This is a genomic window from Streptosporangium sp. NPDC049078 (assembly GCF_040648855.1).
GTDB lineage: Bacteria > Actinomycetota > Actinomycetes > Streptosporangiales > Streptosporangiaceae > Streptosporangium.
In genome coordinates this window covers 115344-164937 of the sequence record NZ_JBEZEL010000003.1, presented here as the reverse complement: position 1 = coordinate 164937, position 49594 = coordinate 115344, and the positions used below count along the sequence as shown (strand labels likewise).

36 protein-coding genes (1 of these 36 running past the window's edge) are annotated in these 49594 nt (G+C 70.6%); 14 read left to right on the top strand and 22 right to left on the bottom strand.

The window, feature by feature from the left end; translation table 11 throughout:
- Positions 1-289: 289 nt before the first annotated feature.
- From AB0B90_RS05790 to eccCa, 3 genes are all read right to left on the bottom strand, one after another.
- On the bottom strand, positions 290-1246 hold the full coding sequence (locus AB0B90_RS05790; RefSeq protein WP_350947595.1) for a hypothetical protein: 957 nt from the start codon (positions 1244-1246) through the stop codon (positions 290-292).
- Positions 1243-1626: a hypothetical protein gene (locus AB0B90_RS05785; RefSeq protein WP_350947594.1), complete on the bottom strand. Its 384-nt coding sequence runs from the start codon at positions 1624-1626 to the stop codon at positions 1243-1245. Before AB0B90_RS05785 ends, AB0B90_RS05790 begins: the two co-directional genes overlap by 4 nt.
- Before the next feature lie 98 nt (positions 1627-1724).
- Entirely contained in the window at positions 1725-5690 is a 3966-nt protein-coding gene (eccCa, locus tag AB0B90_RS05780; protein WP_362921015.1) for a type VII secretion protein EccCa, read from the bottom strand.
- Between the two features lie 287 nt (positions 5691-5977).
- Here eccCa and eccD point away from each other — a divergent pair, with 287 nt between their 5' ends.
- The 7 genes from eccD (at position 5978) to AB0B90_RS05745 (ending at position 12385) form a co-directional block, all read left to right on the top strand.
- Positions 5978-7372, top strand: coding sequence for a type VII secretion integral membrane protein EccD (gene eccD / locus AB0B90_RS05775; RefSeq protein WP_362921012.1), 1395 nt, complete (start codon positions 5978-5980; stop codon positions 7370-7372).
- Positions 7373-7518: 146 nt separating this feature from the next.
- Positions 7519-8970 (top strand): type VII secretion protein EccB, encoded by a 1452-nt coding sequence (eccB, locus tag AB0B90_RS05770; protein ID WP_362921010.1) that lies wholly within the window; start codon positions 7519-7521, stop codon positions 8968-8970.
- Positions 8971-9078: 108 nt separating this feature from the next.
- Positions 9079-9393, top strand: coding sequence for a WXG100 family type VII secretion target (locus AB0B90_RS05765; protein WP_350947590.1), 315 nt, complete (start codon positions 9079-9081; stop codon positions 9391-9393).
- 22 nt (positions 9394-9415) lie between these two features.
- Positions 9416-9721: a WXG100 family type VII secretion target gene (locus AB0B90_RS05760; RefSeq protein WP_350947589.1), complete on the top strand. Its 306-nt coding sequence runs from the start codon at positions 9416-9418 to the stop codon at positions 9719-9721.
- A gap of 105 nt (positions 9722-9826) precedes the next feature.
- On the top strand, positions 9827-10198 hold the full coding sequence (locus tag AB0B90_RS05755) for a hypothetical protein (protein ID WP_362921008.1): 372 nt from the start codon (positions 9827-9829) through the stop codon (positions 10196-10198).
- Between the two features lie 4 nt (positions 10199-10202).
- Positions 10203-11642 (top strand): WXG100 family type VII secretion target, encoded by a 1440-nt coding sequence (locus tag AB0B90_RS05750; protein WP_362921006.1) that lies wholly within the window; start codon positions 10203-10205, stop codon positions 11640-11642.
- A gap of 101 nt (positions 11643-11743) precedes the next feature.
- Positions 11744-12385 carry an MBL fold metallo-hydrolase gene (locus AB0B90_RS05745; protein WP_362921004.1) on the top strand — a complete coding sequence of 214 codons (642 nt, stop codon included), beginning with the start codon at positions 11744-11746 and terminating at the stop codon, positions 12383-12385.
- A 2-nt stretch (positions 12386-12387) separates the two neighbouring features.
- Here AB0B90_RS05745 and mnmA read toward each other — a convergent pair whose 3' ends face one another.
- Positions 12388-13458: a tRNA 2-thiouridine(34) synthase MnmA gene (gene mnmA / locus AB0B90_RS05740; RefSeq protein WP_350947585.1), complete on the bottom strand. Its 1071-nt coding sequence runs from the start codon at positions 13456-13458 to the stop codon at positions 12388-12390.
- 43 nt (positions 13459-13501) lie between these two features.
- A complete protein-coding gene (locus tag AB0B90_RS05735) occupies positions 13502-14665 on the bottom strand; it encodes a cysteine desulfurase family protein (protein WP_362899377.1) in 1164 nt (387 codons plus the stop codon).
- Positions 14666-14775: 110 nt separating this feature from the next.
- Here AB0B90_RS05735 and AB0B90_RS05730 point away from each other — a divergent pair, with 110 nt between their 5' ends.
- On the top strand, positions 14776-15282 hold the full coding sequence (locus tag AB0B90_RS05730) for a TetR/AcrR family transcriptional regulator (protein ID WP_350947583.1): 507 nt from the start codon (positions 14776-14778) through the stop codon (positions 15280-15282).
- A gap of 196 nt (positions 15283-15478) precedes the next feature.
- Positions 15479-16681: an MFS transporter gene (locus AB0B90_RS05725; protein ID WP_362921002.1), complete on the top strand. Its 1203-nt coding sequence runs from the start codon at positions 15479-15481 to the stop codon at positions 16679-16681.
- Between the two features lie 350 nt (positions 16682-17031).
- Here AB0B90_RS05725 and AB0B90_RS05720 read toward each other — a convergent pair whose 3' ends face one another.
- The 14 genes from AB0B90_RS05720 to glgP form a co-directional block, all read right to left on the bottom strand.
- Complete coding sequence (locus AB0B90_RS05720; RefSeq protein WP_350947581.1) at positions 17032-17985, bottom strand: electron transfer flavoprotein subunit alpha/FixB family protein; 954 nt, start codon at positions 17983-17985, stop codon at positions 17032-17034.
- Between the two features lie 18 nt (positions 17986-18003).
- Positions 18004-18783, bottom strand: a complete 780-nt coding sequence (locus AB0B90_RS05715; RefSeq protein WP_350947580.1) for an electron transfer flavoprotein subunit beta/FixA family protein — start codon at positions 18781-18783, stop codon at positions 18004-18006.
- A 327-nt stretch (positions 18784-19110) separates the two neighbouring features.
- Entirely contained in the window at positions 19111-20487 is a 1377-nt protein-coding gene (locus AB0B90_RS05710; protein ID WP_362920999.1) for a serine/threonine-protein kinase, read from the bottom strand.
- A 99-nt stretch (positions 20488-20586) separates the two neighbouring features.
- The gene (locus AB0B90_RS05705) at positions 20587-22548 is read right to left on the bottom strand and encodes a serine/threonine-protein kinase (RefSeq protein ID WP_362920997.1); all 1962 of its coding nucleotides are present in this window, start codon (positions 22546-22548) and stop codon (positions 20587-20589) included.
- A complete protein-coding gene (locus AB0B90_RS05700) occupies positions 22548-24941 on the bottom strand; it encodes a protein kinase (RefSeq protein ID WP_362920994.1) in 2394 nt (797 codons plus the stop codon). Before AB0B90_RS05700 ends, AB0B90_RS05705 begins: the two co-directional genes overlap by 1 nt.
- A 131-nt stretch (positions 24942-25072) precedes the next feature.
- Positions 25073-25633 (bottom strand): YbaK/EbsC family protein, encoded by a 561-nt coding sequence (locus AB0B90_RS05695; RefSeq protein WP_350947576.1) that lies wholly within the window; start codon positions 25631-25633, stop codon positions 25073-25075.
- Positions 25634-25706: 73 nt separating this feature from the next.
- Complete coding sequence (locus tag AB0B90_RS05690; protein ID WP_350947575.1) at positions 25707-27371, bottom strand: FAD-dependent oxidoreductase; 1665 nt, start codon at positions 27369-27371, stop codon at positions 25707-25709.
- A 162-nt stretch (positions 27372-27533) separates the two neighbouring features.
- On the bottom strand, positions 27534-28388 hold the full coding sequence (locus tag AB0B90_RS05685) for a M55 family metallopeptidase (RefSeq protein WP_350947574.1): 855 nt from the start codon (positions 28386-28388) through the stop codon (positions 27534-27536).
- Positions 28373-29599 (bottom strand): DUF6395 domain-containing protein, encoded by a 1227-nt coding sequence (locus tag AB0B90_RS05680; RefSeq protein ID WP_350947573.1) that lies wholly within the window; start codon positions 29597-29599, stop codon positions 28373-28375. The genes AB0B90_RS05685 and AB0B90_RS05680 overlap by 16 nt, the downstream gene beginning before the upstream one ends.
- Positions 29596-30003, bottom strand: a complete 408-nt coding sequence (locus AB0B90_RS05675) for a hypothetical protein (protein ID WP_362920990.1) — start codon at positions 30001-30003, stop codon at positions 29596-29598. Before AB0B90_RS05675 ends, AB0B90_RS05680 begins: the two co-directional genes overlap by 4 nt.
- Before the next feature lie 87 nt (positions 30004-30090).
- Complete coding sequence (locus AB0B90_RS05670; RefSeq protein ID WP_350947571.1) at positions 30091-30861, bottom strand: enoyl-CoA hydratase-related protein; 771 nt, start codon at positions 30859-30861, stop codon at positions 30091-30093.
- 65 nt (positions 30862-30926) lie between these two features.
- Positions 30927-32057: a glycosyltransferase family 4 protein gene (locus AB0B90_RS05665; RefSeq protein WP_350947570.1), complete on the bottom strand. Its 1131-nt coding sequence runs from the start codon at positions 32055-32057 to the stop codon at positions 30927-30929.
- A 57-nt stretch (positions 32058-32114) separates the two neighbouring features.
- Positions 32115-34235: a glycogen debranching N-terminal domain-containing protein gene (locus AB0B90_RS05660; RefSeq protein ID WP_350947569.1), complete on the bottom strand. Its 2121-nt coding sequence runs from the start codon at positions 34233-34235 to the stop codon at positions 32115-32117.
- A gap of 709 nt (positions 34236-34944) precedes the next feature.
- Positions 34945-37527 carry an alpha-glucan family phosphorylase gene (gene glgP, locus AB0B90_RS05655; protein WP_350947568.1) on the bottom strand — a complete coding sequence of 861 codons (2583 nt, stop codon included), beginning with the start codon at positions 37525-37527 and terminating at the stop codon, positions 34945-34947.
- 354 nt (positions 37528-37881) lie between these two features.
- Between glgP and AB0B90_RS05650 the strand changes: the two genes are divergently transcribed.
- The 3 genes from AB0B90_RS05650 to AB0B90_RS05640 are packed head-to-tail and all read left to right on the top strand — an operon-like array spanning position 37882 to position 43069.
- Complete coding sequence (locus tag AB0B90_RS05650) at positions 37882-40002, top strand: alpha-1,4-glucan--maltose-1-phosphate maltosyltransferase (RefSeq protein ID WP_362920986.1); 2121 nt, start codon at positions 37882-37884, stop codon at positions 40000-40002.
- A 45-nt stretch (positions 40003-40047) separates the two neighbouring features.
- A complete protein-coding gene (gene treS, locus AB0B90_RS05645; protein WP_350947566.1) occupies positions 40048-41751 on the top strand; it encodes a maltose alpha-D-glucosyltransferase in 1704 nt (567 codons plus the stop codon).
- A 4-nt stretch (positions 41752-41755) separates the two neighbouring features.
- The gene (locus AB0B90_RS05640; protein ID WP_362920983.1) at positions 41756-43069 is read left to right on the top strand and encodes a phosphotransferase; all 1314 of its coding nucleotides are present in this window, start codon (positions 41756-41758) and stop codon (positions 43067-43069) included.
- 78 nt (positions 43070-43147) lie between these two features.
- Here AB0B90_RS05640 and AB0B90_RS05635 read toward each other — a convergent pair whose 3' ends face one another.
- Positions 43148-45595 (bottom strand): M14 family zinc carboxypeptidase, encoded by a 2448-nt coding sequence (locus tag AB0B90_RS05635; RefSeq protein ID WP_350947564.1) that lies wholly within the window; start codon positions 45593-45595, stop codon positions 43148-43150.
- Positions 45596-46148: 553 nt separating this feature from the next.
- Here AB0B90_RS05635 and AB0B90_RS05630 point away from each other — a divergent pair.
- Together AB0B90_RS05630 and AB0B90_RS05625 are read left to right on the top strand one after the other, a co-directional pair.
- On the top strand, positions 46149-47480 hold the full coding sequence (locus tag AB0B90_RS05630; protein ID WP_362920980.1) for a xylan 1,4-beta-xylosidase: 1332 nt from the start codon (positions 46149-46151) through the stop codon (positions 47478-47480).
- 131 nt (positions 47481-47611) lie between these two features.
- The gene (locus AB0B90_RS05625) at positions 47612-47785 is read left to right on the top strand and encodes a hypothetical protein (RefSeq protein WP_350947653.1); all 174 of its coding nucleotides are present in this window, start codon (positions 47612-47614) and stop codon (positions 47783-47785) included.
- Positions 47786-47852: 67 nt separating this feature from the next.
- Here AB0B90_RS05625 and AB0B90_RS05620 read toward each other — a convergent pair whose 3' ends face one another.
- Together AB0B90_RS05620 and AB0B90_RS05615 are read right to left on the bottom strand one after the other, a co-directional pair.
- Complete coding sequence (locus AB0B90_RS05620; protein ID WP_362920978.1) at positions 47853-49118, bottom strand: YncE family protein; 1266 nt, start codon at positions 49116-49118, stop codon at positions 47853-47855.
- Between the two features lie 323 nt (positions 49119-49441).
- Positions 49442-49594, bottom strand: partial view of an MFS transporter gene (locus AB0B90_RS05615; RefSeq protein WP_362920976.1) — the 3' portion only. Its footprint extends 1434 nt past the window's final position; 153 of the gene's 1587 nt are visible here — the last part of the coding sequence; its start codon lies off the right edge, out of view; it ends in the stop codon at positions 49442-49444.

Here is a 49594-nt window from a genome sequence, read left to right as displayed (position 1 = left end):
CCGACACCGGGCCCGCGGGCCCGCCCTGGAACCCCCGGTCCCTCCCCGCGCCGGGCGCCCACCCCCCGGGGCGCCCCCCACGACGGGAGCACGGCAGGTCCGGCCGGACCGTGACGGGGCCACGGCAGAGCCAGGCCGAACCTCAACGGGACCACCGCAGGTCTGACCGAACCTCAACGGGACCACCGCAGGTCTGACCGAACCTCAGCCGAAACGCGCCGGGATCACGGCGAAACGCGGCAAGGCCACGGCAAGGCCACGGCGAGGCCCGACAAGAGCACGGCCCCGCTCAGACCGGTGGCTTGGCCGCGCGGGAGCCGTGCACGATCACCTTGGAGACCCACTGCTCCCAGGTGGGGAGGGCGGGGTCCCCCTGGACCGTGTTGTCCGCCACGGTGTACGTGCCCGAGCCCACCAGCCGGGACATCAGGTTGCCCGCCGCGTCGTTGGGGAACGCCCTGCCCCATGGGCCGATCTTGGTCAGGTCGAAGGCCGCGTTGAAGGCCATGTTGCTGACGAAACCCCGGCCGAACTGCTTGGTGTTCTCTCCCTCTCCGGTGACGTCGTTGCCGGTGAGGTCCTTCTTCACCCCGGCGAGATCGAAGATGCTCCACTGCAGCACCTGCTGGCCGCCCGCGTAGCCCACGCTGTCACCCAGGTAGTAGAACGAGTTGTAGATGATCTTCTCGACGCTGATCTTGAAGATCTTCATCTGCAGGATCGCGCGGCCCTTGAAGAACCTGTCCATGATCTGCTTCTGCACGGCCGCCCCGATGCCCGCCGTGGCCCAGCCCCAGGCCACCGTGTAGACCATGTTCATCCACGCCTGGACGGCGAGCACGATCAGCACGTACCGGGTGATCTCCACGGCCTGCGCGTAGTCGCGGCAGGCCTTCGCGATCGCCCGGCAGAACGTGGCGACCTCACCGGGATAGGGCCGGAAGGTGCCCGTCCACAGCGTGTTGAACTCCCGGACGGCCGCGCCGCCGTTGTTCTTCCAGACCTGCTCGGCGACACCGTTCGCGTCGGTGCCGGAGCCTTCGATGGTGTTGGCCAGGTTGTCCCAGATATCCGCTGCCGTGCGCAGCTTGTCGGGATCGCCTTCCGGCCAGCCCACGCCGAGCATGGACGTGACGAACGCGGCGGCCCCGAGGGAACCCGCCCCCATCGCGGTCTTGACCGGGTTGGCCTTGGCGAACGCCCCCACCGCCCCCAGGGGACCCGTGGGCAGGCCCAGGCCGCTCATTCGAGCTCGGCCTTGCTGCCCGGAGCACCGATCTCGGGGCCGACGACCGCTTTGACCATCTCCCCGACCGTCGCCCAGTTCGCCCCGGTGACGTTCTCACCGACCAGGCCCAGGTTGTCGCCGATCTTGCGGTAGCCGTTCCCGATGCCCTCGACATGGCTCTTGGCCTCGTCGCGGGCGGCGAGGTAGCCGGTGCCGCCCGCGGCGCCCGCGAACTTCCGGCCGACCTCGTCGTCGCCCCAGAAGGCGCCCAGGGCGTCGAGGTCGGCCATCGCCTTGGCGAAGGCGGTGGCGAGCTCGTCGCTCTCGGTGTGAAAGTCTTCCTTACGTCTTTTCAGATCGGCCGGACTGATATCCGTCGGCTCCGAAGGAAATGACAAGAGAGCCCCCTGAACGTTACGCACGTTTTCCGGGTGAAACTATTCATCAATTGTTACGCGAGATGTTACGGGTAGCGTTCTCCTTTGTTTCTTCCCGTTCACTTGTCGGTATCGGGCTGGGAGACGAACGCGGTCTGGATGAGGCGCACGCCGTTCCTCCGGTCGGACAGATAGGCGCGTCCCGGCGGCAGCGCGTGGGGCCGCACCCCGAACAGCACCCCCTCGTCCTTGTGGCCCGACATCATCACGGCCGGGGTCGCCATGTCCTTGAGCCGTTGGAGCACCGGGTCGAACATGGCGCGTCCCGCGCCGCCCATCGCGCGGGCCAGCACCAGGTGCAGGCCGATGTCGCGGGCCTGGGGCAGCAGGTCTAGCAGCCCGCCGAGCGGGTTCGCGCCCGAGGCCACCACGTCGTAGTCGTCGACCACGATGTAGATGTCCGCCCCCTTCCACCAGCCGCGCGAGCGCAGTTCCTCCGGCGAGAGGTTCGCCGGGGGGAGCCGCTTGACCAGCGAATCCCTGAGCTCGCCGATGAACTCGGTGGCGGCCGTCGAGGAGGCCGCGTACCCGATGCGGTGCTCGGTGTAGGCGGCGTCCAGCAGCGAGCGGCGGTAGTCGATCACGACGAGGCGGGCCTTCGAGGGCTCGTGGCGGGCCACGACCCCCTCCGCCACCAGGCGCAGCAGGTTGGACTTGCCGCTCTCGTTGTCGCCGATCACGACCAGGTGCGGATCGGCGTCGAAGTCGGCGAGCACCGGCGAGAGGGTGCTCTCGTCGATGCCCAGCGGGATGCGCGCACCGGTCTCCTCGGGGCCCGGCAGGCTCTCGGGCGCCAGGACGGCGGGCAGCAGCCGCACCCTGGGAGCGGACGGGCCCTGCCAGGCGGCGGCGACGGACTCGACCATCGCCCGGGTGGCGGCGGGCAGGTCGTCGCTCCGGTCGCCGCCGTCGACGCGGGGCAGCGCGCTCAGGAAGTGCAGGCCCTCGCGGGTGAGGCCGCGCCCCGGCACGCCCTCGGGAACGGCCATCGCGGTCCTGCGGTTCACCTCCGACTCGTAGGCGTCACCCAGCCTCAGCTCCACCCGGGAACCGAACAGGTCGCGGATGGAGGGCCGGAACTCCGACCACTTGTTGGTCGCGGCGACCACGTGGATGCCGTAGCCGAGACCGCGGGCGGCCAGCTCGGTGATCGTGGGCTCCAGCGACTCGAACTCCTGGCGGACCGTGAGCCAGCCGTCGACCACGAGGAACACGTCCCCGAAACCGCCGGGATCCACGGCCCCGGCGGCGATCTGGCGCCGGTAGGCGGCGATCGAGTCGACGCCCAGCTCGGCGAACTCCCGCTCCCGCCGCGCGAGCAGCGCGGTGACCTCGGCGACGGTACGGCGGACCCGGTCGCTGTCCATCCGGTTGGCCACCCCGCCGACGTGCGGCAGGCCCTCCAGCGAGGCGAGGGCGCCGCCGCCGAAGTCCAGGCAGTAGAACTGCACCTCGGCGGGGGTGTGGGTGAGGGCGAGACCGGCGATCAGCGTACGAAGCACGGTGCTCTTGCCGCTCTGCGGCCCCCCGGCCACGGCCAGATGCCCGGCGGCGCCCGACAGGTCGAGCCAGTACGGGTCGCGCCGCTGCTCGAAGGGGCGGTCGACGACGCCGAGCAGCGCGTGCAGCCCCCCGCGCCCCTGCCAGTGCGCGGTCGTCAGCCCGTGCTGCGGGGTGACGGACAAAGGCGGCAGGAGCTTCTCCAGCGAGGGCGGCTCGGCCAGCGGCGGCAGCCAGATCCGGTGCGCGGGCGGACCCTGCCCGCCCAGCCTGCGGACCACGACGTCGAGCAGCGTGTCGCGCCCCGCGACGACGCTCTCGGGCTCCTCCTCCGGCTCGGCCTGGCGGGGAGGCGCGATGTAGGCGGGACCGTAGGGGACGATCTGCCGCCCCTCGGCGCGCTCGCGCCGCACGACCCGCCGCTCGGGGGTGTAGGGGCCGGAGACGTACGCGGCCTTGAAGCGGACCATCCCCGTGGTGTCGAACTTCAGGAAGGCGTTGCCCGGCGCCGAGGGCAGTTCGTAGGCGTCGGTCACGCCGAGAACCACCCTGCTCTCCATCGCCGAGAAGGTCCGCAGGCCGATCCGGTACGACAGATGGGTGTCCAGGCCGCGCAGCCTGCCCTCCTCCAGCCGCTGCGAGGCCAGCAGCAGGTGAACCCCCAGGGACCTGCCGAGGCGGCCGATCATCACGAAGAGCTCGATGAACTCGGGCTTGGCCGACAGAAGCTCGCTGAACTCGTCCAGCACCACGAAGAGCGTGGGCATCGGGCTCAGGTCGGCCCCCTGCTCCCTGGCCTGCTCGTAGTCGCGCAACGAGGCGTAGTTCCCCGCGGCGCGGAGCAGTTCCTGGCGCCGTACCATCTCGCCGTGCAGAGCGGCGTGCATGCGGTCGACGAGCGGCAGCTCGTCGGCGAGGTTGGTGATGACGGCCGAGACGTGCGGCAAAGAGTCCATGCCCAGGAAGGTCGCGCCGCCCTTGAAGTCGACGAGCACGAAGTTCAGGACCTCCGACGAGTGCGCGACGGCCAGCCCGAGCACCAGCGTGCGCAGCAGCTCGCTCTTTCCCGAGCCGGTGGCGCCGATGACGAGTCCGTGCGGGCCCATGCCGCCCTGCGCGGACTCCTTGATGTCCAGCTCCACCGGGCGCCCGTCGGTACCGACGCCGATCGGCACCCGCAGCCGGTTGCGCGGTGCCCTGGGACGCCAGAGCAGCGCCGGGTCCAGCCCCGCGGGGTCGCCGAGTCCCAGCAGCTCGGCCAGCGTGGTGTCGGCGGCGAGCGCGTCGCCGCCCCCGGCTCCGGCCGGTGAGCCACGCAACGGGGCGAGCCGCCTGGCGAGCCCGTCCGCCTGCAGGTACGAGAACCGGTCGGGCCTGCCGAGCGGGGTGACGACCTCCTTGCCCGCCTGGTCGGTGGTGACCCGGCTGAACAGGTCCTCGGTGACACGCAGCCTGAGCATCGTCTTCTCGCCCGCCGGCGTGGTGGTGCCGTCGAGGTCGATGAGGGTGACCCCCTCGATCGCGTCCGCGCCCAGCGGGGAGTCCTGCGGGACGTGCCCGCCGTCGATGATCACGATGTGGTACGGGAGCGCGTCGGGGGAGATCCCCGGCTTGAACCGTGCCCGGTTCTTGAAGTCGGCGCCCAGCAGCCGGTCGAGCTCGCCCAGGTCCTCGGTCATGAGGCGGACGGGCCCCGCCGCGTCGGTCTCGTGCGGGTGGAGGGCGTGCGGGAGCCACTTGACCCACTCCCAGTGGGCCATCCACTCCCTGGACGCGCACACCGCGATCCTGAGCTCGTCCGGCGAGTGGAAGACGGCGAGCTGGCCGACGAGCGCCCTGACCATGTCGCGGACGGCCGCCTCGGGGCCGGTGAGCCTCACCCTGGCGAAGGAGTGCAGGGAGATGGCGATGGGCAGGTCGGCCACCGTCGAGTGGGCGCGGACGAAGCGGCGCAGCGCCCCGGCGGACATGGCGTCCAGGTCCTCGACCGGCTTGGACTCCGGCGGTATGAGCTGGATCGCGAGACTCTGGGAGCCGGTGCCCACCCTGACGGCGCCGAAGTCGGCGTCCGAGGGGCGCCGCTCCCACAGGCGGGCGCTCAGCGCGATCGCCCAGAGGGCGTCGGGGGCGGGGCCGTTCCAGTCGAGCGCCTCACGCTGCCTGGCGGCCGCGCGCCTCACCTTGGCGCGGGTCTGGGACAGGTAGCGGAAGTAGTCGCGGCGCTGGCCGTTGATCCGTAGCTTGCGCTCCCCGCCCGCCCTGCCCATCTGGCCGACGGTCATACCGACCATGGAGAGCGCGAACATGCCGCTCGCCACGTACATGATCGGGTTTCCGCCGCCGCCGCCGGCGAACATCAACCCCATCGCGGCGCCGCCCGCCACCATCGGCAGGTACATGAGCACCTGCGTGAACCCCGCCGAGGTGGTCTCCGGGATCTCCGGCGGCGACTCCAGGAGGATCTCGCCGCGCGGTGGTGCCGGAGGTGGGCGCCGCTCAGGACGCCGAACGACCACTATGCCCACTTCGCCCCCGATGTGAGTTAAGCAAATATCGTGCAGTCCGGATCACCGTAGCGAAACCGCCCCCGATGTTCGACGGGGTCTTCGAGAACGTCCCGGGACCGATACCGGATGATCGCGGAGGTGACTCCACCACCCGTGACCGGATGACCGGATGACCGGGGTGACTCCACCGCCCATGGACCGGATGATCGCGGGAGGACTCCACCGCCCGCGGACCGGGTGGTCGGCGGGGTGAACACCGTACGGCTCGCCCCGACGGGTGCCGGATGATCGCGGAGGTGGCTAGCATGCGCCCTGTGAACCAGGTGACCGCAATCTCCCTGTGCCGCATCACCGTCGTCACCCCGCGCCGCCGGGTCGACCTGGCGGTGCCCTCGGACCTCCCCCTCTCCCATCTGCTGCCCGACCTGCTCGCCGCCACCGGCGAGAGCGCCGAGGAGGTCGCGCCGGTCGGAGGATGGGGACTCCAGCGGATCGGCGCGGCCCCCATGCCCCCCGGCGCGGGCCTGAACGAGCTGGGCATCAGGGACGGCGAGGTCCTCTACCTGCTGCCCCGCTCGTCCCAGCTGCCCGAGGCGGTCTTCGACGACGTCGCCGACACCGTGGCGACCGGCGTCAAGGAAAGGACCGGGCGCTGGCGGCCCGCGCACACCAGGGGCGTGGGGCTGGGCACCGCGGCGCTGTCGATGGTCGCCGCGGCCGTGGTGCTCGCGGTGAGCGGGCCTCCCTGGGGCCCGGTCGTCGCCTTCGCCGGAGCGTGCGCGATCCTCGCCGTCGTGGCGGGCGCCGCGCTCTCCAGAGCCCTGGGCGACGGACGTGCCGGCGCGATCATCGGCTACACCGCGCTGCCCCACGCCTTCCTCGCCGGGGCCTGCGCACCCGCTCCCCCCGCCGGCTCCGCCGCCTTCGGAGCGCCCAACCTGCTCGCCGGGTTCGCGGTGACCGCGCTGGTCGCCACCGTGACCGGCTGGGTCGTCGCCGAGGGCCTGCCCAACTTCTTCGGCGTCGGGCTGGCCGCGGTCATCGGGACGATCTGTTCGGCGGTCGTCATGTTCACCGGGGCGCCCGCCGCCGGTGTGGCCGCGGTGGCCGCCGCGGTGACCCTCGCCTGCGCACCGCTCATCCCGACGACGTCCTTCCGGCTGGCGCGGCTCCCGCTGCCCGCGCTGCCCGCCAACGCCGAGGAGTTGCGCGCCGACACCGAGGACATCGACGGCGCGGACATCCGGCGCCGCGCGACGGAGGCCGAACGGTTCGCGACCGGCCTCACCGCGGGCGTCGCCCTGGTGGCACTGGGCACGCTGCCCGCCCTGCTCACCGCGAGCGGATGGACCGCCCCCGCGACGTTGGTCACGCTCTCGCTCGCACTGCTGATGCGCGCCCGTGTCTTCCAGGGGACGGGTCAGCGTCTCTGGCTGCTCGGCTCGGGGCTGACCGGCCTGCTCGCACTCATCCTGGGCGTGGCGTTCACCACGCCCGGCTCGGCTCCGGCGGTCACGGTCGGCCTGGTGTGCGCGACGGCGGTGGCGGGCGGGATGGCGCTCTTCCTCCCCCAGCGGCGGCCCTCCCCGTTCTGGGGCCGCGCCGGGGACATCCTGGAGTTCTGCCTGATCCTCGCCCTGATCCCGCTCGCGCTCGGGGTGATGGACGTGTACGCGGCCATCAGGGGCCTGTCGGGCTGACCGGCGACAGCGCATCCCGACCGCGAGCTCGTCGACAGCGGTGAACGCCGGATACCGGCGCCGTTCACCGTTCGCGCTCTTTGCACTGATCGTCGATCACGCTTCTATGCTGTCGGCGACCGCGCACCCGGCGAGGCGGAGGTGGGATGCAGACCCGTCGTGATCTCTATCAGGCGCACAAGCTGATGACCCAGCGCCTGGGCATGGCCCTGCTCCAGGGCGAGCCCGACGTGCCGGAGTCGCCGATGCGCAGGCAGAACGTCGCGACGTTCTGCGGCATCCTGGTCGCGGTGCTGGTGGCGGTGGCGTTCGGCGTCTACGGGCTGCTGCGTCCCGGCGGCGCCACCGCGCTCACCGAGCCGGGGACGGTGATCGTCGAGGAGGAGTCGGGCGCGACCTTCGTCTACAGCGCGACGCGGGGGCAGATGATCCCGGTCGCCAACGTGACCTCGGCCAGGCTGCTGCTCGGCGGCGGGCAGGGGGTGAAGGTCCGCACGGTCACCACGGCGTCACTCGCGAGCTTCCCCCGCGGGCTCCTGGTCGGCATCCCCGGCGCCCCCGAGTCGCTGCCGCCCCGCGAGCGGCTCGTCCGCGCCCCCTGGTCGGCCTGCGTGGTCGAGGGCGTGGACACCGCGGGGACACGTACCCCGCACACCTCGCTCGTCGGCGGCTTCTCGGTCGGCGGCACCCCGCTCGGCCAGGACACCGCGATGGTCGTGCAGGAGGGTTCGCAGACCTGGCTGCTCTGGTCGGACCGGCGGATGCGGGTGCCGCAGAAGAGCCTGCGGGCACTGACCGAGGAGCAGCCCCGGCAGGTCCCCGCGGCCTGGCTCAACGCGCTGCCCATCGGCCCCGACTTCAGCGCCCCGGCGCTCGCGGCCCGCGGCAGGGTGATGCGCGGCCCCGAAGGGGGGCGCTCCGCCGCGGGCCGGATCTACACCGTGCGGGCCACGTCGGGGGACACGTCGGGGGACACGTCGGGGGACACCGCCAAGTGGTACGTCCTGCTCCCCGACGGCCTGGCCGCGCTCACCCCGGCCCAGGCCGAACTCCTGCTCCAGGACCCGGCGAGCAAGAGAGCGTACGGCAGGGCGCCGGTGCGCGCCGTGGAGATCGACGCCGCGACCGCGAACGGGATGCGGCGCTCGGCCACCCGCTTCGATCCCGCGGGGCTTCCCGCCACCATGCCCCGGGTCGTCGCCCCCGATCCCGCCTCTCCGGTGTGCGCGGTCTACGCCGAGACCGAGCGCGGATCGACGCGGGCGCGGCTCACCGTCGGCAGCACCATGCGCATTCCCGCACCGCCGGCGGGCCGCTTCGACCAGGACTCGGTGGACCAGGTCGTGCTCCCGCCGGGCACCGCGTCGCTGGTGGGCGTGCTGCCGGGGAACGACAGGCTGGACGCGGTCACCTCGGTCTTCCTCGTCAGCGACCAGGGGCGGCGGCACGCGATCACCGCGACGGAGTCGCTGGCGAGCCTCGGCTACACGGCGGCGGACGTCGCGCCGCTGCCCGCGCACATCGTGCATCTGATCCCGCAGGGGCCCGCGCTCAGCCGGACGGCGGCGGCAGTCCCGGTGCCCGTGGGACAACCGTGATCCCCGTTACCAACGGTACACCTGTTCGTTATAGGCGAGAGATGCGATGGTTGTCCACTTTGTAATGATCGAAAGACCCATGTCAGTCGAACACCATGGAGGTGTCACGTGGTTCAGAGGACCACCGCGTACCATTCGCGGCTTGGTGAGGCGTCACAGAAGACCGACGACGCCAAGGGCACGATCAACCAGATCAAGACCCAGCTCGACGGCCACCGGGGCGAGCTGCGCTCCGGCTGGGACGGCCAGTCCGCGGTCTCCTTCGACGGCGTGTTCAACGCCTGGAGCACCGAGATGACCAACATCCTGCGCGAGCTCGAGGGCCTGTCGATCAAGCTCAAGAACATCCAGAAGAACTACGAGACGGCCCAGGAGAACCAGACCGCCGTCTCGCAGCGGCTCGGGGCCGACATCAACAGCTGACAGCTCAGAAACGGGGATCACCATGGCTAGCGACTTTGACCGCACTCTTGTCGACTTCGGCCAGATGGACCGCTCTGCCGCGGACTTCGCGCGGCAGTGGCAGATGTTGGAAGGGACCCTCCAGAACCTGGAAGGGGACCTCGACCGGTTGCTCGGCGACTGGGAGGGCGACGCCCGCACGGCCTACTACGGCGCCCGTGCGCAGTGGGACGCCGCGTCCGGCCGGATGGCCGCGCTGCTCCAGCGTCTCGGTGGCGTCATCGAGATCGGCAGGGAGAACTTCGCGAACACCGAGAAGGTCAACGTCACGATGTTCGACGGACGCTGACCCCGCGAACGGGGCGGGTCACGGCGCTGCCGCGGCCCATGTCACCGGGGAGAACCAACCGGGTCGCGGCGTCGCCGCGGCCCCTTCAGTAACGGGGAGAGAGGCATGTTACCTCCCGAAGACAGAGTCGCGCCCCCCTGGCCAGGCCTCGACAAGGACCGTCCGGCCGTCGAGATCAAGCGCGACCGGATCAAGCAGCTCCTCAAGGCCCTTGAGGAGGACGTCGCGCGCCTTGAGGGCTCGAACGAGGGCGCCCTGCAGGACATGCGGGCCATGACCAACCTGACCGAGACCCACTTCGGCGCATGGGACACCGCCAAGGACGTCGCCAGGACCGCGGGCAAGGCCCACATGAAGGTCGGCACGGTATACCAGGACACCATCGTCAAATACCGGGCCGCGATCGAGCTGCTGCGCGTCGCCGCCTACAACTACCAGGACGCCGAGCAGGCCAGCACCACGAACAAGGCGGGCTGAGGCGATGGGCAACGACCACGCGCTTCACCACATCAAGTTCGACGGTGAGGGACCTCCTGGGATCGGCAGCCGTGGCCACTACAGCGGCTACAGCGCCGAAGAGATCAAGGTGATGCTGCAGAACACCAACCCGCGGGCCATCGAGGACGCGGGCCACGCCTACAGTTCCGCCGCGTCCACACTGCGCGCCAGCCACACCCTCATCCGGCAGATCGCCGGAGAACTCGCCCAGGTCTGGAGCGGTGACGCCTCGATCGAGGCGCAGAACGCGCTCCAACTGGTCCACAAGACGGTCAACGAGCTGTCCACCCGCTGCGGCCAGCTCGGGCCACCACTGACCCACTACGGCAGGGAGGTCCTTCCCAAGTACATCGAGTACGCCAACAGCAGGCCCTCGATGGGCTTCCTCGACGGGGTCGACTTCCTTCCGGGAGACGACATCGCCGTCGGGAAGGTCGGTGACACGTATCTCTTCACCAACAAGTCGACGAACGACTTCGCCCGCGAGGACCTGATGGCCCTCAACCAGGAGCTGGTCAACCTCTACGACCGCATTCCCGCGACCGTGGAGAAGGACCTGCCCCAGTTGAGCGGCGCGGCCGACCCCGCGCTCACCAACCAGAACTACCCCGGCGGCCTGGGAGGCTATCCGGGAGGCGGGGGTTACGCCGGGGGCGGCGGCATACCCGGCGGCTACGGCGGGGGTGGCGTCGGAGGGCTGCCCGGTTTCTCGGGCGGTTATCCGGGAGGCTCGGGGAGCGGCTATCCGAGCGGGAGCGACTATCCCGGCGTCTCCCACCCCTCCGTCCCGGCCTATCCCGGCGGTCCCGGCGCGGGCAATCCGGGTACGGGACTTCCCGGTCCCGGTGCTCCCGGCACGGGCCTTCCCGGCACGGAGCTTCCCGGTCCGGGTGTTCCCGGCACGGGCCTGCCGGGCAACGGCAACCTTCCGCCCGGACACACCGACCCGACGGTTTTGAACCCGAACGACCCGCGCGCGGGCCTGGATCCGAACGATCCGCGCAACACCAAGCTGGCCGGTTTCGAGCCCACCGTGCCCGGCCCCGGAACCGGGCTCGGTCCCGGCACGGGAGCCGGTCCCGGCACCGGGCTCGGCCCCGGAACCGGTCTGCCCCCCTACACCGGGGGCGGTGGAGGGGGCGCGGGTCCCACCGTGTTCGGCCAGAACGGTCCCGCGGGGCCGAGTTCCTGGGTCGGCAACGGCGGCACCACCGGGACCGGTGGTGGTCTCGGCGGCGTCGGCGGGGTCGGCGGCCCGAGGCTCGACGGCCGTGGCGGCATGGGCATGGGCGGCATGCCGTTCATGCCCATGAGCGGCGCGGCGGGCCAGGGAGACCAGGACCGCGAACGCTCCACCTGGCTCACCGAGGACGAGGACGTGTGGGGTGGTGACCGCGGTACCGCGCCGCCCGTGATCAACTGATCGGACCGCGCGGGGGGCACCGCCTTCCCGGCAGCCCCCCGCGCGCGTTCCGCCCTCCCTCCCCGAGGGGCCGTGATCTCGGCTCCTCATAGAGTGAGGGGATGAGACTCACGAAATTCGGGCACGCGTGTGTCCGCCTGGAGAAGGACGACTCCGCCCTCGTGATCGACCCGGGCTCCTTCAGCGAGGAGTCCGCGCTCGACGGGGCACAGGCCGTGCTCATCACCCACGAGCACTTCGACCACGTGGACGCCGACCGGCTGCGCCGGGCCGCCGAGGCGAACCCGTCCCTGGAGATCTGGACGAACGAGGGCGTGGCCGCCACGCTCACCGACGTGCCCGCGAAGATCCAGGTGGTACGGCACGGCGACGCCTTCGACACGGCCGGTTTCGGGGTGAAGGTCGTCGGTGAGTGGCACGCCCCCAACCACCCGGACCTGCCGATCGTGCGCAACGTCGGCTTCCTGGTGGACGAGGAGGTCTTCTACGCGGGTGACGCGTTCACCCTTCCCGGTGTCGAGGTGCCCACGCTCCTGGTGCCGACCAACGCGCCGTGGATGAAGGCGTCGGAGATGGTCGAGTATCTCCGCCAGGTCCGTCCGGCCCGCGCCTTCTCCACCCACGACGGCCTGATCAACGACATCGGGCTCCGGCTGGTCGACATGTGGCTGGAGATGGAGTCGGACAAACAGAAGGCCGACATGCGCCGCCTCAAGCCCGGCGAGTCGGTCACCCTGCCCTAGCCTCAGGAGGCCGAGGCGATGGTGGCCGAGCCGATCACGGTGTCGCCGAGATAGAGCACGGCCGCCTGCCCCGCCGCGACCCCGGTGGCCGGGTCGTCCAGCGTGATGTGGACCTCCCCGCCGGAGAGCTGGGCACGGCAGCCGTACACCTCGCCGTGGGCGCGGAGCTGGACCGTGCAGGCCAGTGGCTCGCGCGGCTCGTCCACCGGGCCGTTCCAGACCGGCCGCTCCGCGACGATGGTCGTGACCTGGAGGGACGAGCGCGGTCCGACGGTGACGGTGTTGGAGACCGGCTCGATGGAGAGCACGTAGCGCGGGCGGCCGTCGGGGGCCGGGCGGTCGATGCGCAGGCCCTTGCGCTGGCCGATCGTGAAGCCGTAGGCACCCTCGTGGCCACCCACGACCTCGCCGGACTCGTCGACGATCGGGCCGTGCTCCGCGCCGAGGCGGTCGGCGAGGAAGCCTCGGGTGTCGCCGTCGGCGATGAAACAGATGTCGTGACTGTCGGGCTTGTCGGCCACCATGAGGCCACGCCGCGCGGCCTCCTCACGGACCTGGGCCTTGGTGGAGTCACCCAGTGGGAAGATCGCGTGAGAGAGCTGCTCCCTGGTGAGCACGCCCAGGACGTACGACTGGTCCTTGCCCTGGTCGGGGCTGCGGCTCAGGACACCGTCCGTGATCCGCGCGTGGTGCCCGGTGGCCACCGCGTCGAAGCCCAGCGCGAGAGCCCGGTCGAGCACCGCCTCAAACTTGATCTTCTCGTTGCAGCGCAGGCACGGGTTGGGCGTGCGTCCGGCGGCGTACTCGCTGACGAAGTCCTCGACCACGTCCCGGTGGAACCGCTCGGCCATGTCCCAGATGTAGAAGGGGATGCCGATCACGTCGGCGGCCCTGCGGGCGTCTCGCGAGTCCTCGACCGTACAGCACCCGCGGGCGCCGGTCCGATAGGACTGGGGGTTGGCGGAGAGGGCGAGGTGGACACCGGTGACGTCATGGCCCGCCTCGGCGATGCGGGCGGCCGCCACTGCGGAGTCGACGCCACCGGACATGGCGGCAAGCACACGAAGACTCATAACCCCTTGAGCCTACCCGCGTCGGGCGCCCACCCCCGTCGGATCAGCTCATCCCCGCACGGCGGGCGCGCTCGACGACGAGGCCGATGACCTCGACGAGCCGGTCCACGTCCTCCTCGGTCGAGGTGTGCCCCAGGGAGAAGCGCAGCGAGCCGCGGGCCCGCACCCCGTCGGCGCCCATCGCGAGCAGCACGTGGGAGGGCTGGGCCACCCCGGCCGAGCAGGCCGAACCGGTCGAGCACTCCACTCCCTTGGCGTCCAGCAGCATGAGCAGGGCGTCGCCCTCGCAGCCGGGGAAGGAGAAGTGGGCGTTGCCGGGGAGGCGGCTCACCGGGTCGCCGTTGAGGATCACGCCGGGCACCGCCTGGCGGACCCGGTGGATGAGGTCGTCGCGGAGCCCGGTCAGCCGGGCGGAGGTCTCGGCCTGCCTGGCCACCGCGGCCCGCACCGCCGTGGCGAAACCGGCGACGGAGGGGGCGTCGAGCGTGCCGGAGCGGATGTCGCGCTCCTGGCCGCCGCCGTGCAGCACCGGCATCGGGTCGACGCCCCTGGCGAGCAGCAGGGCGCCGACGCCCATCGGGCCGCCGACCTTGTGCCCGGAGATCGTCAGCGCGTCGACCCCCGAGTCGGCGAAGTCCAGGGGAAGCTGGCCGACGGCCTGGACCGCGTCGGTGTGGAAGGGGATGCCGTGCTCCCGGGCGATCGCGGCGAGCTCGTGGACCGGCTGGATGGTGCCGACCTCGTTGTTGGCCCACATCACGCTGACCAGGGCGACGCTCGCCGGGTCACGCTCGATGGCGTCGCGGAGGGTCTGCGGGTGCACCCGGCCGACCTCGTCGACGTCGAGCAGCTCGACGGTCGCGCCCTGGTGGTCGCTCAGCCAGTGCGCGGGGTCCAGGGCGGCGTGGTGCTCCACCGCGCTGATCAGGATCCTGTCGGCGCCCCCGGCGCGACGGGCCCAGTACAGGCCCTTCACCGCGAGGTTGTCGGCCTCGGTGCCGCCCGCCGTGAAGACGACCTCGCTGGGCCTGGCGCCGAGCGCGGCGGCGATGGTCTCCCTCGACTCCTCGACGACCTGGCGGGTGCGGCGACCGGCGGCGTGCAGGGACGACGCGTTGCCGACCCGGCCGAACTGGGCTGTCATCGCCTCGATCGCCTCGGGAAGCATCGGCGTGGTCGCCGCATGATCGAGATAGGCGGGCTTCACGGCCGCATTCCCTCCCCCACTCGCTGTCAACCTTCCAAGGGTATCCGCGCCCGCCCGGGACCTGATCCCCGAGTTGACTACTAAACCGTCCAGACGGTACAGTAACCGCCATGAGACGGGAAGAGCTGTTGGACGCGGCAGAGGATCTGCTCTGCGACCAGGGCTCTCAGGCGCTCACCCTGGCGACCGTCGCCGAGCGCGCCGGATGCAGCAAGGGCGGTCTGCTCTATCACTTCGGCACGAAGGAAGCCCTGATCAAGGGCATGGTCGAGCGGCTGATCGAGGAGTTCGACGAGCTCATCGCGGCTCAGGGACACGACACCTACACCAAGAACTATCTGGCGGCCACGTTCGCCGCCGTGCAGAGCGGCAGGCTGCGACGCTGGGCCGTGGTGACGGGAGCCTCCGGCAACCTCTATCTTCTGGCGCCGCTGCGGGTGGCGATGGCCCGATGGCACCGCGAGGGGCTCGACCGCGAGCCCGACCCGGGGGCCGCGCAGATCGTGCGCCTGGCCTGCGAGGGACTGTGGGACGTGGCGAGCCACGACCCCGATCTCTACGACGCCGAGCACTTCGAGGGGCTGAAACAGCGCCTTCTCGCCCTGCTGCCCGCCTGAGCGCCCCGCCCGCCCGGACACCCTGCCCACCTGATCATCCTGGCGCCCTGACGCGCCGATCGGTGGGCGTCTGTTCCGATCATTCACCGAGCAGGTAGGCCCCTAAAAACTGGTGGTCGCTTTCGCGTGCGAAAGCGACCGTCTTCGGCATGCCCGCTCCCCGGTTTGTCAAAACATTTATTGAAGGGATTACGTCATGACCCGCGACCTGAGGGCGGCCCGAACCGGGGCGGTTCTCACATTCGTGCTCGCCGGGCTGCTGTGCGGATCGATGACCGTGCGCATTCCGGCGCTCTCCGACAAGCTCGGCCTGTCCGAGGCGTCGGTGGGCGTCACCCTCCTCGTGTGGGGGCTGGGAGCGCTCATCACCATGCAGTCGATGCGCGGGGTGATGGCACGCTTCGGCAGCCGGAGCATCCTGCGGGTCGCGGCCCCCCTGACCGCGATCACCCTGGCGCTGCTCGCGGTGGCGCCCTCGTTCCCCCTCGTCCTGGTCGCGAGCGGCCTGTTCGGCATGGCGTTCGGCGCGGTGGACGTCGCGATGAACGCGCAGGGGTCGGCGGTCGAGCGCGCCTACGACCGCCCGCTGATGAACGGCATGCACGCCGGCTGGTGCGTGGGGGCGATCTCGGCGGGCCTGCTGGGCACCGTGGCGATCGTGGCCGGGCTCTCGATCACGGCCCACCTCGCCCTGGTCGCGCTGCTCGCGCTCCCCGTGACGGTCTTCCTCAGCCGCTCCTACCTGCCCGACCCTCCGGCGCCCTCGGGCCGTTCGGCCGGGAGCCGGAGCACGACGAGGCGCCGGATGCCTCCGGTGGTCTACCTCCTCGGCGTGATCGCCTTCTGCGCGTTCATGGTGGAGGGCACGGTCGCCGACTGGAACGGCCTGTACCTGCGCAACGTGCTGGGGGCGCCGGAGGCGCTCGCCGCCCTGGGCTATCCGATCTTCGAGGCGGGCATGCTCGCCGGACGTCTCGCCGGCGACCGGGTCCGGATCCGCTTCGGGGCCCGCGGCATGACGGTCGCCTCGGGTCTGGCCACCGCCGCGACCTTCGCCGTGGTCATCACGGCCCCCACGGCGCCGATCGCCCTGTCGGCGATGCTGTTCGTGGGCGTGGCCGTGGCGACGGTCTCGCCGATGGCGATGTCCCTGGCGGGCGGCGCGACCGGCGATCCCGGACCCGCCATCGCCCAGACCGGTGCGATGGGCTACGCGGGGCTGCTGCTCGGCCCCGTGATCATCGGTTTCCTCTCCGACCTGGTCACGCTCAGGGTGGGCCTCGGCATCGCCGTGGTGCTCGGCGTCCTGATCGCCGCCGCGGCGTGGTTCCTGCCCCGCTCCCGCGCGGTCACCGTCCCGCTGGAGAGTCCCAGGCGCGAGCTGTCCATGGCGGCCTGACCCGCCCTGTCCTGGCCTGTCCCTGCCCAGGCTCGGCCTGGGCCCCTGGCCCCGCCCTGGCTTGTCCTGTCCTGGCCTGGCCCAGTCCGGGCCTGGCTTGTCCTGTCCTGGCCAGGTCTGGGCCTGGCCTCGTCCTGGTCCCTGCCTGAAAACGGGACCGGTCCGACGAACCACGAACTCCGCCCCACACGCCACAGGTCCGGGGCTTCGCGGGTCACGGATCTCGCGAAGCCGTTCCGGTCCGGGAGCCCTCCGTGAGAACCGGAACGAAAACGGCAGGGGCACCGCACGTCGAGTGCGGTGCCCCTGCCGTTTTCCTGCCTGTCGGTACGCCGGGTGACCCGAGCGGGTCACTTGCGCTTGGTGATCTCCTCGGTCAGCTGCGGGACGATCTGGTGCAGGTCGCCCACGACGCCGTAGTCGGCGAGCTCGAAGATCGGCGCCTCGGGGTCCTTGTTGATCGCGACGATCGTCTTCGCGGTCTGCATGCCGGCCCGGTGCTGGATCGCCCCGGAGATGCCCGCCGCGATGTACAGCTGCGGCGAGACGGTCTTGCCGGTCTGGCCGACCTGGAACTGGTGCGGGTACCAGCCGGCGTCGGTGGCGGCGCGGGAGGCGCCGACGGCCGCGCCGAGCGAGTCGGCCAGCTCCTCGATGATGGAGAACTTCTCCGCGGAGCCGACACCCCGGCCACCGGAGACCACGATCGCGGCCTCGGTGAGCTCCGGGCGAGCGCCCTTCTCCTCCTTGACCCGCTCCACGATCCTGGCGCCCTTGGCGGCGTCGGACACGGTGAAGGTGACGTGCTCCTCGGTGCCCGCGCCCGCGGCGGCCTCGACGGGAGTGGCGTTGGGGCGCACCGCGACGATCGGGATGCCCTTGGTCACCCGCGAGCGGACGTTGATGCCGCCGCCGAAGATGGACTGGTCGGCGACCAGGCCGTCCTCGATGCCGACGACGTCGGTGAGCACACCAGAGTCGATCTTGATGGCGAGGCGGCCGGCGATCTCCTTCGCCTCGGCCGTCGCGGCGACGAGCACCGCGACCGGCGCCTTCTCGCCCACCAGGTGGGCGAGCAGCTCCGCCTTGGGGGCCACGACGTAGTCGCTCACCTCGGCGGAGTCGGCCACGTAGATCTTCTCCGCGCCGTACTCGGCCAGCCTGGCCTGGGCCTCGGGAGAGTAACCCGCGCCCGTCCAGACCGCCGCCGGGGTGCCCAGCTTCCTGGCGAGCGTCAGCAGCTCAAGGGTGACCTTCTTGACCTGGCCCTCGACGTGCTCGACCAGAACGAGAATCTCGGACATTTCACCTAACCCCCGTTCTCAGACGAACTTCTTCGACGCGAGGAAGTCGGCGGCCTTCACGCCGCCGTCGCCCTCGTCCTTGACGACCGTGCCCGCCGCGCGGGGCGGGGCGACCGCGAACTCGGCGACCTCGCTCCAGGAGTTGGCCAGGCCCACCTGGGAGGCGTCGATCTCGGCGTCGGCGACGCCGAGCTTCTCGACCGGCTTCTTCTTCGCGGCCATGATGCCCTTGAAGGACGGGTAGCGCGGCTCGTTGATCTTCTCCACGACGGAGACGACGGCGGGCAGCGAGGCCTCGACCTTGTCATAGCCGTAGTCGGTGACGCGCTGGATGGAGATGGCGCCCTTGTCGACCTGCACCTGGTTGGCGAAGGTGAGCTGCGGCACGCCGAGGCGCTCGGCCAGCATCGCGGCGAGGACGCCTGTGCGGGCGTCCGTCGACTCCGAGCCGAGCACGACCAGATCGAAACCGATCTTCTTGAGGGTCTGTGCCAGGGCGTGTGAGGTGCCCAGGGCGTCCGAGCCGTGCAGCGCGTCGTCCACCAGGTGGACGGCCTTGTCGGCGCCCATGGCCAGAGCCTTGCGGATGGTGTCGCTCGCCTTGGCGGGGCCCATGGTGAGGACGGTCACCTCACCGCCGTGGGCCTCCTTCAGGCGCAGTGCCTCCTCGACCGCGTATTCGCACAGCTCGTTGATGACGCCGTCGGCGGCGTCGCGGTCGAGCGTATTGTCATCGGACCTCAGCTTGCGCTCGGTCGCCGTGTCGGGGACCTGCTTCACGCAGACGACGATGTTCATGGCCGGTGGCCGACCTCCCGTGTTCGCGTACGCCACCGCGTCGCTGCGGTTGACGCCGAATGCGGTACGTGCACGCGGGGTACGTGCACGCGCTGCCAAGACTGCCAAATGCTCTCGGGCGGCGTGGCAGTGGGTTGCCCGGTCGGTACGTGCCCGCCCCGGCCTCCCTCAATTATGTTACCCACGAGTAGCTTAGGTGCAAACCACCAGGTTGCACGGCTCACATCGGGCAGCCGTAACCTTCCCCGAGGAACACGCCCCTACCATACCGAGCTATGTTCCGGTGCTCGCGGGCGGGTTCCACACAGCGGGACGGCCCTCGCCCGCTCAGCTCGCCACCAGGATCCCGGCCAGGACGAAGACGACGGTGCCCAGCACCAGCGCCAGGGTGAGCGTACTGAAGAACGTGCTCAAAACCGCTCCCAGCGCGACGGCCCCGGCCCCCGCCGCCAGGTCGAGGATCATGCGCCCACGGTCGCGGCGGGCGAACAGCGCGATGCCCGCGTCGACGAGCATCACCGAGCCGTACCCGGTGAGCAGCAGCAGCGCCACCTCCGGCAGCGGTTCCCTCGCGGTCGCGGCCAGCAGGGAGACGAACAGGCCGGTGCCGACGACCCAGCGACGGTGCAGGACGACCCTGCGGCGCGCGAAGGCCTCCTCCGGCGAGGGCCTGCCCGCCGCCCGGCGCGGCTCCCCCGGCCGCCACTCCCGGGTGCTGAGATCCTGCATCCCGGTGTCGGCCGGTCGTCTGCTCTCCGGCACCGAGACGTCCCGGTGCCGGGCCCCGGCGTCAGAAAGGTCCGCCTCCACGAACGGTGAAGGGTCACGGAACCCGACCCTCCGCCGCCGCACGCCCCTGCCCCGGGCGCTCTTCCCCGCGACCTCGTGGCGGGGTCCGGCCGGTCGGACGACCGGCGTACCGTCCAGCCACTCCAGGATCGTGTCCGCGGACGGCCGGTCGGCGGGAACGCGCAGCAGGCACCTGCCGAGCGTCGGCTCCAGCCATCCGGGAACGCCGTCGAGGTCGGGAGAGTGGTGGACGACCCGGTAGCCGACCGCCGACGCCGGCCCCGTGCCGTAGGGGTGCCGCCCGGTGGCCGCGTACGCCAGCGTCGCCCCGAGGGCGAAGACGTCGGCCTCGGGGCCGGCCTCGGCGCCCTCAAGCACCTCGGGCGCCAGATAGCCGGGGGTGCCGAGCACGGCCCCCGAGGCGGTGACCGAGGGCGAGTCGAGCGCGGAGGCGATGCCGAAGTCGATCACGACCGGTTCGCCGTCGGTCAGGATCACGTTGGCGGGCTTGAGGTCGCGGTGCACCACCCCGGCGGCGTGCACGGTGGCAAGGGCCTCGGCCAGGCCGCGCGCCAGGCGTACGAGATCGTCGCCGGCGACGGGGCCGTCGGCGGCGACCACCGCGCTGAGCGGCCGGCCCTGCACATAACGGGTGACCAGATAGGGGCGGGTCCCCTCCAGGGAGGCGTCCAGGACCTCGGCGACCCGAGGCCCCTGGACCAGCCGCATGGTCTCCACCTCGCGGGCCAGCCTGGTCAGGGCCGTCTCGTCCGCCGCGACGTGGGGGTGCAGGATCTTGACCGCCACCGTGCGTCCCCGGGGATCCAGCGCCAAATGGACCTCGCCGAAACCTCCGGCGCCCAGTCGCGACAACAGGCGGTAGGGGCCAAGACGTTCACCGTCGGTCGCGACCATGCGACTCCTTCCGGCCGGTCACCTCCATCGTGCAGCAGAGAAGACGATCGCGCACCGGTTCACCGGCCGGAAAAACCCGCCGACGGCCCCGACGTGCCGCTATCTCCAGAAGGTGAGGAAGCCGAGACCGAGGCTGGTCATCAGGTCGTCGAAGAGACCCCCGACGAGGTCGAGCACGCCCATCGTGCCCTCGTTCGCCGTCTGCCGCCACTGGGCCGTGAGGTCTTCGACCACCTCGGTGGGGGGCTGCCACGGCGAGAAGGAGGGGACCACGCTCCACGCCGTCATGACCGCGAAGAACGCCAGCGTGCCCAGCACGATCGTGGTCACCATGCCCGCGCCGGGGCTGCGGATGACCCCGCTCAGCGCGCGGGCGACGGCCTTGCGCGGCTTGCCGCCACCGGGCAGGACGAACAGCCCCGCCACGAAGGCGCCCGCGGCGTAGGCGGCCGCGAAGTTCTTGTTCATGTCTCCGGCGTAGACGAGGAAGCCCCACACGCACATGCCGAACATCGCGGACAGCACCGCGCTGGTGAGCGTCCCGAACGCGGACCTGATCAACGCCCACGGGGTGCCGAGCACCGCGAGCAGCGGGTCACTCGCGCTGCTGCCCCGGATGGAGCGGCGCTCCGCCAGCTCGCCGAAGAGATGCTCGCCCACCCGCAGGCAGAGCGCGGCGGCCAGCGCGAACACGCTCACCACCACGGGCAGCATGCAGGCGAGTGCCACCAGGATCGTGAGCAGCAGCGCCGCGGCGAGCGGATGGCCCGCGCGGTAGCGCTCCTGCGGAGGGGTGCGGGGCGCGGGCCGGTCCTGGGTCGGCGCCTCACGCCGCGCCTGGACCGGTGGCGGGTAGGGCCGAGCCTGACCGGTGGGCGGCGGCGCCGGATATCCGGCCACCCGCTGGTCGGGGAAGGGCGGCGGGGCCGCGGCCCTCGCCTGCGCCGAGGGCGGCGCGGGGACGTAGGGCGGCGGTTTGGAAGCCGGGACGTAAGGGGGCGGTGCCGTCGCAGCGGATCCCTGGCCTCGCTGCTGCCCGGGCTCCTGTCTGGGCCTGCGCTCGCGCCGCTCCGGCTTGGCGTACTCGACCGGCGGGAGCAGGTCGGCGTAACCGTCGTCCTGCGGCAGCACCCGGGTGCCCTGCGGGGGCGGGGGCGGTGGCGGGACACCGTCCAGGACCCTGGTGCCGTCGGTGTTGAGCACCTTCGTGCCGCCGTCGAGGACGGCGGTGGGCGGCGTCTCGTGGAAGGCCGTCACCCTCGGGTCGAGGGCGCGGGCCATCCTGTGCAGCTCCGGCGCGGACGGCCTCGCGGTGGGGTCGACGGCGAGGGCCCGCCTGAGCCAGCCCCGCAGCCACGCGGGGGCCAGGTCGACGTTGGCCCTGCCCTCCATGATGTTGAAGCAGACGACCTCGAAGCTGCCCGTGCCGAACGGCGGCTTGCCGGTCGCGCCGAAGAAGACCGTCGAGGCCAGCGCGTGCACGTCGGCCGCCTGGGTGATCTCGGAGTCGCGGATGATCTCCGGGGCGAGATAGCCGGGGGTGCCGACGAACATGCCGGTCTGGGTGAGCCGGGTCGCGTTGACCAGGTGCGCGATACCGAAGTCGATGACGAGCGGGTCACCGTTGACGATCATCACGTTGGACGGCTTGAAGTCGCGGTGGATGACGTCGGCGGCGTGGATGGCCACCAGCGCCGCGCACATGCCCTGCGCCAGCCGGATGAGCTGGTCCGCGGGGAGCGGGCCGTCCTCCAGGACGGTCTCCTCCAGCGTGCGGCCGGGGGCGAACCTGGTCACGATGTAGGGCTGCCTCGCCGTCAGTTCGGCGTCGAGCACCTCGGCGACGTGCGGGCTGCGCACCCGCCGCATGGTCTCCACCTCGCGGGTGAGCCGGTCGCGCGCCTTGAGGTCGGCGGCCACGTGCGGGTGCAGGACCTTGACGGCCACCTCGCGCCCGTCCTCGTCGAGCCCGAGGTGGACGACGCCCATGCCGCCCTCGCCGATCTTCCTGAGCAGGCGGTACGGACCCAGCCGCTCGGGCGCCCGCGTGTCGCCGGTCATCACGCCGCCTTCCTTCGTAGGTCTACCAGTTCGTCCACCACCGTTCCGACGTCGACCGGCGTCCACACCGCCGATCGCGCTGCGTCTCCCACGGTGCCGATCGCCAGGAAGACCATCAGCGCCGCCACCGCGGCCAGTCCCGCGGCGGCGACGATGGCCGCGCCGCGCGACGGCAGCAGTGATGCCAGCGTACGTCTCATCTGGCGGCTGGGGCCTTCGACACCGGGTCCGGCGCAGACGGTCCAGAGCGCGACGGCCACGCCCCAGCTCAGCGCGTTGGTCTCCGGCATGTCCCTGACCAGCACGGCGAGCAGGAGCGTCACCGGCAGGCCGAGGATGAGCGCGTACGGCACCAGGGCGACGGTGATGCCGATCGACTTCAGGAGCGCGACCGGCTGGCCGAGCACCCGCAGGACGTCGGCCGCGGCCTCGCCCGCGTTTCTTCTGGCGTTGAACGCCGGCTGGGCGATGTCGGCGGCGCGCAGCAGGATCGCCGCCGGGATCACCAGCGCGGCGACGATCACCGGGGCGATGACCGCCGCGGCCGTCATCACGACCAGCATCAGCACACCCGCCACCCCGTACGCCTTGGAGCGCTGCAACGCGTGACCCGGACGCTGGCCGGGGTGGAGCGCCGGCGGAACGGGCTGCTGGGGCTGCTGGTGGTGCTGTGCGTACTGGTGGGCCTGCTGCTGGTGCTGCGCCTGGGGGTGCGGATAGGGGTAGGGCGGCGGCGTGGGGGTGCGGACCTGCGGGGTCTGCTGCTGGTCGGGCGGTGCCTGCCGCTGCGGGTAGGGCGGCGCGGGCCGGCCGCCCGGCAGCGGCGACCGGCTCTGCTGACCGTGCTGACCCGCCTGCGCCTGCTGACCCTGCTGTCCCGGCTGTCCCGGCTGTCCCGGCTGTCCCGGCTGGTTGGTGTACTGGCGGATGTATTCCTGCAGATCCTGGGGGCGGACCCGCTGGGTGGGGATGTCGCCGTCGGAGACCGGCGCGGTGGCGCCCTGGTCGTGGGCGGCGGGAGTGGGCGGGCCGGGCATCGCTCCGGGGACGACGCCCGGGGTGCGGGTAGGGACGTCCTCGGGGGCGAGCATGCCGGTGGGCAGGTCGTGCGCGGCCTGCTGGGCCGCCGCGGCCTGGCGCAGCTCCTCGGACGTCACCCGGCGGGTGGGCCACGGGTCGGGCTGCTCGGCGCCGAGCATCGAGACGTACTCGTGGGGCTGGGCCACGGGGGTGGGAGGCCAGGAGGTGGGCTGCGGGACCGCGGGACGTGACGCCACCGGGGTCGGCACGTCGCCGGGCTCGACGGCGGCGCCCTGACGGCCGGGAACGTGCGGGACCGGGGACCCGGATCCCGTGGAGCCCTGCCCCTGCCGGGCCGCCTGACGACCGTGATCACCCTGCCCCGGCAGGCCACTCTGGCCGGACCGCGCGCCGGGGACACCGGGGACACCGGGGACACCGTACGTGCCGGGGACGCCGGAGGCTCCGGGACGGCCGGAGGTGCCCGGGGTGCCGGGCGTGCCGGGCGTACGGGAGCCGGGGGCGGAGTCGTCGAACTCGGCGACCGTGGTGATCTCGTCGGGCACCCGGGGCCTGCCGGAGGCGGGCAGCAGGCGTCCCACCCGCTCCGCCAGCTCGGCGGCCGACGGCCGCCTCGCCGGGTCGCGCTGGAGGGCGGCCCGCAGGACCGGCTGGAGCGTCTGCGGGACGGCGTCGACGTTCGCCTTGCCCGCGGTGATGTTGTAGAAGATCATCTCCAGCGTGCCCTTGCCGAAGGGCGGCTGGCCGGTGGCGGCGAAGACCAGGGTCCCCGCCCAGGCGTGCACGTCGACCTCCGGCCCGGCCTCGTGCCCCTCGATGATCTCGGGGGCGAGATAGCCGGGGGTGCCGATGAACATGCCGGTCTGGGTGAGCCGGGTGGCGTCGACCGCCTGCGCGATGCCGAAGTCGATGAGAACCGGCTCGCCGTCCAGGATGAGGATGTTGCCGGGCTTCAGGTCGCGGTGGATCACCCCGACCGAGTGGACGGCGGCCAGCGCCGACGCCACGCCGTGCGCGACCCGCAGCAGCGCGGGCAGCTCCATGGGGCCGTCCTGCTTGATCACCTCGTCCAGCGGACTGCCCGCGACGTATCGCGTCACGATGTACGGGCGATGGCCGGTCACGTCGGCGTCGAGGACCTCCGCGATGTATTCGCTGCGCACCCGCCGCATCGTCTCGACCTCGCGCGAAAGACGGCGACGCGCGACGTCGTCGCCCGCCACCTCCGCACGGAGGACCTTCACCGCCACCTGCCGGCCCTGCGGGTCGACGGCCAGGTGGACCACGCCCATACCGCCCTCGCCCAGCCGCCTCAGCAGCCGGTAGGGACCCAATCGGTCGTCCTGATTCATGGCATGAAGCACCATATCGGCTTAGATCCCGCCCACGAGATGAACCATCGGGCCACATTTCCCGATTGAATAACGTTCACAGAACCTCGACGGTTTCCCGATTTCCTCTCCCACTTAATCTCATTTTCGCGTCAGTTCGCCAGGTGAAGAACCCGTGCCGTCTTCAACCCCGCCAGCAGGGAGCCGGAAACGGCGAGCTTGGAGCGGCGGACACCGCTGCCGATCACGACCCCCGGGTGGGCCGCCACCGCCTCGTCGACGAGCACCGGCCAGTCTTCGGGCAGCCCGAGCGGGGTGATCCCGCCGTACTCCATTCCGGTCAGCGTGACCGCGTCGTCCATCGGCGCGAACGAGATCTTCCGCGCGTCCAGGTGGCGCCGGATCACCCCGTTCACGTCGGCCCTCATGGTGGCGAGCACCATGCACGCCGCGTAGCGGGTCTCCCCCGCGCGCCTGGCCGCCACGATCACGCAGTTGGCCGACTCGTCCATGCCCACCCCGTAGCGCTCGCAGAAGGCCGCCGTGTCGGCGAGCTCCGGGTCGATCTCGGCGACGGTTATCCCGGCGAGCCCACCGACTCCGCCGGCCCCGCCGCCGAACCCGTCAAGCTCCCCGACGGCCCGCGCCACCGGCTCGGCCAGCAGGTCAGGCCGCTCGGCGGCACTCGTCCAGTCCAACGTCCCGATCGTCATCGCCGTCTCGTCTCCCTAGGAATTCCCTTGGAAATTCTCTCGCACCGAAGACTTTACGGCCGTGCGGTGACACTCAGGATGTCGTCTGGAGTACCCGGTGGTGCAGATCGGTGACGGCTCTCCTCGCGGACTCCATCGCACCGGCCTGCCAGGCGGTGAGGTGGGTGAGCCAGTCTCCGGCGAAGTGGACCCGGCCCGCGGGGCGCTGCAGCAGGGCGAACGCGCCCTCGTAGGAGGGCCAGCTCGCCCAGCCGCCCTCGATGTGCGGCTGGCGCCCCCAGGAGATCGAGATGCTGGAGCGCAGCTCCGCGCGGTACTTCTCCCCGTGGATCTTCTTGCCCTGGGTGAGCGCGCGGTTGCGGCGCTCGCGGTGGGAGAGGCCGGTGTACACGTCGGCGTTCTCGTCCCTGTTGTAGTAGCCGACCACCAGGCCGCCGCGGGAGTGGTAGCCGTGGGAGGGGTACCAGATGTGAGTGATGTCCAGGTCCGTCTCGGTGGCACCGCCGTAGATGTGGTCGTCGATCTCCCACCAGCGCCTCCCGTACTCCAGCCCGATCTTGCCCGCGGAGACGGGTACGGGGGTGCGGAGGGCGGCGGTGATCGGGGTGCCGAGATTGTGCGGCAGGCGCGCGAGCAGGTGGGGCGGCAGGGTCGCGACGCAGTAGTCGGCGCGGACGACGCCGTCCTCGGTGCCGCTCCGGTGGGTGATCTCCACCCCGTCGGACAGGTTCTTGATCCCGGTCACCCGGGTGCCGGTCCTGATCCGGTCGCGGCCGACCGCGTCGGCGAGCGCGACGACGATGGCGTCCATGCCGCCCACCGGCTGGAACATGGGCATCACCTGGTCGTAGCCGAAGTCCATGGTGACGTATCTGCCGGTGCCCGCGGCGAGCACCTCGCGCAGGGAGGCGGCCGCGTCCACGGGCACGCCCTCGCTCACCCCCGGGTAGGTCTCGAACCCGCGCCGCCTGGAGTCCCGCTGGTAGGCGAGGTCGGGGCCGAGGTCGCCGAAGCGCCGCAGGAACTCCTCCAGCCGCTCGCGGTCGTCCTTGGTGAGCCGCCGGTTCAGCGCGCCCGCGTTGCTCGCCTTGGCGAGCAGCTCGGCGACGTAGCCGTACAGGTCGGCGCGGGCCGCGCGCGCCCTGGCCGGGGCGGTCATGCCCTGGGTGTAGACGTACGCGGAGGCGTTGTTGTTGACGAAGATCTCAACGGGTACGCCCAGTTCGCGGCAGTAGTCCATGGTGACCATCCAGGGCGCGATCCGCGCGGCCCCCGCGTTGAAGTAGATGCCCTCCTCGAACGCCGCGGTCTGCGTCTCGCCGCCCAGCTCGTCCAGCCGGTCGCCCGCGCGCAGCGTGAGGGTCCTGCCGCCCACCCGGCCGGACGCCTCCAGGACCGTGCAGTCGTACCCGGCCTTGCCCAGCTCGTAGGCGCAGGTCAGCCCGGCGACGCCCGCGCCGAGGACGACCACCTTGGCCGCCGCCCTGCCGGTGAGGGAGAAGTCGGAGCGCTGCGGGGGCGTGAAGTCCCTGTTCTGGGACTCCGGTGCGAGACCGAGCGCGCCCATCGCCGCGAACATCGCCCCGGCGCCCCCTGCGGCGCCCACCCCGACCAGCAGCGCCCTGCGCGTCAGGCCCGCTCCGGCGGGCGGCTCGGCCTTCGCGGAGGGCGCGGCCTTCGCGGCGACGGGCACCGCGGAGGAGGTGTCGGGCCGCTCGGGACCCGTCTCGTCACTCATGGGGGTTGTCACAGCACATCGGGCACCGTCGGGTCGAAGGGGGTCGCCAGGGCGAAGGGGGTCGTCAGGACGAGGGGAATCGCGCGTCGCAGGTTATCCCGATCGATGGCGACTGGGCGCCGAAAGAAGGGCGAAAAGGACAGCGAGCGGTCATCGGAAGGGTCACCCGTACGCGCCGCTGCCGCAGGCCACCTGGCCGCCGATCATCGCGAAGATCCCCAGCAGGGCCATGATCTGCGAGAAGTCGTCGGTGGTGAACTCCGTGTGCCGGGGGCCCGCCGCCGTCACACCGGGGATGATCGCGCATCCGGCGGCGATCGCGGTGGAGTTCCACTCGACACCGAGGACGAACGGCGGCTCGGGGGCGCACAGGCGGAAGTCGGCCACCCGGTCGAGCGCGCGGGCCGTCGCCTCGCGGATCCGGGCCTGGGCGACGGCGGGCGGCAGGAGTTCGGCGGCGAACCTGTCGACGCCCTTCTTGACCGCGACGGTCTCCACGTCGCCGAGCAGCTCCCTCGCCTCCTCGCAGACGGCCTCGTCGCCGGTCACCAGGACCACCGGCACGCCGAGCGTCCCCGCGAAGGAGGCGACGAGACGGGTCTCCCCGCAGACCTCGCCGTTGAGGTAGACGTTGTGGATCTCCCTGCCCATCCAGGTGTGGTTGAGCACCCCGTGCTGGACGCCGGCCCGCGCGTGGTAGCCGACGAAGCAGGCCGCCCGGTGGCTCGCGTCGAGCCCCTGTCCCATCCGCAGCGGCTTGCCGGGACCGCGCAGGAGGGTCGCCCGCTCGTCGAGCAGGTCGATCCTGAGGTTCTTCGTCGAGCCGTGGGCGTCGTTGACGCGCACGGCGGTGGCGCCGGCGTCGAACGCCCCCGCGACGACCGCGTTCGCGTCGCCGGTCATCAGCTCGCAGCCGCGCTCGTAGCCCCGGCCCCCGGCGTGCATCTCCTCGGGGTCGGTCAGCCCGGTGACGCCTTCCATGTCGACCGAGACGTAGACCTTCACGGCATCCCCCACGTCTCGACGCGGCGCGCCTCGTCCTCGCTCATGAAACCGATCTCCCCGTCCACGAAGTCGTGAACCTGCTTGCGCCACGGTTCGGGAATCTCCGCGACCGCGGGCGGGTAGCAACGGTCCAGCCAGGCGGTGGAGGACTCGGTCGCGCGCAGGTGCCGCGCCGCCGCGGCGAAGACCGTATCCTCGATGCCGGGCACCCTGGCGCAGCCGTACTCGATCATCTCCTGCCCGCCGTACGGGGGCGGTTGCTGCCACTTGCGGGCGACCGGGCGGCCCGCGGTGATCGTGGTGCGGAGCGGACGGCGCTCGACGGCGGCCTGGATGAGCTCCTTGTACAGGCACTTGCCGCAGGTCCCGCAGGGGCCGCCCACCCCGCGCAGGCACCAGCGGAGCTGTTCGCGCAGGTCGGAGCCGAGGGCGAGCCGCATCGTGACGGCCTCGCTCACCCCGCCCACCGGGAGTACGAGGTGCAGCCCGGCTGCGGCGAACGCCCGGCCCCAGGCGCCGTGCGGGGCCCACATCAGGTTGTCGGGCGTGTACCGGTGCACGTAGCGGGCGCCCCCCAGCCAGCGCGATCCCAGCTCGTAGCCGAAGGCGAGGCCGCCCAGGTCGAGCTCGTCGGCCATCAGCAGCGCGCCCACGGCGACCGCGTGGTGCTCGGGGTAGCCGGGACGTGGCTCGGCGAGGGTGAACTCCAGGTCGGAGCGGACGACGGTGAGTTCGCGGCCGGTCTTCTCCGCCAGCGAGGCCAGCACGTCGGAGCGGTAGTGGGTCCACCGGTTGGGCACGCGCGGGTGGGAGACCCGCTGGAAGTGCACGAACGGCGCGTCGGGCAGCATCGCGGCCACCGCGACCGAGTCGGCCCCGCCGCTGTAGGAGATCGCGAGCCTGCCGCCGGATCGCGTCCCGGCAGTCCCGGTGGGACCGGCCTCGACCCCCCAGCCCTCGCCGATCGCCCCGGCGAGTTCCGGCGAGATCGGCCGGTCGAAGGTGACGCGGCGCCGGGTCCACGGCGCGATCACGGTCCACGCGGCGAGGGCGAGCAGGTCGGGGTGGATGTCACGCGGCGGGTGCGGCAGCTCGGCCCTGAAGGTGTTCGTGGCCAGTTTCAGTGCCTGGCCGTCGGCGCAGTGGCCGGTGACGTCGTCCTCGGGGTCCAGCCGGAACACCAGGTGCCAGGTGCCGCCGTCGGCCGTCCAGGCCACTCTCACGCGCCGCTCCCCCTCCCGACGCTCGCCGCGCCTTTCGCGCCTTCAGTGCCTCCCGTGCCTCCCGGTGCCCCTGCGGTCCCGGAGGTCCCGGTGGCGCGGTCCACGGCCTGCCAGAGCAGCACCTCGTTCCTGAGCACACCGTCCAGCGCGACCGCGGTCTCCTGGGCGAGCCGGTGGGCGTCGTCCCAGCGCCCGGCCCGCACCGGGTCGAGTTTGACCCCGGCCACCCGCGTCCGCAGCTCGACGACCTCCGCGCGCAGCGCGGTGACCTCCCTGGCCAGCGTCTGCACCTCCCAGAGCGCGTCCTTCACGTCCTGCCTGTGGTCGGCCCTGGAGATGTACCGAGAGTCGAACCAGCCGAGAACCGCCCGCCGCAGCGGAGCGGGCACCAGCGCACGCTTCACCAACCGCACCATAATCCGGCACGATACCGGCAATTCTTGATCAGCTAGGACCGATCCCATCAAGCCCGGCCGACCTCACCGGACAGGTCAGCGGCCGGTGAACGTCGCCGTGGACCTCTCGGAGAAGGCGCGCATGCCGATCCCGGCGTCGTCGGTGGCGAACAGGCCGGAGAACTGCAGGCGCTCGATCTCCAGACCGGTGTCGAGGTCGGTCTCCAGGCCGCGGTCCACGGCCTGCTTGGCGGCGCGCAGCGCGAGGGCGGGGCCTCCCACGAACCGGGCGGCGTAGGCGAGCGCCTCGGTGTACACGTCGTCGTCGGGGACGACCCGGTCCACCAGGCCGATGCCCAGCGCCTCGGCCGCGGACACGTGGCGCCCGGTGAAGATGAGGTCCTTCGCCCTGGCCGGGCCGACCAGCCGGGGCAGCCGCTGGGTGCCTCCGGCGCCGGGGATGATGCCGAGCAGGATCTCGGGCTGGCCCAGCTTGGCCGACTCCCCGGCGATCCTGACGTCCGCGCACAGGGCGAGCTCGCAGCCGCCGCCGAGCGCGTAGCCGGTCACCGCCGCGACGACGGGCTTGCCGATCCTCGCGACGGCGGTGAAGCAGTCCTGCAGGAGCCGCGAGTGGACCGCCATGTCGGCGTACGACATGCCGGCCATCTCCTTGATGTCGGCGCCGGCCGCGAAGACCTTCCCCCCGTAGACGACCACGGCGTACACGTCGTCGGCGGCGTCCACCTGCCGGGCACACTCGGCGATCTCCAACTGGACCTGCCGGTTGAGCGCGTTCATCTTCGGCCGGTCGAGCCTGATCGTCGCGACCCCGTCGGCCGTCTCAACCCGCACGAACTCACCCATGGACGTCCTTCCGCCTGCCGGGATCCCCTTCGGTCCCCGTACCGCGATCCACCATAGGGCGCCTCTCAGTTGACGGGCATGGCCAGGTCCCTGCTCTCCCCCGCGCTCCTGCCCGGTTTCTTCGCCGCCCGTCCCGGCAGCCCGGCGATCGTCCTGCGGTAGATCGCCTCGTACGCGCGGGCCATCGCCTCCACGCCGAAGAAGCGCTCCACCCGGACGCGGCAGGCACGCGGGTCGAGCGTGTCCGCCGCCTCGATCGCGGCGGGAAGCTCGGAGGGATCGCTCCTGATGAACCCCGTGACGCCGTCCACGACCACCTCGGGCACGGCCCCCCTGCAGAGGGCGACCACGGGGGTGCCGCAGGCCATCGCCTCGATCATGACCATGCCGAACGGCTCCTCCCAGACGATCGGGAAGAGCAGGCACCTCGCCGCCGCGAGCAGCTCGTGTTTGCGCGCGGTGTCGGCCTCTCCGACGTACTCGGCGTCGGGGCCGAGCCTGGGTTTGACGTACTCGTCGAAGTAGTCGCACTCGACCTTCTCGGTGAGCTTGCCCGCGAGCAGGATGCGCCGCCCCGCCGCGCGGGCGGCGTCGATCGCCAGATGGGCGCCCTTGTCCTCGTTGAACCGGCCCAGCCACAGCACCCAGTCCTCCTTGCGCTCCCTGAAGGGGAAGGCCGTGACATCGACCGCGTTGTGGACCACCCCCGCCCAGTTCAGGTCGGGGGCGATGCGCCGCTGTGCCTCGGAGACGGCGACCATCGACACGGTGGTGCCGAGCGCCCGGTAGTACTCGCCGAACTCGCCCTCCATCTCCCCGTGGCAGGTGATCAATGTCGGGACGCCGCGCGCCGGCGCGGTCAGCGGCCCGGCGAGGCTGTGGTCGTGGATCACGTCCACGACGAGCCCCGAGGTCATCGCGTACGCCCTCGCCGCGTGCAGCATCTCCGGCAGCGGCTCGCCGATCCGCTCGGAGGGCGCACGCCCGTAGGTGCTCAGGAAGCGCGCACGGGTCCCCGCTCTGCCCGCACCGACCAGCGTGATGTCGTGCCCGCGCCGGGTCAGCCCGGCGACGAGAACGGCCACCATCGACTCGATGCCCCCGTAGCCCCGGGGCGGTACGTCGTACCAGGGCGGCGCGACCATCAGGACGCGCAGGCCGTCTGACCATCCGGGAACGATTCTCGAAGAAACCACGGTCACCTCACCTGAAGAGACACGGAAGTTGGAACCGGGAGGAGGCTGGAGAAGCGATCAGCGGACCCGCCCCGCGGTGGCGGTGAGCGGGCCGCACGGCTCGTCGATCAGGGTGATCCCCTCCGGCAGCCCCGCCATGGTGGCGCCGTCGGGGCCGACCTCGATCGTGACCCTGGAGCCCGCGAGCGGCAGCCCCTGGATCCGCAGGCCCTCCAGCCCGACGGGATCCAGCCACACCCGCCTGTAGGGGATCCACGGCTCGAAGCGCAGCAGGCTCCTGACCAGCTGGATGGGGCTCGCCGCGGCCCACGCCTGCGGGGAGCAGGAGGTGGGATAGGGCACCGGCCGGCCGAACTCGGCCCGGTCGAATCCGCAGAACAGTTCGGGCAGCCGCCAGCCGAAGACCTCGGCCGCGTCCAGCAGGCTGAGGGCGACGCGCTGGGCCTCGACCGTGAAGCCGTAGCGCATCAGTCCCGCCGCGATCAGGGCGTTGTCGTGTGGCCAGACCGAGCCGTTGTGGTAGCTCATCGGGTTGTAGGCGCCCATGGTGGTGGCGAGGGTCCGCACCCCGTACCCGGTGAACATCTCCGGCGAGAGCAGCCTCTCGGCGACATAGGGTGCCCGGCCCTCGTCGACGATGCCGGTCCACAGGCAGTGGCCCATGTTGGAGGCGAGACTGTCGATGGCGCGCCCGGCGCCGTCGAGGCCGATGGCGTAGTAGCCCCGGTCCGGCAGCCAGAAGCGCTCGTTGAAGGCGTCCCTGATGCGTTCCGCGCGGGCCCTCCACTGCTCCTCCAGGATGCTGTCGCCCACCGCGTGGGCGCAGTGGGCACGGGCGACGTAGGCGGCGTAGACGTAGCCCTGGACCTCCGCCAGCGCTATGGGCGGGTTGGCCAGGGTGCCGTCGGCGAAGTTGACGCCGTCGAAGGAGTCCTTCCATCCCTGGTTGATCAGCCCGTGGTCGGTCTTGCGCCGGTAGGACAGGAACGGGTCGGCGGATCTGCGGATCCAGTCCAGGGCCGCGTCGACGTTCGGGGTGAGTTCCTCGATGGCCTCCCCGTACACACCCCATCGGCGCAGCTCGCCCATGACCATCACGAACAGCGGGGTCGAGTCCACCGACCCGTAGTAGGCGCGGCCCGCGTGCGGTGAGGCACCGGTCCGCGTGCCGAAACGGAGCTCGTGCAGGATCTTGCCCGGCTCCTCCTCGGTCAGCGGGTCGTCGACGGTGCCCTGCAGCCTGGCCAGGCGCCTCAGGGTGCCCAGCGCCAGGCACGGGTCCATCGGAAGGGCCATCCACGACGTCAGCAGCGAGTCGCGACCGAACAGGGTCATGAACCACGGCGCGCCCGCGGCGATCGTCGGCGGCTCGTCGGGCATGCCGGCGTCGAAGAGCCGCAGCGCACCGAGATCCGCCTTGGAGCGTTCCAGCACCTGGGCGAGGATGCGGTCGGAGGTGACGACGATCGGGCTGGCGCGCTCCCAGTCGGCGCGGCGCCTGGCGGGCTCCGCGTGTTCGAGCGGGTGGTGGGTGGAGAACCAGGCGGGCGACTCCTCGCCCTCCAGGATCGGATTGACCTGCAGGCTCGCGGTCCACTCACCCCGCGCGGGCACGACGACGCGGAAGACGAGCACGCCCGGCATGGCGAACGGCTTCGGCTCGGCCACCACCCTGGTGCCGCGCGAGCGGCAGGAGGAGACGATCAGCAGTCCCGTCCTGTCGGCCGTCACCTCCACGTCGGTCACGTGCCGGATCCGGCCGGCCTTCACCTCGAACAGATCCGCCACGTCGGAGGCGACGTGGATGTCGACGACGCATCCGGCGGGCTCCCCGGACAGGTTGCGCAGGGTGAGGTCCTCGCGCAGGCCGCCCCCGACGTAGCGGTCCCTCATCACGAGCAGACTGCTCTCGGCCCGCCCGGGGCGGGGGGCGGCCCTGCCGAGGAACATCGCGTGGTACGGCTCGGCGGGCAGCACCCTGAGCTCCTCCACGGGCAGCTCGTCCACCCTCAGCTCCCAGCGCGACAGGATCCGGGTGTCCGCGTAGTAGACGCCCTGCGCCCCGCCGGGGAGGATGTCGCCGTTGCGGGCGCACACGCAGAAGGAGCCGCCCTCGACCAGCGTGACCGCGGCGTCACCCAGTGCGCCCGGCTGGCCCTTCAACGTCCATGCGTCCACTGCTCTCCCCCGAGTGCGCTAGATGTCGGCTATCTACCCATCCCCAGCACAAACAAGAAAGAACTCCACAAAAGCCGCATATGGCCGTATTTTGCACTTTAAGAGGAGTTTTGCCCGAATCATCGTAACGGTGGCACCGAGAGCCGACGGGCCGGCCCTGCCGCACCTCTTCCGGCCCCCTCCGGCCCCCTCCGGCCCTCTCCGCGCGGCTCCCCGCCGCGGTTCCCTCCGCGTGGCCCGCGGCACCGACCTCCGCGGGCCACGCGCCGCCGGGCCGCCGTACGATCAGACGCGCTCCGGGGTCACGGCGCCGGGAACCTCTGCTGGGCGCCAGGTCGAGTGGCCAAACATACCCACCTCACCACGCGCGGCGGCCGAACGAGAGCACTTCTCGGCCATCCGTGTCGGGTACGACCGTTCAAGCGTGATTCACCCCGGATTCATGCGCGACTCATACACCACCGTTCACCGGACCGAAACGTTCGGCGGCTCGCACACTCGCCGGGCCAGGCCGTCCTGCGGGCCGAACGCTCACCGGACAGAACGCTCACCGCCGGACCGTCCACCACCGGACCGTTCAGCGGCCGGAGCGCTCAACGGACAGAACGCTCAACGGGCCGGAACGCGAAAGACCTCCGTGGTCCTCCCCGAGAACGGGGAGGACCACGGAGGTCCCGTCACCCGGCGCGCGCGCCGGGTGATCACGCGGTCAGCGCAGGGTGCCGTTGGTCATGCCGACAGGCTCCTCCGGCACCGCGACCAGGCCGAGCTCCGAGTTCGAGGCCACCAGCGGGTGGTCGGGAACGACCCGGACGGTGTAGCCGAAGGGTCCGGTGCGGTCGAGGGGTACGGTCCCGGCGAAGACGGCCCTGCCGTCGTCGCCCTCGGTCTCGACGGCGAGGTCCGCATAGCAGGGATCCGCGAGGTCGTCGTGGTCTCCGACCCTGCCGTAGGCCGCCTGGACCCGGATGTCCCCCGGCTCCAGCTCGCCGAGCGCGATGGTGGCCTTCAGCTCCAGGGAGGTCCCGAGCTCCGGGGTGCCGTCGCCCAGACCGGTGGCCTCCACGTGCTCGACCCGCACGCCCGGCCAGGCCCTGCCGACCCTGAGCTTCCACGCCGCGAAGCCCTTCGCCTGCTCGTACCCCTCGCCGGAGAGGGCGCGGGCGGACTTGGCGGCCGGGGCGTAGAGGTCGACCACGTAGTCGCGGAGCATCCGTCCCGCGAGCACCTTGGGGCCGAGCGAGGCCAGGGTGTGCCGCACCATCTCCAGCCAGCGCCGGGGCAGCCCGTCGGCCCGGTCGTAGAAGCGGTCGGCGACCTCGTGCTCGATCAGGTCGTACAGCGCGGCGGCCTCGAGCTCGTCGCGGCGGTCGGGGTCGGCGACGCCGTCGGCGGTGGGGATCGCCCAGCCGTTGGTGCCGTCGTACCACTCGTCCCACCAGCCGTCGCGGATGGACAGGTTGAGCCCGCCGTTGAGCGCGGCCTTCATCCCCGAGGTGCCGCACGCCTCCAGCGGGCGCAGCGGGTTGTTCATCCACACGTCGCAGCCCTGCACGAGCAGCTGGCCCAGGGCCATGTCGTAGTCGGGCAGGAAGACGATGCGGTGCCGCACGTCCTCGGAGTCGGCGAACTTCACGATCTGCTGGATGAGCTTCTTGCCGCCCTCGTCGGCCGGGTGCGCCTTGCCCGCGATCACGATCTGCACCGGCCTGGCGGGGTCGAGCAGCAGCGCGCGGAGCCGGTCGGGGTCGGACAGCATCAGGGTGAGCCGCTTGTACGAGGGCACCCGGCGGGCGAAGCCGATGGTGAGCACCTCGGGGTCGAGGGCGTCGTCGATCCAGCCGAGCTCGGCCGGCGAGGCGCCCCGGTTGATCCACGACTGGCGGAGCCGCGCGCGGGCCGCGACGACCAGCTTCTCGCGCAGCCGTCCCCTGATGCCCCAGACGTCGCCGTCGGAGACCTTGGCGATGCTCTCCCAGCCCTGGGCCCGTTCGACCAGGGTGGGCAGCTCCTTGCCGGCGAGCTCCATGATCTCCCGGCCGACCCAGGTGGGTGCGTGCACGCCGTTGGTGATGGACCCGATCGGGACCTCTTCGATGTCGAAGCCCGGCCACAGGCTCTTGAACATCTCCCGGCTCACCGCGCCGTGCAGCTCGGAGACGCCGTTGACCCGCTGGGCCAGCCGCATGCCCATCGCGGCCATGTTGAACTTGCCCGGCTCCTCCTCGGCGCCCAGCGCGAGGATGCGGTCGACGGGGACCGTGGGCCACGCGTTGTCGCCGCCGAACTGGCGTCCGATCATCTCGGCGGGGAAGCGGTCGATCCCGGCGGGCACGGGGGTGTGCGTGGTGAAGACGGTCCCGGCCCGCACCGCCTCCAGCGCCTCGTCGAAGGAGAGCCTCGCCTCGGTGAGCTCGCGGATGCGCTCCAGGCCGAGGAAGCCCGCGTGGCCCTCGTTGGTGTGGAACACCTCGGGCTCGGCGTGCCCGGTGACCCTGCAGTACGCGCGGATGGCGCGGACGCCGCCGACGCCGAGCAGCAGCTCCTGCAGCAGCCGGTGGTCGCCGCCGCCGCCGTACAGGCGGTCGGTGACGTCACGGGCGGCGTTGTCGTTCTCGGCCACGTCGGAGTCGAGCAGCAGCAGCGGCACCCTGCCGACCTGGAGCACCCAGACCTGGGCGTGCAGCGTGCGCTGCTCGGGAAGGCTGATCTTGATGCGTACCGGGCTGCCGTCCTCCTCCCGCAGGAGGGTGAGCGGCAGGCCGCCGGGGTCGAGGGAGGGGTAGTGCTCCAGCTGCCAGCCCTCGGGCGAGAGCGACTGGGTGAAGTAGCCGTGGCGGTACAGCAGGCCGACGGCGAGGATGGGCACGCCGAGGTCGCTGGCGGCCTTGAGGTGGTCTCCGGCGAGGATGCCGAGCCCGCCCGAATACTGCGGCAGGGCGGCGGCGATGCCGTACTCGGGAGAGAAATAGGCGATGGCCTTCGGGGCCTCGGAGATGGTCTGGTACCACCGGGGTGCGGTCATGTACTCGCGGAGATCGTCGGCGGCGTCGGCGAGCCGCCTCAGGAAGCGACGGTCGGCGGCGAGCTCACGGAGCCTGTCGGCCTCGACCGCGCCCAGCAGGGCGACGGGGTCGTACCCGACGCGTCCCCAGATGGCCGGATCGACCTCACCGAACAGATCCAATGTCTCGGGGTGCCACGACCAGCGCAGATTGAGGACGAGCTCGCCGAGGGAGGCCAGCTCCGGCGGCAGGACGGTGCGGACGGTAAACCTACGGATTGCTCTCACGCTGCCAGACCCTAGTTACTCAGCGCCACGAGGGCGACCTCAACACTCACGCGTCTCCCCCTCACCGCTATCAATCCACCCCAAACACATCAAAGAGAGGTGATCGACTGTTAGGACAACTCGCGGAAGAGTAAGAGGTCCCGCACTCTATCCATCGGCAGGCATGAAGATGGACTATTGGGGCACCGGAGATACGAGCCAGAATGTACTGCCCTCGGGAAACCGGCCGTCCCAGCAGGGCGGGGTCTCGGCCTGCCACGAGACCGACCGCCCCGTGATGCTTGCACAAACGAAGATCCTTCCTTGCTGACTTCCCCGGCGGTACCGGGCGTGCCGCCGCTACCTTGAGACGCGATGATCGGACGAATTCCAATTCAGGACATCCACCCCACGGTCGACTGCGGGCGCCGCCCCGCCAAGGCCGCCGCGGGTGAGACCTTCGAGATCTCCGCGACCGTGTTCCGGGAGGGACACGACGCGGTCGCGGCAGGGGTCGTGTTCACCGGCCCCGACGGCGTGCGCGGCCCCCTGTTGCCGATGGGCGAGCTCGCCCCCGGCACCGACCGGTGGGGCGTGGAGGTGACGCTGCCCACCGAGGGTGAGTGGCGTTTCCGGGTGGAGGCGTGGGGCGCCCCCCTCGCCACCTGGTTGCACGACGCGGGCATCAAGATCCCTCGGGGCCTGGACGCCGACCTGATGTGCGAGGAGGGCGCCCGGCTCTTCGACCGCGCGGCGAGAGCGGTGCGTGCCGCCGACTGCGAACCCGTGACCGGTACGGTTGCGACCGGCGGGCCGGTGAGCGGCAGGAAGCCCGCGGCGAGGACGGCGAGGCGCGCCAAGGAGGCGCAGCAGCACGTCTGCGGGCACCGGGCCGCGCTCCAGGCGGTCGCGGCCAGACTGCGCGACACCGAGATCGACCCGCGCGCCCGGTTCACCGTCGCCCAGCTTCCCGAGACCGCGGCGCTGCTGCGCGCCCACCCGCTGCGCGACCTGGTGACGAGGTCGGCTCCGCGCACGGTCCTGGTGCACCGCCGCAGGGCGCTGTTCGGGTCGTGGTACGAGTTCTTCCCGCGCTCCGAGGGCGCGATCATCGAGCAGGGCGTCGCCCCCAAGTCCGGGACCTTCCAGACCGCCGCCAAGCGGCTGCCCGCCGTGGCGAAGATGGGCTTCGACGTCGTCTACCTGCCACCGATCCACCCGATCGGACACAGTTTCCGCAAGGGGCGCAACAACACCCTGACCCCCGAGCCGTACGATCCCGGCTCGCCCTGGGCGATCGGCTCCGAGGAGGGTGGCCACGACGCCATCCACCCCGACCTGGGCACGTTCGAGGACTTCGACGCCTTCGTGGCCAAGACCCGCGAGCTGGGCATGGAGATCGCGATCGACCTCGCCCTGCAGTGCGCGCCCGACCACCCGTGGGTCAAGGAGCACCCGGAGTGGTTCAACATCCGCGCCGACGGCTCGATCGCGTACGCGGAGAACCCGCCGAAGAAATATCAGGACATCTACCCGCTGAACTTCGACAAGGACCCCAAGGGGATCTACGAGGAGATCAGGCGGGTCGTACGGCTCTGGATGGACCACGGGGTGCGGATCTTCCGGGTGGACAACCCGCACACCAAGCCGGTCTCCTTCTGGGAGAAGCTGCTGGCCGACATCCACGCCACCGATCCCGACGTGTTGTTCCTCGCGGAGGCGTTCACCCGCCCCGCGATGATGCGGACGCTGGCCAAGGTCGGCTTCCACCAGTCGTACACGTACTACACGTGGAAGAACTCGCGCCCGGACGTCGAGTCGTACCTGGGCGAGCTCTCCCACGAGACGTCGCACTACATGCGGCCGAACGTGTTCGTTAACACTCCGGACATTCTCCACGAATACCTTCAGCACGGGGGAGTCCCGGCATTTCATATCAGAGCGGTGCTCGCGGCGACGGCGATGCCGACGTGGGGCGTGTACGCCGGATATGAACTTGCGGAGAATGTACCGGTTCGACCGGGTAGCGAAGAATACCTAGATAGTGAGAAATATCAGTACAAACCCCGCAATTGGGTTGAGGCTGAGCGGGAAGGCCGTAGCCTGGCCCCGTTCATCACGCAACTCAATTTGTTCCGAAGAGCACACCCGGCGCTCCAGGAACTGCGTAATCTACGTTTTCACAGCGTCAACCACCCGGATGTGATCTGCTTCTCCAAGCGGTTGCCCGGCGCCTATGACACGGCCACACGACGGCACGGCCTGGGCGACGTTGTCCTCGTCGTCGTGAACCTGGATCCGCACAACACCCACGAGGCGACGGTGTCGCTGGACATGCCCGCCCTCGGTCTCGACTGGCAAGCCGAGTTCGTCGTGGACGACGAACTGTCGGGCGAGTCGTATCGCTGGCGGCAGGACAACTACGTGCGTCTCGATCCCCACATCCACCCAGCGCACGTCTTCACTCTGCGTGCAGCGGCGGCGAGCCAGCGGTGAGCCGGCGGGTGCACGTGTACCGGCAGAACAGCGGGGAGTCCACTGGTGAGTCAGCTACCTGAACCGATTCCGAACACCTTCGACGAGGAGAAACCGCGCGACCCGTACTGGTTCAAGCGCGCCGTCTTCTACGAGGTTCTCATCCGGGGTTTCGCCGATTCCAACGGCGACGGCACCGGAGACATCCGCGGTCTCATCCAGAGACTGGACTACCTCCAGTGGCTCGGTGTCGACTGCCTCTGGCTGCTTCCGCTGTACGAGTCGCCGTTGCGTGACGGCGGCTACGACATCGCCGACTTCATGAAGATCCTTCCCGACTTCGGCGACCTCGGAGACTTCGTGAAACTCGTCGACGAGGCACACAAGCGCGGCATGCGGGTCATCGCCGACCTGGTGATGAACCACACGAGCGACCAGCACCCGTGGTTCCAGGCCTCCCGCCACGACCCCGAGGGGCCGTTCGGCGACTTCTACGTCTGGAACGACCACGACGAGCTCTACAAGGACGCCCGGATCATCTTCGTCGACACCGAGACGTCCAACTGGTCCCACGACCCCGTCCGCGGCCAGTACTACTGGCACCGTTTCTTCTCGCACCAGCCGGACCTCAACTACGAGAACCCGGACGTGCAGGACGCGATGCTGGAGGTGCTGCGCTTCTGGCTGGACCTGGGCATCGACGGCTTCCGGATGGACGCGATCCCGTACCTCTTCGAGCAGGACGGCACCAACTGCGAGAACCTGCCCAGGACCCACGAGTACCTCAAGCGGGTCAGGGCGGAGGTCGACCGGCTCTACCCCGACCGGGTGCTGCTCGCCGAGGCCAACCAGTGGCCCGCCGACGTGGTCGAGTACTTCGGCGACGCCGCCACCGGCGGCGACGAGTGCCACATGGCGTTCCACTTCCCGCTGATGCCGCGCATCTTCATGGCGGTGCGGCGGGAGTCGCGCTACCCCATCTCCGAGATCATGGCCCAGACGCCGAAGATCCCGGAGAACTGCCAGTGGGGCATCTTCCTGCGCAACCACGACGAGCTCACGCTCGAGATGGTGACGGACGACGAGCGCGACTACATGTACTCGGAGTACGCCAAGGACCCCAGGATGCGGGCCAACGTCGGCATCCGGCGGCGGCTCGCCCCGCTGCTGGAGAACGATCGCAACCAGATTGAGCTTTTCACGGCGTTGCTCCTCTCCCTTCCGGGATCTCCCGTGCTGTACTACGGCGATGAGATCGGGATGGGGGACAACATCTGGCTGGGCGACCGCGACGGTGTCCGTACCCCCATGCAGTGGAGCCCCGACCGCAACGCGGGATTCTCCGACTGCGACCCCGGACGCCTGTATCTCCCGGTCATCATGGACCCGATCTACGGCTACCAGGCGCTCAACGTCGAGGCGCAGCAGCGCAGCGCGGGCTCGCTGCTGCACTGGACCAAGCGGATGATCGACATCCGCAAGCGGCACCCGGTCTTCGGCCTCGGCGAGTTCACCGAGCTGAACTCGTCCAACCCGAGCGTTCTCGCCTTCGTGCGCGAGCTCGGCGACGACCGGATGCTGTGCGTCAACAACCTGTCCCGATTCCCGCAGCCGGTGGAGCTCGACCTGCGCCGCTTCGAGGGATCGGTCCCGGTGGAGACGATGGGCGGGGTTCCTTTTCCATCGGTTGGGGAGCTTCCGTATCTTTTGACGCTTCCTGGGCATGGGTTCTACTGGTTCACCCTGCCACCCGCATCCCAGGAGGCGTAAAGCCGTGTTGACGGAGCTCCTTACCGGCTGGATCACCCATCAACGATGGTTCGCCGGTAAGGGGCGCCCGATCGACGATCTCGTCATCGACTCGGACGTGGAACTGGCACCGCGCCTGCGTCACCTGATCATCTCCGTCCACCAGTCAGGGGGCCGGGACCGCTACCAGCTGCTGCTCGGCAGCGAGGCGCCGGAGTGGGCCCGCTTCAAACCGGCCCACATCGGCGACGGCTACTACGACGCCGCCTACGACGCCGACCTCACCACCGCCCTGCTCGACGGCATGGCGGAAGGCCGCGACCTCGGCGCCGTCCGCTTCCGCCACCTCGACGGGGTGGAGATCGACACCTCCAAACGGAGCCTCGTCCTCGGCGCCGAGCAGTCCAACACCTCGCTGGTGTACGGCGGCACCTACATCTGCAAGCTGTTCCGCCGCCTGACCGCCGGGGTGAACCCCGAGTTGGAGATCGTCACCGCCCTCGCCCTGCGCGGCAGCACGCACATCGCCAAGCCGTACGGCTGGATCGAGACGGACCTCGACGGCGAGACCACCACGCTGGCGATGACCCAGGAGTTCCTGTCCAACGCCAACGACGGCTGGGCCCTCGCCCTGGCCAGCGTCCGCGACCTGTACGGCTCCCTCGAACCCTCGGCCTCCGACGCGGGCGGCGACTTCAGCTCCGAGTCCTACCGCCTCGGCGTGACCACCGCCACGGTCCACCGGGAGATGGCCGAGGCGTTCCCGACCGACGTGATCGAGTCGCAGGAGGTCAAGCGGATGGTCGAGGAGTTCCGCCGCCGCCTGAACGTCGCGGTGCAGGAGGTGCCCGCCCTCGGCGAGCACGCCCACGTCGCGGAGGAGGCCTACCAGCGGGTCTCGGACGTGGCCGGGGAGATGCCCGTCCAGCGGGTCCACGGCGACTACCACCTCGGCCAGGTGATGCGCACCAACAACGACTGGGTCGTCCTCGACTTCGAGGGCGAGCCCGGGCGGCCCATCGCCGAGCGCCGCGCCCTGTCCTCCCCGCTGCGTGACGTGGCCGGGATGCTCCGCTCCTTCGACTACGCCGCCCGCCACCTGCTCGCCGACCACCCCGACCCCGACGCCCTCCGCCCCCGCGCGGTGGAGTGGGCCGAGCTCAACCGCTCCTCCTTCCTCGCCGGCTACTCCGCCGGAGGCGGCCATCTGCGCGCCGAGGACGCCGTCCTGCTGCGCGCCCTGGAACTCGACAAGGCCGCGTACGAGGTCGTCTACGAGTCCCGCAACCGCCCGACCTGGCTGCACATCCCGATGGCCGCCTTCGAAACCGGCCATTAGGCGCCCTCCCGTGGCGCGGGGAGAGCGCCGAACGGCCGCCGGTCGGTGGACCGGCGGCCGCACGAACATCTCAAGAGGTCAGGGGAGCTTACGGACCTCCACCTTCGCCTTGCGGTAGTTGTTGCCGTTGCCGTCGGGCTTGTAGTTGCCCTCCACGTTGCCCGCGATGTCCACGGCGAACCAGTGGACGTCGGAGGTCTTGTCGAGCGTGATCTGCTGGGTGCCCTCGCGCATTCCCGCGCTGAGAAGCTTGGTGGAGTTCAGCGTCGGCCGGCTGCCGTCCAGGGTGTAGTAGATGTTGGCGGGCTCGTCGACCTCGAAGGTGAACGTGGTCGACGTTTCGGCCCGGTCGGTCACCTTCACCTTGGAGGCGGGCTTCTTCTTGTCATCGGCGTACTGGCGGGCCACCTCCAGGATGCCGATCTGCCCGGACGAGAACTCCATCGCCTCCTCGTGGCCCTCGGCGAACGGCGGCTGGAAGCCGACCGCCTCGAAACGCCCGGTCTGCGGGTTGTAGACGTCCGCGCCGACCTCGAAGCTCCAGCCGATGATGCCCCGGTTGTACCAGTGCTCGTCGGCGCTGTTACCGGCCGCGGAGTACAGCACGTCCGGGATCGGACCGGTGCGGCCCGGCCAGATACCGTTGCCGCGCCAGGACTGGACGCTGGAGAGGATGTGGTTGGAGGCACTCCAGAAGAAGTTCTCCGTACCGAAGTCGGGCCGCGGCAGCGTCTCACGCCCCGCGGACTTGTACGAGCCCGGAGCCCACATGAAGTAGCCGCCGTAGGAGTGCGTGTTCATCGCGAACTTGATGTTCGGGTACTGCTCGGTGATCCAGACCTCGTTGCGAGCCTCCGGCTCCGACAGCTCGGCCGGGCCCGCGTAGGTGCCGCTGGTGCAGCTCGTCGAGGCGCCGCTGTAGCCGTCGAAGACCGAACCGACCGAGAAGTTGCGGTTCAGGTCCACACCCCAGGCGTTGCGGTTCGCGGGGTCGGCCGCGTTGACCGGGCAGTGGTTGGTCATGGTCTTGCGCTGCATGTTGTAGTCGTACACGCTGTAGTGCCCGCCGTCGGGGTTGACCGTGGGCATGATGAAGATGTCGAGGTTGTCGACCAGCTTCTTGGTCTCCCCGTCCCGGGCGTAGTTGCGCAGCAGCCGCTCGGCGGTCTCCACACAGGTCAGCGGGGTCACCCATTCGCGGGCGTGCTCCTGGCAGTAGAGGAACACGCCGACCTTCGAGCCGTCGCGCTGCTTGCCGATGCGCAGCGCCTTCGTCTGGAACGGCTCGCGCGAGACGGTCGCCGGCGCCTTGAGGTTGTCGGTCAGCTTCGTCGCCACGGCCGCGGCGACAAGACCGGCACCCGCGTTGCCCCGGTAGGTGGCGGCGGTCAGCAGCGCCGACGCCGCGGCGTTGCCGTTGAGCGCGTCCACCACCGCCTTGGCGGTGCTGTTGATCGCGGAGGACTCGTTCGTGCCGAGGTTGACCACGACGTTCTTGCCGCTCACCGACACGCTCAGCGCGGCCGAGGCGGCGTCCGGCTTCACCAGCGCCACGCTGATGTCGTTGCCGCCCTCGTGCCCGTACGCCTTCGAGGTCACGTAGAACGTGCTCGCCGCGACGGTGCCGAACTGGGCCTGCGCCGCCCGGCGGTAGCCGTTCGTCTTGTGCGGCAGATCGATGATCTGCGAGATCTTCGGGAATTCCTGGGCCAGGCCGGAGATCCGGTCGGTGATCTCGGTCGGGTCCATGTAGCGGTCGACGAAGTCCACGACGTAGTGCTTCTTCGGGGGCTTGCGCTTCTCACCCAGCCACTTGGTCACCGGAACCGTGACCGAACCACCCCGGTTGCTGGTGATCGTGGCCTTGGTGGGAACCGCGGTCACGGCCAGCGGCGAGCTGAACCGGTGGTACATGTACTGGCCGGCGTCGGTGAAGCGCGACATCGTCGCGGTGCCGCCCGAGTCGGGGGCGGTGCCCTTGCCGCTGTCCCAGGCGACGGTGAGCACCGTCGCCGCGTCGATGGCGCTCGACTTCACCTCGACGGAGAGGAAGTTCTGGTTGTCGAGGCTGGTGAACCACTCGGCGCGGAGCGGGGTCAGCGTGTCGACCTCCGCCGCCGCCTGGGCCTCGGCCGCGACGGCGCTCCGCCGCTGGACCAGGTTCTCGGCGAACTCCGTCTGGTCGGAGATCTTGCCGACGATGTTGAAGCCGAGATCGCGGAGGTTCTGGGCCTCCTCCGGGCTCAGTACCGCGTGCATCTCGAACCCGCCGTCGACGGGCTTCTTGTACTCCGCGAGGTCGACGCCCATGGAGTTGAGCCGGTCGATGCCGGCCTCGTCGGGGACGATGACGCGCAGCAGCGCCACACCGTTCTGTTCGGTGCTGGACTGATGGTCGGGGACGACCTCGCTGACCGGCGGGGACGGCTCGGCGAGAACGGGGAACGAACCGAAGCTCAGGGCAATGGGAAGAGTGAGCACGACCGCGATACGGCCGAGTCTCCTGCCATCGAGAGAACTCCTCATGAGAGATGCCTCCAGTTGGCGCACGTCTCCGGGTATTGGGTCACCCCGGCAGAAAGTACGCAATTGGCAAGAATCTTCGCCAGAGGACGTATCTTCGTCAAGACCCCAAATCAACGCATTCTACGCATCCAACAATTTTAAGGTAAGCTTTATATGATATTTATACATAAGGTACATGTTTTGAGACGTAGTCGCCGTATCCCAAACGGCAAGTCTTGCCAGGTGTAATATGATTTGTCGCTTTTAAGGTGATTTGAGGGTATTTCCGCCCCGCGGTGAGGCCACGACCAGCCGGGACGGAGCTCTTCCCGCCCTCGACCGCGTGGTAGCTCAGCAGCTTGGTCAGCTGTTCCTTGTCCGCCGGCAGCTTCTTGAGCGCGTCCGGCGGCAGCCGGCCGAGGCGATCGGCCACGATATTGGCCGGCGAACCACGCCCCTATACGCCGCTCTTACCTCGCCTGTGGAACGCTCTGGGCAGAGTAGACGGCCAAGATCGAGCGGGGATCAGGTGTCATCAGATAGCGGAGCATCGGCATGGCGGCGTCCTGGACGGATGATCGCCTTGGCCGCGGGGGCCGTCGCGATGGCGCTGGTGGCGGGGTGCTCCTCCGCCGACACCGCCGACGAGGCGCCTCCCGTCGCACGGCAGTCCGCCACCCCACCGGCGGTGCTCGACACCGCGATCGGGAAGGCACCGCCGGTCGACCCCACGTGGCCCCGGTGGGGGCTCACCCACACGGGGGTGAGCGCCAACAACGTCACCGAGCAGTTCGAGCGGGTCGTGGCCGGGACTCTCGCCAGAACCCCGATGCTGCAGAACCAGCACATCATGGGATTCGGAGCGCTCAACCCCCAGCCCCGCCCCAAAGAGTTCTACTGGGAGGACCTCGACAGCCGGACGAACCTCATGAGGCTGTCCGGCGGCACGCAGATCATGACGCTCTGCTGCGCCCCCGACTGGATGAAGGGCGGCCCCGAGGGCCCGACCTCGGACGTGGGCTGGAGCGAGCACCTGGAGGACGCCCCCTATCCCAAGCACTTCGACGACTTCGCCAAGCTGTCGGCGGCCGTCGCCACCAAGTATCGCGACGTCAAGTACTTCATGGTCTGGAACGAGTTCAAGGGCTTCTGGAAGGACCACTCCAAGCCCGCGGACTTCAAGGGCTACACCGAGCTCTACAACAAGGTCTACGACGCGGTGAAGGCGGCCAGGCCCGACGCCATGGTCGGCGGCCCCTATCTCGGCTTCGACAGCAACAGGACGGGAAAGTCCGAGCTGCGGGGGCCGTGGGGGGTCGTCAACCAGAACGCCCTGGACGCCTTCGAATACTGGTTCAAGAACAAGAAGGGCGCCGACTTCGTCGTGGTCGACGGCGCCTCGCTGACCGACGCCCACGAGATGCTGCCCGACGCGTTCGGCGCGCTGGGCAAGTTCAGCGCGGTCACCACCTGGCTGCGCGAGAGGACCGGCGACATGCCGGTCTGGTGGTCGGAGTGGTACTTCGTTCCCGAGGACAAGACCACCTGGCCCGAGCCGATGCGGCTCGCCGTCCAGGCCGCCTCGATGATCGAGTTCGCGAAGAGCGGTGCCGCCACGGCGCTGTACTGGAATCCGCAGACCAAGCAGGGCACCTGCCAGGGGTGCATGTGGGACCCGGGGACCGGCGCCGAACTCCCGACCGGCAAACTCATCGCCGACTTCGCCACCTGGTTCCCCGCCGGAGCCAAGCTTGAGTCCGTCACCTCCTCCGACCCCGGCGTCCGGGTGCTCGCGCAGCCTCGGCGGCTGCTGATGGTCAACACCGTCGACGCCGAGATCACCACGACCGTGGACGGCAGGTCGTTCACCCTGCTCCCCCACGAGATCAAGTGGAGCGACCGCTAGCCTCCGGACGTCGCCCGAAGCACCGCGAAGGAGTTTGAACTTCCCAGACCTTGTGCTCCTGAATGATCGGGCGGTCCTGGTCACGTTCGGTGGTCATGATCGGCACCCACAGAGTTCTTACGCCCCGGCGATTGACGACACGCAGCGCGGAGCCGCAACCGGGACAGTGGACGGTGCCACGATCGAGTTGTTCCCGATCTGCCTATCCGCGAGAGCTTCGTGAGCGTGCGGTGCGGATGGTCGGCGAGGTCCGTCCGCACTACGCCAAGGAGTACGCCGCGATCAAGACGGCCGAGACGTCGTGAACCTGGGTGCGTCAGGCGCAGATCGACAACGGGCAGCGGCTGCTGGAGGACCGGTCTCCGCCGTGCTTTATCGGAAGACCCCCGTGTGGCCGAGGGAGTAGCGGCCGGGCTGGGGGTAGATGGACAGGCCGTGCGGGCCGGCGCCGACGTCGATCTTGCGGATGAGGTCGCCGTTCCCGGTGTCGAACACGTAGACGACCCCGTCGTAGCGTCCGGACAGCCACAGGCGGCGGCCGTCGGCCGACACGCCGCCCATGTCCGGCGAACCGCCGCCGGGGATGTGCCAGGTGTCGATCGGGCGGCGAAGGGCGAAGGAGATGACGGAGACCGATCCGGCGCCTCGGTTGGAGACGTACAGCACCTTCGAGTCCCGGCTGACGTAGAGCCCGTGCGCGCCCGCGCCGGTCTTGACGAAACCCGTGACACGGAACTCCTTCGCGTCGACGAGCCACACGCCGTCCTTGGCCATGTCGGCGACATAGAAGGTGGTGCCGTCCGGAGAGAGCTTCACGTCCTGCGGCATGTTGGGGTACGGCATGTGGCCGTGCCGCATGGAGTCGTGCGCCATGTCGTGGTCCATGGCATACGACGCGTCGCTGTACCGCGATGCCGCGCGCTGGATGCCCTTGCGTCGCGTGGTGCCGTCCGCCAGGTCGATGACGGCGCGGACCCTACGTGCGGCTGTGTCGACGACCACCAAATGGCCGGAGAACTCACAGCTGCCGAGGAGGAGGTTCCCGTCGGCTGTGAAGTCCGCGTGGTTGATCCCTCTGCAGGGCATGTGCAGCGAGTGCCGGCGCCGCATGGTGTGCGGGTCGAGAAAATCGAGCCGGTTCTCCCGCTCGGCCATCACCAGGGCGGTGCGGCCGTCGGGGGTGAAGTACAGGTTGTAGGGATCGTCGACGAACACCGGCTTGCCGGCCTTGCCGGTCATGGGATCGATCGGTGTCAGGGAGTTGCCGTCGTTGTTGTTGACCCAGAGCGTCTTCAGATCCCACGAGGGGACGACATGCTGCGGTCGCCGGGCCACCGCGAAGGTGCGGAGCACCCGGTAGGTGCGTGGGTCGATCACGCTGACGGTGTTGCCCTCGCTGTTCGGCACGTAGACCCGCTCGGGGAACCCCGCCACGACCGGGCTGAGCATGCCGGGCCGGTCGTGGGCGTAGACGTCCACCGGCGCGGCCGCCCCGGTGGCCGGAGCGCTCGCCACATTGCCGGTCGGCGTCCCACCGGCGGTCGCGACGGGCCGAACCGGGCTCGGCCCCGACGCCGGTTGCCCGCCTCCGCAGGCGGACAGGACGCACGCCGTCAACCCGATCAGAGGAGTGATCACGCCACACCGTCGCCGCTCACTTCTCAGCCGCCGCATGACCCACTCCTCGCCGCCCCGGCGCCACTTCTCTGTCGCCTACGGAAACGGTAGGAGCAGGTAGGTCGGCAAATGTTCAACCTGCGGTTAGCGCCCTCCTTTTTCCGTCACCGTGACATAGCCCGTACGACGCCAGAAGCCTCCGACCACTCGGCCGAAGGATTCTCTCGTTGCCCGGAGTGGAACGACGATCGCTATGCCGGTCTGGTGGTCGGAGTGGTACGTCGTTCCCGAGGACAAGACCACCTGGTCCACTGGAGCCGCGCCCCACTCCGCGGCCTCGGAACTCAACGGTTCGCTCTCCGGTCCTTCGGGCTCGGGGGCGATGTACGAGTGGAAAGCGGGCTCGGGGAAGGCGTCGTCACGATGTCGAAGTCGCGCGGGACGAGCCACCAGATGGCGAGCGCGGCCGCCAGCATGAGCAGGGCCCCGGCCAGCCC

Bases quoted from the DNA above. Each gene is read 5' to 3' on its own strand.
- eccB (WP_362921010.1), top strand. From the start codon at position 7,519: ATGCAGACCCGTCGTGATCTCTATCAGGCGCACAAGCTGATGACCCAG.
- AB0B90_RS05670 (WP_350947571.1), bottom strand. From the start codon at position 30,861: ATGGGTGAGTTCGTGCGGGTTGAGACGGCCGACGGGGTCGCGACGATC.
- AB0B90_RS05705 (WP_362920997.1), bottom strand. From the start codon at position 22,548: ATGACCGGCGACACGCGGGCGCCCGAGCGGCTGGGTCCGTACCGCCTG.
- AB0B90_RS05690 (WP_350947575.1), bottom strand. From the start codon at position 27,371: ATGAGTGACGAGACGGGTCCCGAGCGGCCCGACACCTCCTCCGCGGTG.
- AB0B90_RS05635 (WP_350947564.1), bottom strand. From the start codon at position 45,595: ATGAGGAGTTCTCTCGATGGCAGGAGACTCGGCCGTATCGCGGTCGTG.
- AB0B90_RS05730 (WP_350947583.1), top strand. From the start codon at position 14,776: ATGAGACGGGAAGAGCTGTTGGACGCGGCAGAGGATCTGCTCTGCGAC.
- eccD (WP_362921012.1), top strand. From the start codon at position 5,978: ATGCGCCCTGTGAACCAGGTGACCGCAATCTCCCTGTGCCGCATCACC.
- AB0B90_RS05760 (WP_350947589.1), top strand. From the start codon at position 9,416: ATGGCTAGCGACTTTGACCGCACTCTTGTCGACTTCGGCCAGATGGAC.
- AB0B90_RS05650 (WP_362920986.1), top strand. From the start codon at position 37,882: ATGATCGGACGAATTCCAATTCAGGACATCCACCCCACGGTCGACTGC.
- AB0B90_RS05750 (WP_362921006.1), top strand. From the start codon at position 10,203: ATGGGCAACGACCACGCGCTTCACCACATCAAGTTCGACGGTGAGGGA.
- AB0B90_RS05715 (WP_350947580.1), bottom strand. From the start codon at position 18,783: ATGAACATCGTCGTCTGCGTGAAGCAGGTCCCCGACACGGCGACCGAG.
- AB0B90_RS05790 (WP_350947595.1), bottom strand. From the start codon at position 1,246: ATGAGCGGCCTGGGCCTGCCCACGGGTCCCCTGGGGGCGGTGGGGGCG.
- AB0B90_RS05720 (WP_350947581.1), bottom strand. From the start codon at position 17,985: ATGTCCGAGATTCTCGTTCTGGTCGAGCACGTCGAGGGCCAGGTCAAG.
- AB0B90_RS05700 (WP_362920994.1), bottom strand. From the start codon at position 24,941: ATGAATCAGGACGACCGATTGGGTCCCTACCGGCTGCTGAGGCGGCTG.
- AB0B90_RS05725 (WP_362921002.1), top strand. From the start codon at position 15,479: ATGACCCGCGACCTGAGGGCGGCCCGAACCGGGGCGGTTCTCACATTC.
- mnmA (WP_350947585.1), bottom strand. From the start codon at position 13,458: ATGAGTCTTCGTGTGCTTGCCGCCATGTCCGGTGGCGTCGACTCCGCA.
- AB0B90_RS05755 (WP_362921008.1), top strand. From the start codon at position 9,827: ATGTTACCTCCCGAAGACAGAGTCGCGCCCCCCTGGCCAGGCCTCGAC.
- AB0B90_RS05710 (WP_362920999.1), bottom strand. From the start codon at position 20,487: ATGGTCGCGACCGACGGTGAACGTCTTGGCCCCTACCGCCTGTTGTCG.
- AB0B90_RS05745 (WP_362921004.1), top strand. From the start codon at position 11,744: ATGAGACTCACGAAATTCGGGCACGCGTGTGTCCGCCTGGAGAAGGAC.
- AB0B90_RS05695 (WP_350947576.1), bottom strand. From the start codon at position 25,633: ATGACGATCGGGACGTTGGACTGGACGAGTGCCGCCGAGCGGCCTGAC.
- AB0B90_RS05630 (WP_362920980.1), top strand. From the start codon at position 46,149: ATGATCGCCTTGGCCGCGGGGGCCGTCGCGATGGCGCTGGTGGCGGGG.